Annotated in this window: 49 protein-coding genes (1 of these 49 cut by a window edge); 20 read left to right on the top strand and 29 right to left on the bottom strand. The window is 71.6% G+C overall.

Annotation, left to right across the window (positions count from 1 at the left end):
• From ACGFMK_RS19335 to ACGFMK_RS19290, 10 genes are all read right to left on the bottom strand, one after another.
• A protein-coding gene (locus tag ACGFMK_RS19335; RefSeq protein WP_392764678.1) for an ATP-grasp domain-containing protein crosses the window boundary here: on the bottom strand, window positions 1-546 show its 5' end (the start). 678 nt of this gene lie to the left of the window's left edge; the window shows 546 of its 1224 coding nt (coding positions 1-546); the start codon lies at window positions 544-546; the stop codon falls past the left edge of the window.
• A 256-nt stretch (window positions 547-802) separates the two neighbouring features.
• Window positions 803-2053, bottom strand: a complete 1251-nt coding sequence (locus ACGFMK_RS19330; RefSeq protein ID WP_392764677.1) for an ATP-grasp domain-containing protein — start codon at window positions 2051-2053, stop codon at window positions 803-805.
• A 10-nt stretch (window positions 2054-2063) separates the two neighbouring features.
• On the bottom strand, window positions 2064-2666 hold the full coding sequence (locus tag ACGFMK_RS19325; RefSeq protein ID WP_392764674.1) for a disulfide bond formation protein DsbA: 603 nt from the start codon (window positions 2664-2666) through the stop codon (window positions 2064-2066).
• The gene (locus tag ACGFMK_RS19320) at window positions 2663-3763 is read right to left on the bottom strand and encodes a branched-chain amino acid aminotransferase (protein WP_392764672.1); all 1101 of its coding nucleotides are present in this window, start codon (window positions 3761-3763) and stop codon (window positions 2663-2665) included. The genes ACGFMK_RS19325 and ACGFMK_RS19320 overlap by 4 nt, the downstream gene beginning before the upstream one ends.
• Window positions 3760-5112 (bottom strand): adenylosuccinate lyase family protein, encoded by a 1353-nt coding sequence (locus ACGFMK_RS19315; protein ID WP_392764669.1) that lies wholly within the window; start codon window positions 5110-5112, stop codon window positions 3760-3762. The genes ACGFMK_RS19320 and ACGFMK_RS19315 overlap by 4 nt, the downstream gene beginning before the upstream one ends.
• The gene (locus ACGFMK_RS19310) at window positions 5109-7076 is read right to left on the bottom strand and encodes an FAD/NAD(P)-binding protein (RefSeq protein ID WP_392764666.1); all 1968 of its coding nucleotides are present in this window, start codon (window positions 7074-7076) and stop codon (window positions 5109-5111) included. The genes ACGFMK_RS19315 and ACGFMK_RS19310 overlap by 4 nt, the downstream gene beginning before the upstream one ends.
• A gap of 25 nt (window positions 7077-7101) precedes the next feature.
• Window positions 7102-8154 (bottom strand): 3-deoxy-7-phosphoheptulonate synthase, encoded by a 1053-nt coding sequence (aroF, locus tag ACGFMK_RS19305; RefSeq protein ID WP_392764664.1) that lies wholly within the window; start codon window positions 8152-8154, stop codon window positions 7102-7104.
• Window positions 8155-8183: 29 nt separating this feature from the next.
• Entirely contained in the window at window positions 8184-9854 is a 1671-nt protein-coding gene (locus ACGFMK_RS19300) for a class I adenylate-forming enzyme family protein (RefSeq protein WP_392764661.1), read from the bottom strand.
• Between the two features lie 151 nt (window positions 9855-10005).
• Window positions 10006-11856 carry a BTAD domain-containing putative transcriptional regulator gene (locus ACGFMK_RS19295; RefSeq protein WP_392764659.1) on the bottom strand — a complete coding sequence of 617 codons (1851 nt, stop codon included), beginning with the start codon at window positions 11854-11856 and terminating at the stop codon, window positions 10006-10008.
• Window positions 11857-12164: 308 nt separating this feature from the next.
• A complete protein-coding gene (locus ACGFMK_RS19290; RefSeq protein ID WP_392764657.1) occupies window positions 12165-13028 on the bottom strand; it encodes an ExsB family transcriptional regulator in 864 nt (287 codons plus the stop codon).
• 156 nt (window positions 13029-13184) lie between these two features.
• On the opposite strand from ACGFMK_RS19290, the gene larB reads away from it, so the two are divergent.
• The 3 genes from larB (at window position 13185) to ACGFMK_RS19275 (ending at window position 15700) form a co-directional block, all read left to right on the top strand.
• Window positions 13185-13880 carry a nickel pincer cofactor biosynthesis protein LarB gene (larB, locus tag ACGFMK_RS19285; protein ID WP_392764654.1) on the top strand — a complete coding sequence of 232 codons (696 nt, stop codon included), beginning with the start codon at window positions 13185-13187 and terminating at the stop codon, window positions 13878-13880.
• On the top strand, window positions 13877-15064 hold the full coding sequence (gene larC / locus ACGFMK_RS19280) for a nickel pincer cofactor biosynthesis protein LarC (protein WP_392764652.1): 1188 nt from the start codon (window positions 13877-13879) through the stop codon (window positions 15062-15064). Before larB ends, larC begins: the two co-directional genes overlap by 4 nt.
• Before the next feature lie 204 nt (window positions 15065-15268).
• Window positions 15269-15700: an Ohr family peroxiredoxin gene (locus tag ACGFMK_RS19275; RefSeq protein WP_392764649.1), complete on the top strand. Its 432-nt coding sequence runs from the start codon at window positions 15269-15271 to the stop codon at window positions 15698-15700.
• A 4-nt stretch (window positions 15701-15704) separates the two neighbouring features.
• Here the strand turns inward: ACGFMK_RS19275 and ACGFMK_RS19270 are convergent, their stop codons facing one another.
• Window positions 15705-16718, bottom strand: coding sequence for an alpha/beta fold hydrolase (locus tag ACGFMK_RS19270; RefSeq protein ID WP_392764646.1), 1014 nt, complete (start codon window positions 16716-16718; stop codon window positions 15705-15707).
• 92 nt (window positions 16719-16810) lie between these two features.
• Window positions 16811-19504 (bottom strand): AAA family ATPase, encoded by a 2694-nt coding sequence (locus ACGFMK_RS19265; protein ID WP_392764644.1) that lies wholly within the window; start codon window positions 19502-19504, stop codon window positions 16811-16813.
• Window positions 19505-19601: 97 nt separating this feature from the next.
• Between ACGFMK_RS19265 and ACGFMK_RS19260 the strand changes: the two genes are divergently transcribed.
• Window positions 19602-21086, top strand: coding sequence for a tannase/feruloyl esterase family alpha/beta hydrolase (locus tag ACGFMK_RS19260; RefSeq protein ID WP_392764641.1), 1485 nt, complete (start codon window positions 19602-19604; stop codon window positions 21084-21086).
• A gap of 77 nt (window positions 21087-21163) precedes the next feature.
• Window positions 21164-22237 carry an aldo/keto reductase gene (locus ACGFMK_RS19255; RefSeq protein WP_392764638.1) on the top strand — a complete coding sequence of 358 codons (1074 nt, stop codon included), beginning with the start codon at window positions 21164-21166 and terminating at the stop codon, window positions 22235-22237.
• A gap of 195 nt (window positions 22238-22432) precedes the next feature.
• Here the strand turns inward: ACGFMK_RS19255 and ACGFMK_RS19250 are convergent, their stop codons facing one another.
• The 3 genes from ACGFMK_RS19250 to ACGFMK_RS19240 are packed head-to-tail and all read right to left on the bottom strand — an operon-like array spanning window position 22433 to window position 25466.
• Window positions 22433-23641, bottom strand: a complete 1209-nt coding sequence (locus ACGFMK_RS19250; RefSeq protein WP_392764636.1) for an amidohydrolase family protein — start codon at window positions 23639-23641, stop codon at window positions 22433-22435.
• Window positions 23638-24069 carry a GAF domain-containing protein gene (locus tag ACGFMK_RS19245; protein WP_392764634.1) on the bottom strand — a complete coding sequence of 144 codons (432 nt, stop codon included), beginning with the start codon at window positions 24067-24069 and terminating at the stop codon, window positions 23638-23640. The genes ACGFMK_RS19250 and ACGFMK_RS19245 overlap by 4 nt, the downstream gene beginning before the upstream one ends.
• Window positions 24066-25466, bottom strand: a complete 1401-nt coding sequence (locus tag ACGFMK_RS19240; RefSeq protein WP_392764632.1) for an MFS transporter — start codon at window positions 25464-25466, stop codon at window positions 24066-24068. The genes ACGFMK_RS19245 and ACGFMK_RS19240 overlap by 4 nt, the downstream gene beginning before the upstream one ends.
• 127 nt (window positions 25467-25593) lie before the next feature.
• Here ACGFMK_RS19240 and ACGFMK_RS19235 point away from each other — a divergent pair, with 127 nt between their 5' ends.
• From ACGFMK_RS19235 to ACGFMK_RS19225, 3 genes are all read left to right on the top strand, one after another.
• The gene (locus ACGFMK_RS19235) at window positions 25594-26469 is read left to right on the top strand and encodes a MurR/RpiR family transcriptional regulator (protein WP_392764629.1); all 876 of its coding nucleotides are present in this window, start codon (window positions 25594-25596) and stop codon (window positions 26467-26469) included.
• A 1221-nt stretch (window positions 26470-27690) separates the two neighbouring features.
• Window positions 27691-27939, top strand: a complete 249-nt coding sequence (locus tag ACGFMK_RS19230) for a DUF397 domain-containing protein (RefSeq protein WP_392764626.1) — start codon at window positions 27691-27693, stop codon at window positions 27937-27939.
• An 84-nt stretch (window positions 27940-28023) separates the two neighbouring features.
• Window positions 28024-28884: a helix-turn-helix transcriptional regulator gene (locus tag ACGFMK_RS19225; protein ID WP_392764623.1), complete on the top strand. Its 861-nt coding sequence runs from the start codon at window positions 28024-28026 to the stop codon at window positions 28882-28884.
• Between the two features lie 24 nt (window positions 28885-28908).
• Here ACGFMK_RS19225 and ACGFMK_RS19220 read toward each other — a convergent pair whose 3' ends face one another.
• The 5 genes from ACGFMK_RS19220 to ACGFMK_RS19200 are packed head-to-tail and all read right to left on the bottom strand — an operon-like array spanning window position 28909 to window position 35167.
• Complete coding sequence (locus ACGFMK_RS19220; RefSeq protein ID WP_392764620.1) at window positions 28909-30642, bottom strand: beta-galactosidase family protein; 1734 nt, start codon at window positions 30640-30642, stop codon at window positions 28909-28911.
• On the bottom strand, window positions 30635-32095 hold the full coding sequence (locus tag ACGFMK_RS19215) for an alpha-N-arabinofuranosidase (RefSeq protein ID WP_392764617.1): 1461 nt from the start codon (window positions 32093-32095) through the stop codon (window positions 30635-30637). Before ACGFMK_RS19215 ends, ACGFMK_RS19220 begins: the two co-directional genes overlap by 8 nt.
• Window positions 32092-33429, bottom strand: coding sequence for an ABC transporter substrate-binding protein (locus tag ACGFMK_RS19210; protein ID WP_392764614.1), 1338 nt, complete (start codon window positions 33427-33429; stop codon window positions 32092-32094). The genes ACGFMK_RS19215 and ACGFMK_RS19210 overlap by 4 nt, the downstream gene beginning before the upstream one ends.
• 50 nt (window positions 33430-33479) lie before the next feature.
• Window positions 33480-34343: a carbohydrate ABC transporter permease gene (locus ACGFMK_RS19205; RefSeq protein WP_392764611.1), complete on the bottom strand. Its 864-nt coding sequence runs from the start codon at window positions 34341-34343 to the stop codon at window positions 33480-33482.
• Window positions 34343-35167: a carbohydrate ABC transporter permease gene (locus ACGFMK_RS19200; RefSeq protein ID WP_392764948.1), complete on the bottom strand. Its 825-nt coding sequence runs from the start codon at window positions 35165-35167 to the stop codon at window positions 34343-34345. Before ACGFMK_RS19200 ends, ACGFMK_RS19205 begins: the two co-directional genes overlap by 1 nt.
• A 206-nt stretch (window positions 35168-35373) precedes the next feature.
• Here ACGFMK_RS19200 and ACGFMK_RS19195 point away from each other — a divergent pair, with 206 nt between their 5' ends.
• Window positions 35374-36360, top strand: a complete 987-nt coding sequence (locus ACGFMK_RS19195) for a LacI family DNA-binding transcriptional regulator (protein ID WP_392764945.1) — start codon at window positions 35374-35376, stop codon at window positions 36358-36360.
• A gap of 126 nt (window positions 36361-36486) precedes the next feature.
• Window positions 36487-36696 (top strand): hypothetical protein, encoded by a 210-nt coding sequence (locus ACGFMK_RS19190; protein ID WP_392764608.1) that lies wholly within the window; start codon window positions 36487-36489, stop codon window positions 36694-36696.
• Here ACGFMK_RS19190 and ACGFMK_RS19185 read toward each other — a convergent pair.
• The gene (locus ACGFMK_RS19185) at window positions 36693-37316 is read right to left on the bottom strand and encodes a DsbA family oxidoreductase (RefSeq protein ID WP_392764942.1); all 624 of its coding nucleotides are present in this window, start codon (window positions 37314-37316) and stop codon (window positions 36693-36695) included. The genes ACGFMK_RS19190 and ACGFMK_RS19185 overlap by 4 nt on opposite strands.
• A 590-nt stretch (window positions 37317-37906) precedes the next feature.
• Between ACGFMK_RS19185 and ACGFMK_RS19180 the strand changes: the two genes are divergently transcribed.
• Window positions 37907-38917 (top strand): ABC transporter substrate-binding protein, encoded by a 1011-nt coding sequence (locus tag ACGFMK_RS19180; protein ID WP_392764939.1) that lies wholly within the window; start codon window positions 37907-37909, stop codon window positions 38915-38917.
• A 105-nt stretch (window positions 38918-39022) separates the two neighbouring features.
• Here the strand turns inward: ACGFMK_RS19180 and mdlC are convergent, their stop codons facing one another.
• A complete protein-coding gene (mdlC, locus tag ACGFMK_RS19175) occupies window positions 39023-40609 on the bottom strand; it encodes a benzoylformate decarboxylase (protein ID WP_392764606.1) in 1587 nt (528 codons plus the stop codon).
• Window positions 40610-40764: 155 nt separating this feature from the next.
• Between mdlC and ACGFMK_RS19170 the strand changes: the two genes are divergently transcribed.
• Together ACGFMK_RS19170 and ACGFMK_RS19165 are read left to right on the top strand one after the other, a co-directional pair.
• Window positions 40765-41352: a QsdR family transcriptional regulator gene (locus tag ACGFMK_RS19170; protein ID WP_323333726.1), complete on the top strand. Its 588-nt coding sequence runs from the start codon at window positions 40765-40767 to the stop codon at window positions 41350-41352.
• 288 nt (window positions 41353-41640) lie between these two features.
• On the top strand, window positions 41641-42576 hold the full coding sequence (locus tag ACGFMK_RS19165; RefSeq protein ID WP_392764603.1) for an alpha/beta hydrolase family protein: 936 nt from the start codon (window positions 41641-41643) through the stop codon (window positions 42574-42576).
• 22 nt (window positions 42577-42598) lie between these two features.
• On the opposite strand, the gene ACGFMK_RS19160 is transcribed toward ACGFMK_RS19165, so the two are convergent.
• Window positions 42599-43444 (bottom strand): helix-turn-helix transcriptional regulator, encoded by an 846-nt coding sequence (locus ACGFMK_RS19160; RefSeq protein ID WP_392764600.1) that lies wholly within the window; start codon window positions 43442-43444, stop codon window positions 42599-42601.
• A gap of 100 nt (window positions 43445-43544) precedes the next feature.
• Between ACGFMK_RS19160 and ACGFMK_RS19155 the strand changes: the two genes are divergently transcribed.
• Window positions 43545-44384 carry an aldo/keto reductase gene (locus tag ACGFMK_RS19155; RefSeq protein WP_392764597.1) on the top strand — a complete coding sequence of 280 codons (840 nt, stop codon included), beginning with the start codon at window positions 43545-43547 and terminating at the stop codon, window positions 44382-44384.
• On the opposite strand, the gene ACGFMK_RS19150 is transcribed toward ACGFMK_RS19155, so the two are convergent.
• Entirely contained in the window at window positions 44374-45342 is a 969-nt protein-coding gene (locus tag ACGFMK_RS19150; RefSeq protein ID WP_392764595.1) for an NAD(P)-dependent alcohol dehydrogenase, read from the bottom strand. The two genes, ACGFMK_RS19155 and ACGFMK_RS19150, sit on opposite strands and share 11 nt — an antisense overlap.
• Before the next feature lie 98 nt (window positions 45343-45440).
• On the opposite strand from ACGFMK_RS19150, the gene ACGFMK_RS19145 reads away from it, so the two are divergent.
• Entirely contained in the window at window positions 45441-46112 is a 672-nt protein-coding gene (locus ACGFMK_RS19145) for a TetR/AcrR family transcriptional regulator (protein ID WP_392764592.1), read from the top strand.
• 82 nt (window positions 46113-46194) lie between these two features.
• Window positions 46195-47196 carry an LLM class flavin-dependent oxidoreductase gene (locus ACGFMK_RS19140; protein ID WP_392764589.1) on the top strand — a complete coding sequence of 334 codons (1002 nt, stop codon included), beginning with the start codon at window positions 46195-46197 and terminating at the stop codon, window positions 47194-47196.
• A gap of 60 nt (window positions 47197-47256) precedes the next feature.
• Here ACGFMK_RS19140 and ACGFMK_RS19135 read toward each other — a convergent pair whose 3' ends face one another.
• The 4 genes from ACGFMK_RS19135 to sigK form a co-directional block, all read right to left on the bottom strand.
• Complete coding sequence (locus ACGFMK_RS19135; RefSeq protein WP_392764586.1) at window positions 47257-47937, bottom strand: fasciclin domain-containing protein; 681 nt, start codon at window positions 47935-47937, stop codon at window positions 47257-47259.
• Between the two features lie 104 nt (window positions 47938-48041).
• Window positions 48042-49622, bottom strand: coding sequence for a molybdopterin-dependent oxidoreductase (locus ACGFMK_RS19130; RefSeq protein WP_392764583.1), 1581 nt, complete (start codon window positions 49620-49622; stop codon window positions 48042-48044).
• A gap of 33 nt (window positions 49623-49655) precedes the next feature.
• A complete protein-coding gene (locus ACGFMK_RS19125) occupies window positions 49656-50378 on the bottom strand; it encodes an anti-sigma factor domain-containing protein (RefSeq protein ID WP_392764580.1) in 723 nt (240 codons plus the stop codon).
• Complete coding sequence (gene sigK / locus ACGFMK_RS19120) at window positions 50375-50971, bottom strand: ECF RNA polymerase sigma factor SigK (RefSeq protein ID WP_392764578.1); 597 nt, start codon at window positions 50969-50971, stop codon at window positions 50375-50377. The genes ACGFMK_RS19125 and sigK overlap by 4 nt, the downstream gene beginning before the upstream one ends.
• A gap of 390 nt (window positions 50972-51361) precedes the next feature.
• Here sigK and ACGFMK_RS19115 point away from each other — a divergent pair, with 390 nt between their 5' ends.
• The gene (locus ACGFMK_RS19115; protein WP_392764575.1) at window positions 51362-51775 is read left to right on the top strand and encodes an SsgA family sporulation/cell division regulator; all 414 of its coding nucleotides are present in this window, start codon (window positions 51362-51364) and stop codon (window positions 51773-51775) included.
• A gap of 13 nt (window positions 51776-51788) precedes the next feature.
• Entirely contained in the window at window positions 51789-53162 is a 1374-nt protein-coding gene (locus ACGFMK_RS19110; RefSeq protein ID WP_392764573.1) for a class I adenylate-forming enzyme family protein, read from the top strand.
• Here the strand turns inward: ACGFMK_RS19110 and ilvD are convergent.
• Window positions 53141-54832, bottom strand: a complete 1692-nt coding sequence (gene ilvD / locus ACGFMK_RS19105) for a dihydroxy-acid dehydratase (RefSeq protein WP_392764570.1) — start codon at window positions 54830-54832, stop codon at window positions 53141-53143. The genes ACGFMK_RS19110 and ilvD overlap by 22 nt on opposite strands.
• A 115-nt stretch (window positions 54833-54947) precedes the next feature.
• Here ilvD and ACGFMK_RS19100 point away from each other — a divergent pair, with 115 nt between their 5' ends.
• Both ACGFMK_RS19100 and ACGFMK_RS19095 read left to right on the top strand, forming a co-directional pair.
• A complete protein-coding gene (locus ACGFMK_RS19100; RefSeq protein ID WP_392764567.1) occupies window positions 54948-56024 on the top strand; it encodes a dihydrodipicolinate reductase in 1077 nt (358 codons plus the stop codon).
• Window positions 56021-56527 (top strand): carboxymuconolactone decarboxylase family protein, encoded by a 507-nt coding sequence (locus ACGFMK_RS19095; protein ID WP_392764564.1) that lies wholly within the window; start codon window positions 56021-56023, stop codon window positions 56525-56527. The genes ACGFMK_RS19100 and ACGFMK_RS19095 overlap by 4 nt, the downstream gene beginning before the upstream one ends.
• The last annotated feature ends 72 nt before the right edge of the window (window positions 56528-56599 follow it).

The raw sequence follows: 56599 nt of genomic DNA, 5'->3' as shown, positions 1-56599 counted from the left end.
CTCCGCGCCCCAGGCGGGCAGGTCCGCCGGGTCGGTCAGCAGGAAGGTACCCCGGCTGGCGGACAGCGCGGAGGGCTTGACGACCACCGGTAGCGTGAAGTCTTCGAGCAGTCCCGCGACGTCCTGCCAGCGTTCCGCCGTCGCGAACCGCACCGACGAGATTCCCTTGTCGCGCAACAGGGTACGCATGGCGAGCTTGTCGTTGAGCAGCGCCACGGACGCCGGCGAGTTGACGGCCTTCCCGAGCTCGTCGGCCACGTCGTAGGCGAGCTGCATGCTCTCCTCGCTGCCGACGTGCCAGACGTGGTCGGCGCCGGTTTCCCTTACCGCCGAACGAATCGCGTCGGCGTAGGCAGCAGAGTCGGTGAAGTCGGCCAGCCGGAAGCCGTCGGCGAGCTCTTCGACCTTCCGGAGGTAGGCGGGGGCCTGCGCGCCGAACAGCCGCCCGGCTTCGGCCGGGTCCCAGATCGCGAAGATGCGGAAACCCTCCGCCTGGGCCTTTTCGAGGTATGCCTGGTAGGGCATCACCATGACCAGGTTCGGCATATCGTCTCTCTCCCGTGGGCATGAAGGCTTCGCTGGGTCAAGGCTCGCCGACGCCGCCATCGGCGAAGCATCAGCCGCCCATCAGCCGGCTCCCGCTCGCCGGGCTCGGCGGGTCAGTCCGGTGGGTGCGGGTGAGGCGTGACGCACCCAATGTGGCGTTGGGTGCGTCAGATGCACCGAACGCCACATTGGGTGCGTTTGGCTCGCGCACCGAAGAGGCCGCGAGGGCCCGCCGTGGCGCGATCCAAGCTCGTGGTCAGTCCCGGTGGGTGCGGATCGCGATCTGCTGGGCTGCCGCCTCCGCGATCCGGCCGGCCAGGTAGGACGTCTCGGCCGTCGCCAGGACGTGGCCGACCCGGTCTTCGTTGACGCGCAAGCGGTTGACGTGCGAGCCCGGTGCGACCGACACCACCGCCTCGGCCACGCCGGGCACCGCGGCGGCGATGTCCACCCCGGTCACGCCGTCCACGACACCCGGGTGCGCCGTCAGGTAGCGGATCGCCGCGCCACGGATCGGGTGGACGTCGACGGCGCCGACGGACTCGCCCAGGTACTGGCGGAGCAGCAGCTCCATCGTCGAGAGGCCGAAGCTCGAGTCCATCAGCTGGGTGATCTGGTCACCGGCCGGGCGCGGGTTGATCTCGATCAGCTTCGGGCCGTCGGCCGTGTACTTCAGCTCGACGTGCGCGATGCCGAGGTCGAAGCCCACCGCCGTGGTCGCGGCCACCGCCGCGGCCTCCAGCTCGGTCCGGACCCCGTCCGGCAGCGCCGACGGGAAGTTGTGCCCCAGCTCGACGAACCGGTCGCGGCCGCCCAGGAGCTTGTCGGTCACCCCGAGCACGCGGACCGCGCCCGCCTCGGCCAGGACCTCGACGCTGACCTCGAACCCGACCAGGCACTCCTCGACGAGCACCTCCGGCGGCCGGGCCTGGCCGCGCCGGTTGGTCGCGTCCGCCCGGATCGTGGTGTACGTCTCGACGACCTCGGCCGCCGTCGTGCACCGGACGACGTGCGCGCCGCTGGTCTCGTCCACCGCCTTCACCACGCACGGGAACCCGACCTTTTCGGCGGCCCGCACGGCCTCTTCGGACGTCGTGACGGCGTGGAACTCCGGCACCGGCACCCCCAGTTCGGCCCACCGCCGCCGTTGCTCGGCCTTGTTGCGGGCGATCCGGATCGCGGCCGGGTCGGGACCGGGCAGGCCCAGCTGGCGGGCCGCCTCGGCGGCCGGGACCACCTCGTACTCGGCGACCGAGAGCAGCGCGTCGAGCGGCCGGCGCGCGTCGACCTCCTTCACCGCCGCCAGCAGCGGCCCGACCTCGTGGGTCGCGCAGGACACGAACTCGTCGACACAGCCGTCGAGCACCTCGGTGCCGCCCGGTGTCGCGTGGTAGCGGTCCAGCCCGCAGCTGAAGAAGGTGACGTGCAGGCCCAGCCGCCGGGCCGCGCGCAGCGCGTCGAACCCCGACCCGGACCTGTTCGACTCCACGAACCCGATGCGTTTCATCGTCCGTTCCTCACTCGTAGTTCAGGCCGGGCGTGCGGGCCCGCTTCAGCTCGAAGAAGTGCGGGTTGCGGGCCATCGCCACCGCGCCGTCGAAGAGGCTGACGGCGTCTTCGCCACGCGGGATCGCGTTGAGCACCGGGCCGAAGAACCCGGCACTGTCGATGTGGATCGCCGGGGTGCCGAGGTCCGCGCCGACCGGTTCGAGAGCCTCGGCGTGGCTCTTGCGCAGGGCCTCGTCGTGGTCGCTGCGGTCGGCCGCGGCGGCGAGCGACGCCGGGAGCCCGACCTCGGCCAGCGCCTGCGCGACCACCTCGGGGAAGTCCTTGTTCTTCCCGTTGTGGATCCGGGTGCCGAGCGCCGTGTAGAGGTCGCGCAGCACGTCCTCGCCGTGGTCCCGGGCGGCGGCGACGCAGACCCGGACCGGGCCCCACGCGCGGTCGCAGAACTCCCGGTACCAGGGCTCGATCTCGCGGTCTTCGTTCAGCACGCCCAGGCTCATCACCCGGAACCGCAGGCTGATCTCGCGGTGCTGTTCGACTTCGAGGATCCACCGCGAGGTGATCCAGGCGAACGGGCAGGCCGGGTCGAAGTAGAAGTCGACCTTCGGTTTCATCGAGGGGCCTCCTCGGCTTCGGTCTGGACGAGCCGCAGCCAGCCGAACTCGTCGGGGGTTTCGCCGTACTGGATGTCGAGCAGGGCCTTCAGCAGGCGCCGGGTGACCGGGCCCGTGGGGCCGGCCGGCCAGTCCCGGTCCGGGGTGACGACGTGCCCGACCGGTGCAATGGCCCGCGCGGTGCCGCAGGCGAACACCTCGGTGATCCGGCCGTCACGGCAGCCGCGTTCCCAGTCCTCGAGCGTGACCGGTTCCTCGGCGACCTCGATGCCCAGGCGCCCGGCGAGGCGCAGGATCGAGTCGCGGGTGATGCCGGCCAGCAGCGTGCCGCTCAGCGGCGGGGTGACCAGCCGGTCGCCCTCGACGAAGAACAGGTTGGAGCCGCCCACTTCCTCGACGTACCGGCGCTCGCGCGCGTCCAGCCAGACGACCTGGTCGCAGCCGTGGGCCACGGCCTCCCGCTGCGCGATGTAGGACCCGCCGTAGTTGCCGCCGCACTTGATCGTGCCCGTGCCGCCGTCCGCGGCGCGGACGTACTCCGGCGACGCCCAGAGCCGGATCGGCTTCGGTTCCGCGCCGGCCGCCGGGCGCGCCGGGCTGCCGATCACCGCGAAGAGGTACTCCTCGGCGGGCCGGTTGCTCAGGTGCGTCTCGGCGGCGAGCATGAACGGCCGCACGTAGAAGCTGTGGCCGCGGGTCCGGGGCACCCAGGCGCCGTCGACCCGCAGCAGCGCCTCCAGCGCGGCGACGAAGTCCGCTTCGGGCAGTTCGGGCATCGCCATCCGGCGGGCCGAGCGGGCGAACCGGCGGGCGTGGTCCTCCGGGCGGAACAGCGCGCGTTGCCCGTCCGGTCGCCAGAACGCCTTCAGCCCTTCGAAGACGGTCTGTCCATAGTGGAACGCCATGGTCGCCGGGTGCAGCGAGAACGCCGCGAGCGGCCGGCTCCGCGCGTCGTGCCAGCCGCTGGCGGCGTCCCAGCGGGCGGTGACCATGTGGTCGGAGTAGAGCGAGCCGAACCCGGGCATGCTCAGCAGCTCTTCGCGCTGCTCGGCCGGCATCGGCTCGACGCGGTCGGTGGTGAATTCCAGCGTGGTCATGTGGACTCCTTGAAGACCTCTTCGAAGCGGGCGACGGCCCGGTCGGCCAGCGGCCCGGACAGGCCGGTGTAGGCGGCCGGGTCCAGCAGCCCGGCGGGAACGTCCACTTCGGACCCGAGCACGGCGGCGAGGTCGGCCCCGGTGCGCCCGGCCTCGGCGGAAGCCGCCGCCAGCAGCCGTTTGGCGGCCGCCTTGCCGAGCGTCGGCGCCAGCACGGCGTTGACGCGCTCGGAGACGATCGCGCCGCGTGTGAGCCGCAGGTTGGCCGCCATCGCCTCGGGCGAGACGTGCAGCGCCCCGGCCAGGCGGGCGGCGTTGGCGGCGGCGCCGGCCGCGATGCGCAGGCACTCCCGCAGCGGCTGCCACTCCGCGTGCCAGCCGCCCGACGACCGTTCGTCGGGCACCGCCATGGACTGGAACAGCACGACGGCGACCGGCGGCAGCTGCCGGGCCGCGGTCGCGACCAGGGTGGCGTACACCGGGTTGTGCTTCTGCGGCATCGCCGACGACGCCCCGCGGCCCGGCGCCTGCTCCTCGGTGACCTCGCCGATCTCGGTCCGGGACAGCACGAGGACGTCTTCGGCGAGCTTGCCGAGCGCGCCCGTGGTGACCAGCAGCGCCGACGCGACGTCGGCCAGCGGCGTGCGGATCCCGTGCCACGGCAGGGTCTGCGGGGCGAGCCCGAGCCGCGCGGCCACGAGATCGGGCAGCCGCAACGTGCCCTCGACGTCACCGCCGGCGTACTCCTGGTACGCGGCGAGCGTGCCGGCCGCCCCGCCGAGCGACACCGGCAGGGCCGCGCGGGCGCGGCGCATCCGCTCGACGGCGTCGAGCACGAGGTGCAGCCAGGTCGCCGCCTTCAGCCCGAAGGTGACCGGCACCGCGTGCTGGGTCAGGGTGCGCCCGGCCATCGGCGTGTCCCGGTGCCGGCGCACCTGCCCGGCCAGGCTTTCCGCGCAGGCCAGCAGGTCCCGGGTGATCCGGTCGAAGGTCGCCGCGCAGAGCAGCATCAAGGCCGTGTCGAGGATGTCCTGGCTGGTGCTGCCCCGGTGGACGTACTCGGCGGCGGCCGGATCGACAGCGGAGGTGAGCTGCCCGACGAAGGCGACGACGGGGTTGGCCGTCTCGCGCACCCCTTCGGCCAGGGCCGCCGGATCGAGGTGGGCGGGATCGGCCGCGGCGCGGATGGCCGCGGCCGCCGAAGCGGGGATCACGCCCAGCTCGGCCTGCGCCTCGGCGAGCGCGACCTCGGTGTCGAGCATCGCGGCCAGCAGCGCGTGGTCCCCGACGAGCTCGGCGGCACCGGTCGCCGCCCAGGCCGGGGCGAGAATCCCGTGTTCGGTGCTCATGCCGTCCTCTCGAAGTCGCCGAGTTCCGCCCGGTCCGCCATCAGCTCCAGGCAGGACCGGGCGATCGCGTCGGCGTCGCCGAGGATCACCGAGTCGACGCCCGGGCGGATGCCCGCCGCCGTCACCCAGTGCACTGCTTCCGTCGGGACGCCGAACGCGAACCGCCGTGGGTGAGGCCGGTCTTCGGCGTCCAGCACGTGGTACGGCCGCCGGGTGACGGCCAGGCCGCCGGTCACGTACTCGCCGCCGGCCGGGTCCGGAATGTGGTACGGCCGGCACTCGCCGCGCTCGAGCAGCGCCCGCAGCAACGGGTCCGTCGTCCGCCGCAGGTCCGTTTCCGGCAGGCGCGCCTCGATCAGCGTCGTGGCCGAGGCGGTGACGTCCGGGCAGGCGGCCGAACGCGCGACGAACCGGCCGTCGGCCCCTGCGACCCGCAGGTCCGGGCCGAGCACCTCGAGCACCCCCGCGTCCAGCAGGGCGCCGAACTGCTCGACGCGCTCGGCGGGCGGCCCGATCGACAGGTACGCGTTCAGCGGCATGTACCAGCGCTGCAGGTCGTCGCGGTAGGACTCCCCGGAGAGCCCGCCGTGGTCGACGACCAGCCGGATCTCGTTGCGCAGGTCGCGCAGCACGTCCAGCGCCGCCTTGAGCGGGCCGGTCACGTTCCCCAGCCCCGCCTCCCGCAGCTCGTCGTCCACATAGGACCGGAGCCAGCGGCGGAACCGGGCGGTCGAGGTCAGGTCGGCGGCGGTGTAGGGCACCGCGATCCTCCGCCAGTCCCAGCTCTGCCCGGGGTCGAGCCCGAACTTCGTGAGCACGTTGCGCTGGGCGTCGCTCTCCCGGATCGCCAGTGGCTCGCCGGCGAGCGGCACCTCGGCGGGCTCGGCCGCGGCGAACGCGGTGAGGAACTCGTCGACGTCGCAGACGCACCGGCGGTCCCGCACGAGCGTCGCGTAGAAGACCGTGCGGACCTCTTGGTCGATCAGCGGCCAGACGTCCCGGCGGAAGTCGGCGGGCCCGCCGTCGCGCAGCCGCGCGATCACCGCCGGGGTGAGGTACCGCGGCCGGTGCCGGCCGAACGGGCCCTTCTCGTTGCGCGCGCGGGCCTGGTACGGCACCCCGCGGCGCGACCCGGCGACCAGGTGCGGTTCCCGGCCGGACGGGACGTAGGTGAGCACGCCGTCCGGGCCCCGGGTGAACTCGCCGCCGCGGCCGAGGGTGAACAACGCCAGGTGGTCGAAGAAGTTGAGGCCCATCCCGCGCAGCAGCACCGGCTCGCCCGCGGGCACGTCGGCCAGGGCCAGGTCGGCCGGGTTGTCCGGCGCGAGGTAGCGCAGGCCGTGGCGGACGGCGAAGCGGCTCAGGTCCGCTTCGGCCGCACCGAGCTCGTGCGACTGGTGCCCGAGGGCCAGCACGACGGCCCGCAGCCCGCCGAGCGTCTTCCCGTCGTCCAGCACGACCTCCTGCCGGCCGCCGCCGGTGTCGCGGACGTCGACCGCCCGCGCCCGGTGCGGGACGAACCGGACCGACGGCGGCGCGAGCCGCGCGATCCGCCGCCGCGTCCACCGCAGGTAGCTGCCGTAGAACGCGCGTGACGGGTAGTCGTCCGGCCCCAGCGCCTCGGCCTCGGCGCGGACGCCGTCCGGCACCTTCGGGCTGCCGAGCAGCGCGATCGACCGCGCCCACTCGTACAGGCTCGGCCCGCGGACCACCGGCCCCGCGCAGGCGACCGTCTCGTCGACGAACATGGTCACCTGACTGGCGACGGTGTTCATCAGCAGCAGGCGGTCCTGGCTGCTGCGCCACACCCGCCCGCCGTCGAACACCTCCGGGTCGACGAGGTGGACGACGAGCGCGCCGCCGCGCGGCACGAGCTCCCCCGCGTTGGCGCACAGCCGTTCCGCGACCGACAGGCCGCGCGGGCCGAGGCCCACGACGGCGATCTCCGACGTCTCACCGAACACAGTTCACTCCGGTTCCGCTCCCGAACTAGTGACCGCCGCCCAGACGGCGGCCGAGGCCGGCCGCGGCGCCGGCGAGCCGCTCCATGAGCCCGGCGAACTGCTCGGGCCTGAGCGCCTGGTTCCCGTCGCACAACGCCTGCTCCGGCTGGACATGGACATCGATCAGCAACGCGTCCGCCCCCGCGGCGACGGCGGCGAGCGACAGCGGCTCGACCAGCTCGGGCCGGCCACCGGAGTGGCTCGGGTCCACGATCACCGGCAGGTGGGTGCGCTGCTTCCACAGCGCCACCGCGGTGAGGTCGAGGGTGAACCGCGCCGACGGCTCGAAGGTGCGGATCCCGCGCTCGCACAACATGACCTGGTCGTTGCCTTCGAGGAGCAGGTACTCGCCGGCGGCGAGCGTCTCCTCGACGGTGCAGCCGAACCCGCGCTTGAGCACCACCGGCAGGCCGCTCTGGCCGACCGCGCTCAGCAGCGCGAAGTTCTGCATGTTCCGGGCCCCGATCTGGAACCCGTCGACCACCTCGGCCAGCCGCTTGACGTGCTCCGCGTCGACGACCTCGGTGACGAACGGCAGTCCCGTCCGCTTCCGGGCCTCGACGAGCAGCTCGAGCCCGCTGAACCCGAGGCCCTGGAACGCGTGCGGCGAGGTGCGCGGCTTGAACGCCCCGCCCCGCAGCGCGACGGCCCCGTGCGCGGCGACCAGCTCCGCCGTCGCGTTCATCTGCTCCGGGTTCTCCACCGCGCACGGCCCCGCGATCACCGCCACCGAGCCGTCGCCGATCGTGACCGGCCCGAGGGACACCTGGGTGCCGCCCGGGCGCAGCTCGCGGCGGCCCAGCCAGGCCTGGCCCTCCCGCGGCACGCGGCGGGTCGGCACCGGCAGGTCCGGCCGCGCGGCGGCGACGGCGTCCACCGTGCCCGCGGAGTCCATTGTGGACACCGGGAGCACGTGGCCGGCGCCGAGCTGGTAGATCTGCGTCGGCGCGCCGGCCGACTCGAGGTGCCGGAGCCAGCGGTCGACCCCGGCACGGGTCACGGTCTCGTCGAACACGAGCAGCAGGGCTTGGTCAGTCACGACGGTCGTCTTCTCTCGGAGAGTGGGGTTCACCCGAGCGCATCGCTCGTGGCGAGGTTCTTGCCCCGGCGGTCACGGACGTAGACGGCGAGGTCCTGGTACTTGTCGCGCAGGTAGCGCTTCAGCGACTTGCCCGTGACACCGAGCGGGAAGTCGCCGTCGCCGCTCGCGACCTCGACGACGGACAGCTCCGGCTTCCCGTGGGCCCGCAGGGCTTCGTTGGCCGCGAACAGCACCTTCTCCGGGTCCACGCCGTCCCCGGTGACGACGGCGACGGCGACCTTCTCGCCGCCGAACCCGCCGGCGACGACCGTGCAGTCCGCGACGCCGGCCACCTCGTTGAGGATCAGCTCCTCCAGCTGCACCGAATAACCGGGACCGGCCGCGGTGTGCACCACGTCGACCGCGCGGTCGACCTGGTAGAAGGTGCCGTCGCCGTCCTGGTAGGCGACGTCGCCGGTCAGCCAGTAGCCGGCGAGCTTGCTGCGGTAGTAGGTGTCCTGGTTGCCCCAGTACCCGACCGTCATCGACGGCGGCTTCGCCCCGAGCAGGCCGATCTCTCCCGGCTCGGCGAGCGTGCCGTTCTCCCGCAGGATGGCGACTTCGGCGTAGCCGACCGACTTGCCGACGCAGCGGTCGTCGCGCTCGGTCGCCAGGGTCCGCGGCTGCATGAGGACACCCCAGCCGAGCTCGGTGGTGCCGAGCCGGTCGAGGAAGGCCGCCGGCGGCAGGCCGGGCGAGCGCCGCGCGAGGATGTTCTTCAGGTGCCGCTCGTGGATGGCGTCCGCCATGGACACCCAGATGTTGACGGAGTCGAGCGCGCCCTTCGGCGTCTCGATCGCGGCCAGCTCCGGGTAGGCGTGGCCGAACGCCATCACCATGCTCGGCTTGTGCTCCTCGACGGCGCTCGCGAGCTCTTCACCGGAGACGTCGCGCCAGACCACCATCGGCTGACCGCCGAGCACCGCGTAGGCGTTGAACGACACACAGCCCTGGTGCGACTGCGGGAGCGCGTTGAGGATGACGGCGTCGGGCTCTTCCTTATAGTTCACGGCCCGCCACTTCGGGCCGTCGAGGATCGTCTTGTGCGTGTGGATCACCGGCTTCGGCAGCCCGGTGGTGCCCGAAGAGTGCATCAGCCCGACCGGGTCGTCCGGGTGGTGCCGGAAGCGGTCCGCGTCGGGCAGCACCGCCGAGGGCAGGGCGGGCAGCTCCTCCATCGTCTTGACCCACCGCAGGTTCAGCCGGTCGAGGTCGGGGGCGATCCGGTCGAGCCGCTCCTGATCGGTGTAGAGCCCCAGCGCGCCGCTGCGCTCGATCAGCGCGACCGCGCTCTCCCGCGGCGCCTTGCTGTTGATGAGCATCGAGATCGCGCCGATCTGCGCGAGCGCCGAGAGGTGCAGGAAGTACTGGATGGAGTCGGGCGGGAAGACCGCGACCCGGTCGTGCGGCCGCACCCCCTGCTCCAGGTACCAGACCGACCAGCTCTGCACGAGGTGGTCGAGGTCGCGCAGGCTGAACCAGTGCCGGGTTTCGCCGTCGGTGTACGGGATCGGCGTCAGCGAGTGGAGGAACGGCTCGTCCGGGTACGGGTTGAGCTCGAGCATCGAGGGAAGCAGGTTGCCACCGCCGATGTCCGGGTCTCGCAGCACTCGGGCACGCAACTCGGGGCTCAGGACGGTCTTGTGGGTGAACTCCATGTTTTCGCTCTCTGTGCGGGCCCACGACGGCGACGGCTGCGAAGGGAGCCGACCGGCTCCGGTACCCAGCCTGGCGGGCGCCGCCATCGGCCCGGCCTCGCCCGCCCATCGGTGGTGCATCGGAGCGCGATGGTGTTGCCGGGCAACCGGTTCAGCCGAAGCTGCACTCCAGCTCGGTCACCGACGCCAGCGCGGTGCGGCCGAACGTGGTCCGCAGGCCGTCGCCCGGATCCCGGTCGTCCACTTTGGCCCGGGCGTGGTCCTGCACCAGCTCGTGGAAGTGGTACCGGCCCGCGGTCCGCTGCCGGACCAGGTGCGCGTCGAAGAGCTCTTCCAGCAGCCGCTCCGCGTCGGGCACGGCCTGGTTCAGCAGCAGCGCGGCGGTGCCGGCGTCGAACTCCTCACCCGGGTGCGTGGTGCCGCCCAGCACGCGGAACAGCCTGCGCTGGCCGGCCGAGAGCTTCCGGTAGGACGCCTCGAACTGCGCGGCGACGCTGCGGTCGTCCAGGGAAAGCACGCCGAGCCGGTTCGCGCGGTCGCGCAGGCGGGTCACCAGGTGCTCGAGCGTCCACGCGGGCCGGTTGTGGAACCGGGACGCGGCGATGCTGACGGCCAGCGGCAGGAACCCGCACAGGGAAACGATCTCCGCGACCGCGTCCGGCCGGCCGCCGGTGCGGCCGAGCCCGGCGATCCGGGTGAACAGCGCCGCCGCCTCGGCCGGGGAGAACACGTCGAGCGAGCGCGACGTCACGCCGTCGAGCCCGGCGAGGCGCCGCTGGCTCGTGACGATCACCAGTGCTTTCCCGGTCCCGGGCAGCAACGGCCGGATCTGCCGGGCGTCCAGGGCGTTGTCCAGCACCACCAGCACCCGGCGCTCGGCGAGCTCGGCCCGCCAGCGCGCGGCGCGGTGCCTGCCGTCGTGCGGGATCTGGTCCGCCGCGACGCCGAAGTCCAGCAGCAGCCGCTCCAGCGCGGCGTCCGGGCCGAGGGGTTCCTGGTCGGCCGAGTGCCCGTGCAGGTCGACGAACAGGTGCCCGTCCGGGAACCGGTGCGCCAGCTGGTGGGCCAGCCGCACGGCGAGCGTCGTCTTGCCGACGCCGGGCATGCCGTCGAGGGCGAGGATGCTCAGCGCGGTGCCGGCCGCCGAGCGGCAGCCGGTCAGGAACCGCAGCTCCTCGGCGCGCCCGGAGAAGTGGGCCGTGTCGTAGGGCAGGAAGGAGCGGTTGCTGTGCCCGGCGGCCCGGGACGGCGCCGGGGCCGCGGTGCGCGGCCGGTCGTCACGCAGAATGCGCTCGTAGAGCTCCCGCAGGCTCGCACCGGGATCGACGCCGAGCTCGTCCCGGAGCAGCCGGCGGCACTGCTCGTACGTCGTGAGCGCGTCGGCCTTGCGGCCGCACCGGTGCAGCGCCAGCATCAGCAGCTTCCGGGTCTCCTCCCGCAGCGGGTGCTGCGAGACCAGCTCGCCCAGCTGGGGGACGAGCGCGGCGGCGTCTCCGCCGTCCAGGCGCAGTCCGATGAGCCGTTCGGTTGCGGACAACCGGTTTTCCTCGAACCGGGCGGCGGCGATCTCGAACACCGGGCTGTGCAACCCGGACAGCGCGGGCCCCTCCCACAGCGCGAGCGCCGACTCCAGCAGCTCGACGGCCGCGGTGGTGCGCCCGGTGGCCGCCGCCGCGGATGCCGAGGCGACCATGGCGGTGAACCGGTGGGCGTCGATGTCCTGCTGGTCCACCTGGATGCGGTACCCGGGGCCGTCCTTGACGACGAGGTGCTTGGCGGCGGCGAAGCTGCGCCGCAACGCGGCCACGGCGTTGTGCAGCTGCCGCCGCGCCGTCACCGGTGGTTCGCCGTCCCACATGGCTTCGAGCAGCCGCTCGGCGCTGACCACCTTGTCGGCGTTGAGCAGGAGCATCACGAGCAGCCGCTGCTGCCGGAGCCCGCCGAGATCGACCCGCTCCCCGTCACGCTGGACCCGCAACGTGCCGAGCACCTTGAAGTACACAGGACCTCCCCCACCGTACGCGCACGGCTACCGCTCGCAGCGGCCCGCGCGCAGAACTCAGGAACAATATCCGAAAAATGCGCTTGGCAAAGCGGGAGAAGCAGTTCGGTGTTCTCGGCATTGCTTCGGCGTGACTATTTCATGATCGCGCCGTCAAGATCGACGCGGACCGTGTGCGATCGGTCGCAATTGACGGACGAATGACATTAACGGGATAGCGGGAACTCCGGTTGCTGGTTCTTTCGTCGGCTTTTGGGGACAGAGAGGGAACGCCGGGGAACGCGCCGGGAAAATCCGGGTGCGCGGTCCTAGGTGGGCGGGGCGAGCGCGGGCGCCCGGTAGGCCGCCACCGCACCCGGGCCGGTCAGCCCGAGCTCGCCCAGCGCCGCGAGCACCGCCCCGGCGAGACCGGGCCGGGCGTCGACGGCGTCACGGGCGGCCGGGTCGAGCTCGACCCGGAACCCCTCGCCGAGCAGGCGGACGCGCAGATCACGCGGGTGGACGCCGGCTCCGGCAAGCCGGGCCCCCACCGCGATCTCGGCCCGTTCCACCAGACCCAGCCTCCGTAAAGAGACCGGCACCCCGACCGAGATACGTGACGCGAGACACGGTGTCGACGCCTTTTCGGCCACGGCGAGTGACCACTCGGCCGCGAGCGCCCGGACGTCGTGTTTCCCCAGGCCGGCATCGGCGAGCGGCTCGACCACCTGTAGTTCCCGGGCGGCTCGCAGACCAGGCCGGTGTAACGCACGGTGGTCGTCCGCGTGGGTTCCGGTGGCCACGTGCGCGAGGCCGCGCTCCAGCGCCAGCTCTCCGACCGCGCTCAGCACGGTGCGCTTGCAGAAGTAACAGCGGTCGCCCGCGTTCGCCCGGTAACCGGGCACCTCCAGCTCCGCGACGGGCACCTCCGCGAGCTCCGCGCCGAGGCCGGCCGCGAGCTCCCGGGCGGCGGCGAGCTCGGCCCGCGCCAGGCTCGGCGAATCGGCGATCACGGCCAGCACGCGGTCACCCGGCAGCGCCCGCAGCGCGGCCGCCAGCACGAGCGCCGAGTCGACCCCGCCGGAGAACGCGACGGCCACGCCGCCGAGCTCCCGCAGCCGGCCCAGCAGCCGGCCGGCCGGCCCCGCGTCCACTAGCGCGTCCCCGCTGGTCGTACCGGCGCGGTGATCCATTTTCGACAATAAGAGAGCACGTTTCCTCCGCTCGAGGCGTCTTGCGTGCGGTAAGTCGATCGCGGCGGTCCCCCGCAGTCAATACATTGCTGTATTCGTGCGCTTGTCCCCCGGCGCAGTTTACAGGTGCGGCGGACCAACACTAACGTGTCGGCTGTGGTATCGACAGATGGAACGGCGGCAACCACCGCGGATCTCGGCTTTGCGCGATTGGACCTCGACCGGGTGGTCCGGACGGGCGATCCCGAAGTGGTGTTCGGCGCGGGCAAAACGGACGGCCAGATCGTGGCCACCCTCGCCCGGTTGCACGAAGAGCATCCCGGGCGGGCGGTACTCGCGACCCGGGTCGGCGGGGAAGCCCGCTCCCTGTGCCGGGAACGGCTTCCCGGCGCGCGGATCGACGACGCCGGCCGCACGGTCACCCTCGGGGAGCCACCGGCGCCCCGCGGCCGGGTTGCCGTCGTGTGCGCGGGCACTTCGGACCTGCCCGTCGCCCGCGAATGCGCGACGACGGTGGCGGTGTTCGGCGCGGAACCGGACCTCGTCGTCGACGTCGGGGTCGCCGGGCTGCACCGGCTCTTGGCCGAACGCGACCGGATCGCCGGCGCCGACGCGATCGTGGCGATCGCCGGGATGGAGGCCGCGCTGCCGACCGTCCTCGGCGGACTCTGCGGTGTGCCGCTGATCGCGGTGCCGACCAGTGTCGGGTACGGCTGGCACATGGACGGGCTGACCGCGTTCCTCACGATGCTCAACAGCTGCGCGCCCGGCGTGGTGACGGTCAACATCGACAACGGGTTCGGCGCCGGTGTGGCCGCGGCCCGCGTCGCGCGTCAGTCGGTGGCGTCGTGACGGTCGGGTGGATCGACGCCGGGAACGGCTGCGCGGGCGACATGCTGCTGGCCGCACTGGTCGACGCCGGCGCGGACTTCGACGGGATCGTCGCGGGCCTCGCCAAGCTGCCGGTCGACGACGTCCGCCTCACCGAGCAAGTGGTGCGGCGCCACGGGTTGCGGGCCCGGCAGGTGCTCGTCGAGGCCCCGGAGACCCGGCATGCCCGCCACCTGCCCGAGATCCTCGACCTGATCGCGGGTGCCGGGCTGCCCGGCCGGGCGGAGCGGTTCGCCACCGCGGTGTTCGGCAGGCTGGCCGAAGCGGAAGCCGCGGTGCACGGCATCGAAGCGGCGCGGGTGCACTTCCACGAGGTCGGCGCGCTGGACGCGATCGTCGACATCGTCGGCTGCGCGCTGGGGCTGGAGGCGCTGGGACTGCTGGAGGCGAGCGTCACGGTGTCGCCGATCGCGGTGGGCGGCGGCACGGTGACGGCGGCGCACGGCAGGCTCACCGTCCCGCCGCCGGCGGTGCTGGCCCTGCTCACCGGCGCGGCCGCTCCGGTGGCCACCCACCCCGCGGCGCGGGAGCTGTGCACGCCCACGGGCGCGGCGTTACTGGTCACACTGGCCGGCGCGTACGGCCCGATGCCTTCGTGCGTACCGGAAAAGGTGGGCGTCGGCGCGGGCACGGCCGACCCGCCCGGGCACGCGAACGTCGTCCGAGTGGTCGTCGGCGCCGGCACCGGCGCCGCGCCGTCGTGGGTGAGCACGGCGATGACGGTGATCGAGACGACCGTGGACGACCTCGACCCCCGCCTGTGGCCGGAGGTCCTGTCGGCCCTGCGCGAAGCGGGCGCCGCGGACGCCTGGTGCGCCCCGGTGACGGCCCCGAAGGGCCGGGCGGGCGTCGTCCTCACGGTCCTGACCGCCGACGACCGCGTCGACGGGGTGTGCGCCGCGGTCTTCGCCCACACGTCGACCTTGGGTGTCCGCCTGTCCCCGGTGGAGCGGCGCGCCCTGCCGCGCGACAGCGTGACGGTGGATCACCGTGGCCAGGCGGTCAGCGTGAAACGCGGGTACCTGAACGGAGTCGTGGTCACGGCACAGCCGGAGTACGAGGAGGTGCGAGCCGCGGCGGAGGCGACCGGGCAACCGCTGAGGCAGGTACTGGAGGAAGTCCGCGCGGCGGCAGGCCGGCTCTAGCCGCCTCCCCACCCAGCCGGCTCGAGGTTCAGCGCCGCCCAGTGAGTGTCCGATGAGGACCGGGCGGTGCAGGCCACGGCGAGCAGGTTCGCCCGGCCGACCTCACCCCGTGACGTACACCGGTGACGTCGTCCGACGGTCGCCGCAGCACCGGCCGGGTTTCTAGCGTCGACCCCGTCGATCCTGCCAGTGCAAAGGAAAACCATGTCCGAAGTGACCTACACCGCCGTCGCCACGTCCACCGCCGAGGGCCGCAACGGTGGCCGCGCGACCTCCGACGACGGCCTGCTCGACGTCGGCCTCGCGGTGCCCAAGGCGCTCGGCGGCGCCGGTGGCGGCACCAACCCGGAGCAGCTGTTCGCCGCGGGCTGGGCGTCCTGCTTCGTCGGCGCCGTGCGCCGGGTCGCGAGCGTGAAGCAGGTGCCGCTGAACGATCTCGCCGTCGTCGCGGAGGTCACCCTGCACCACGACACCGCGGCCGGCGAGTTCCAGCTCAGCGCCGCGCTGCACCTCGAAGCGTCGGGCATCGACCAGGCGACGGCGGACGACCTGGTGCGCGGCGCGCACCAGGTCTGCCCGTACTCCAAGGCGACGCGCGGCACCATCGAGGTCACCCTCGACGCCACCGTCGCCTGAGGACTCAGAGCCGGTCGGCGTCCATGATCGCCTGGGCGAACGGCCGCGGCGCCTCCTGCGGCACGTTGTGCCCGATGCCGTCCAGGACCCGGTGTTCGTACTTGCCGGTGAACTTGGCGCGGTAGGCCTTGCCGTCCTTGGCCGCGCCGTCGAAGTCGCTGGCCAGGGTGATCGCCGGGACGCCGATGGTCGCTCCGGCGGCGAGTTTCCGTTCGTACGCCTCGTACTGCGGCTCGCCCGGCGCCAGACTGAGCCGCCAGCGGTAGTTGTGGATGACGATCGCGACGTGGTCGGGGTTCTCGAACGCCGCCGCGCTGCGGTCGAAGGTGGCGTCGTCGAAGGTCCACGCCGGCGACGCCGTCTTCCAGATCAGCTTGGCGAAGTCGTGGCGGTTCGCCGCGTAGCCGGCGCGGCCGCGCTCGGTCGCGAAGTAGTACTGGTACCACCAGCCCAGCTCCGCGGCCGGGGCCAGCGGCTGCTGGTTCGCCTTGAGGTTGGTGACGATGTACCCGCTGACCGGGACGACGGCCTTGCACCGCTCCGGCCACAGCGCCGCGATCACGCCGGCCGTCCGCGAGCCCCAGTCGTACCCGCCGAGAATCGCTTTGTCGATTTTCAGCGTGTCCATGAGGGCGACGACGTCGAGCGCGACGGCCGTCTGCTGGCCGTTGCGGGCCGTCGCCGCCGACTTGAACGCCGTCGGGCCGTACCCGCGCAGGAACGGGACGATCACCCGGTAGCCCGCGGCGGCCAGCAGCGGCGCGACGTCGGCGTAGCTGTACGGGTCGTACGGCCAGCCGTGCAGCAGCACCACCGGCGGCCCGCCGGCCGGGCCGAACTCGGCGTACGCCATGGTCACCAGCCCCGCGTCGGCGTGCTTGATCGTGCCGAGCGAGGTGTTCTCGCCGGACCCCGAACGCAGGTCGGGCGGCGGAGAAGAAGGAGCCGAGCAGGCGGCCAGGGTGGTCGCCGCCAGCCCGGCCGCGAACGCCTGCGTGAATCGTCTCCTGCTGATCATCTGAGCTCCTGAGCGAAAGACCGTGGGACGTCTTCGACGCTAGGACGGACGGCACGCCGGCCGCGCCCGTCGGATGACGCACCCGGCGTAAGTCAGTCGCCGAGGGCCTGCAACGTCGCCGCGAGGTCGGCGCGGGAGCTGACGCCGAGCTTGGGGAAGATCCGGTGCAGGTGGGTGCCGACGGTCCGGTGCGAGAGGTAGAGCCGCTGCCCGATCTCGCGGTTGGTCAGCCCGTCGGCGGCCAGCTGCGCGATGCTCAGCTCGTGCGGGGTCAGCTTCTCCCGCGCGTCCGGGCCCCGGTTCGGGCTCGACTCCCCCGCGCTGCGCAGCTCACCGCGGGCCCGCTCGGCCCAGGACGTCAGGCCGAGCGCGTCGAACGTCTCGCGCGCGGTGCGCAGGTGCGCCCGCGACTCGACGACCCGGCGCTGCCGCCGGAGCCACTCGCCGAAGGCCAGGTGCACGCGCCCGCGTTCGGCGGGCCAGCCGGCCAGGTCCGCGGCCAGCGCGGCCGCGAACCGCTCGTCGCTCGGATCCAGCACGGCCCGCGCGTACCGCAGCCCGATGTGCAACGCCGGCGACGGCGTCACCGCGGCGAGCGGCTCCAGCTCGGCCAGGATTGCGCGCATCGCCTCGGTCTGCCCGGTCCGCACCGCGGCCTCGGTCAGCTCCGCGACGCAGTACGCGCGCAGGGCCAGCTGGTAGGCCGGGTCGGCGGGGTCGAGCAGCCGGCGCAGGTCGGCGAACGCGTCCTCGAACCGGCCCTCGCTCAGCGCCAGCAGCCCGCGTGTCAGCTGGACGGTCGCCAGCACCGGGCGGGCACCGGCCGCGAGCCCGGCGCGTTCGGCCTCGTCGGCCAGCGCCTTCGCCTGCTTGTGCTCCCCGCGCAGGGCGGCGATCTCGGCCTGCACGGCCAGCGCCAGCCCGCCCATGAACGGCTGGCCCGTCTCCTGCGCGAGCCGGACGGCCTCCGCGGCGGCGGGCACCGCCCCGGCCAGGTCGCCGAGCCGGGCCCGGCTCCACGCCAGGACGGCCAGCGCCCGGGGCAGCACCCCGAGCCGGCCCTGGGCACGCAGGCCCGGCGCCGCGGCCGCGGCGAACCGCGCGGCCAGGTCGAACGCGCCCACCTGCAGCGACGCGCTCCCGAGGTAGCGGTCGACCTCGGGGTCGGCCCCCGCCGCACCGGCGAGCTCCCGCAGCCGCTCGAGAACGACCTCGCCGCGGTCAAACGGCGCGACGTAGGCGGCGACGGCGACCAGGCGCGGGTCGTCGTCCGGAACGGGCAGCCGGTCGGCGACGTCCAGCAGCCGCTGCCGGGCCGAAGCACCGGGCTCGGCCCAGAAACACCGCATCGCGGCACCCCAGAGGACCCGCATCGCCGCGTCGTCCTGCCCTTCGGCGGCGACGGACTCGGCGAGCCCGGCCAGCTCCCCGATCCGCGCGGGGTCCTCGCGGACGCCGTCCTCGAACCCGCTGAGCAGCCGGTTCGCGGTCGCCCGCCGGCGCGGGCAGAGGTCCCCGGCCGTGCGCACCAGGCGTTCGGCCGTCTCGCGGCGACCGGACTCGACCGCCAGCTCGGCGGCCCGCAGCAGCCGGTCCGCCCGCGCGCCCGGGTCTTCGCTGAGCCGCGCCGCCTGCTCCAGCGCCGCGATCGCGGCCGCCGCCCCGCCCCGGTGCCGGGCCCGGCCGGCGGCCGCCTCCAGGTCCGCGGCCACGGTTTCGTCGGGACCGGCGGTGGCCCTGGCCTGGTGCCAGGCCCGCCGGTCGGGCTGCTCGCGCAGGGTTTCGGCCAGCGCGAGCTGCGCCCGCCGCCGCTCGGCGAGCGTCGCGGCGGCCGGGATGGCCGAGCGCATCAGCGGGTGCCGGAACGTCAGGCAGCCGGCGCCCAGCTCGACCAGCCGACCGTCCACAGCGGACGCCAGGATCTCGGGTTCGACGGGCGTACCGAGGATCGACGCCGTCGCGGCCAGGGTCTCGGCGATCGAGCCGGTCTCGTTCAGGGCCGCGACCAGCAGGGCGGTGCGGGTGGGCGCGGGCAGCGTCGCGACGCGGGCGCCGAACGTGCGTTCCAGCCGTTCGGTCAGGGGCAGCACCGAGCCGAACGCGCCGAGGTCCACCCTCGGCAGCTCGGTCAGCGCCAGCGGGTGGCCCGCGGCCGCGGCGAGCAGCCGGGACCGGAGCGCCGGGTCGAGGCGGGGCGCGACCGAGTCCAGCAGCTCCGCGGCGACGTCGTCGGCGAGCCGGCCGAGCGGCATCGGCGAGAGCCCGGCGTCCAGCAGCGGTGACGCGGCGCCGTCCCGGATCGTGGCGACCAGGACGAGCGGCTCGGTTTCGATCCGCCGGGCCACGAAGGCCAGGACATCGGCGCTCGCGCGATCCAGCCAGTGCACGTCGTCGGCGACGACCAGCACCGGCTTCGCGGCGGCTTCGTCGGCCAGCAGGGTCAGCGCGGCGAGGCCGACCAGGTAGGCGCTGGGTTCCGGCCCGTCCTCGAGGCCGAGCGCGGTCCGCAGCGCGGCCCGCTGCGGCGCGGGGAGGTCGCCCACCCCCGCCCGGACGGGGTGGAGCAGCTGGTGCAGCCCGGCGTAGGCGAGGTCCTGCTCGGCCTCGGCGCCGGTGGTCCGCAGCACGCGCAGCCCGGCGACGGACGCGGCGGCGGCCGCCTCGGCGGCGAGCGCGGACTTGCCGATCCCGGCTTCCCCGCGGATGAGGATCCCACTGCGGTCTTCGGGACCGTCGACGAGCTCGCCCAGGTCCTTCCGCTCGGTTTCCCGCCCGTGCAGCGTCATGTGTCCTCCCGCTCGGGACGATACCGGGGACGACGTACACCGATGACGTCGTCCGACGGGCGCGGAGGCCACCGCCGTCGCCCTAACTTCGGTGCCCATGCACCAGAAGAGATCCGTACTGCTGTTCGCCGCGCTGCTGGTGACCACCGTCACCCAGTTCGCGCCGAGTGCCGCGGCGGCCTCGACGCCCTGCGCCGCCGTCCCCGTTTCCGCGCCCGCCGGCGCGAAGATCGAGTCGGTCCGGGCCGAGCCCCAGCCCGGCTACTGCGCCGTCACCGTGACGCTGACCCACCCGGGCGCCGGCGACCACGTCAACGTCCTGGTCGCCCTGCCGCAGCAGGGGTGGACCGGGCGGCTCCAGGCCCTGGGCGGCAGCGCGTACGCCGCCGGCGAGTTCGGCGCGCCGCTGGTCCAGGCGGTCAAGGAAGGCTACAGCGCCGTGACGACCGACGCCGGCGTGCTGACCGGGCTCGACACGTCGTGGGCGCTGACCGCACCCGGCCAGGTCAACCGGCCGCTCCTGACGAACTTCGCCACCCGCTCGGTGCACGAGGCCGCCGTGCTCGGCAAGGACGTCACCCAGCGGTTCTACCACCGGCCGGTGACGTACTCGTACTGGACCGGCTGCTCGACCGGCGGCCGCCAGGGCTACTCCGAGGCCCAGAATTACCCGGCCGACTTCGACGGCGTTCTGGCGAACGCACCCGCGGTCCACTGGACCCAGTTCGCGGTGGCGACGCTCTGGCCGCAGGTCGTGATGAACAACGAGCACGACCGGCTGGGCACGTGCGTCCTCACCGCGTTCCGCGAGGCCGCGATCAAGGCGTGCGACGCGCGGGACGGCGTCACGAACGGCGTCGTCGACCGGCCGGACGAATGCGGTTACGACCCCCGAAGCCTGATCGGCACGAAGGTCGTCTGCGACGGCCAGGAAGTCACCGTCACGGCCAAGGACGCCGAGGTCATGCGCAAGATCTGGGCCGGGCCGACCGACGAGCGCGGCCGGAAGCTGTGGGACGGTCTCCCGAAGGGCGCGGACTTCACCTGGCTGGCGGGGGCGGCGCCCGGCTTCCAGGTGGCCGTCCAGTGGGTGCGGTCGTTCGTCGAGAAGCAGGCGGACTTCGACACCTCGACGCTGACGTACGCCCAGTACACCGCCCTGTTCCGCCAGTCGGTGCGGGAGTACGACGACGTCATCGGCACGGCCGACCCGGACCTCTCCGCGTTCCGGCGCGCGGGCGGAAAGCTGATCACCTACGTCGGCTCGGACGACCAGCTGATCCCACCCGGCGGTGTGCTGCGCTACCACGCCGAGGTCGAACGCGAGATGGGCGACGTCGACGGCTTCTACCGGCTGTTCGTCGCCCCGGGGGTGGAGCACTGCGGCGGCGGCCAGGGCGCGGCGCCGGTGAACCCGCTGGGCGCGCTGGTCGACTGGGTCGAGCACGGCAAGGCGCCGGCCACGCTGGCGGCCGCGACCACGGACGGGAAGCAGAGCCGCGACCTGTGCGGGTACCCGCGCGTCTCGCGGTACGACGGCCACGGCGACCCGGCGGTGGCGTCCAGCTACCGCTGCCGCTGAGTGGACTTGCCGGTCCAAAAAAGTACCGGCACCCTGAAGAAGTCCACAAGATTTCCCTTGTACAGGAGCAGTTCCCCATGGCACTCGACCAGTACTACCTCCTCGGCCGCTCCGGGCTGCGCGTCAGCAGGCTCGCCCTGGGCACGATGAACTTCGGCACCGGCGGCTTCCACGCCGCCTACGGGAAGACCGAGGACGAGGTCCGCCCGATCTTCCGCCGCTACCTCGACGGGGGCGGCAACTTCATCGACACCGCGGACTTCTACACCGCCGGCGAGAGCGAGACCATCCTCGGCAAGCTCGTCACCGAGGCGAACGTCCGCGACAAGGTGGTGCTCACCACCAAGTTCACCAACAGCGTCGCCGACGGCGACCCGAACGCGGGCGGCAACGGGCGCAAGCACATGGTCCGCGCGCTGGAGGCGTCGCTGCGGCGGCTGGGCACCGACTACGTCGACCTTTTCCTGCTGCACACCTGGGACCGGCTCACCCCGGTCGAAGAGGTGATGCGGACGTTCGACGACCTCGTCCGCGCGGGCAAGATCCGTTACGCCGGGCTGTCGGACGTGCCCGCCTGGTACGCCTCGCGGGCGCAGACGTTCGCCGAGGCCAACGCGCTCACGCCGGTGATCAACCTCCAGCTGCCGTATTCGCTGGTGCAGCGGGAGATCGAGACCGAGCACGTCCCGATGGGACAGACCCTCGGCCTCGGCGTCACGGCGTGGAGCCCGCTGGCCGGCGGATTCCTCACCGGCAAGTACCGCACCGGGACCGAGGGCCGGTACGCCGACCCGGACGCGCAGACCTGGACCGAGCGGGACTGGGCGCTGCTCAAGCCGCTGGAGGAGGTCGCGGGCAAGCTGGGCGTGACGATGGCCCAGGTCGCGCTCAACTGGGTCGCCACCCAGCCGGGCATCGCGTCCGCGATCGTCGGCGCCAGCAGCGCCGCGCAGCTCAGCTCGAGCATGGCGGCCCTCGACTTCGAGATCCCGGCCGAGCTGCGCACGCTGCTCGACGAGGCGAGCGCCGTCCCACCGGCGTCGGTCTACCGGATGTTCACGCCGGAGTACCAGAACTGGATCGTCACCCCGGGCCTGAAGATCGGCGACAAGCCGGAGGGCTACGCGCCGGGCGCGCGGAACTGGGTCTAGGACACCGCCTCAAGGGTTCGCGCCGCGGCCGGATCCTCCGTGCTCGCCGCGGCGAACCCGTCCTGAAGATCGGCGACAAGCCGGAGGGCTACGCGCCGGGCGTGCGGAACTGGGTGTGACAACCGGACCTCAGCGTTCGACGATGGAGGATTCCGGCCGCTCAGCGTCCCAAATCCTCCATCGTCACCTCGCGGCTCAGCCGGACACCACTTCCCCGCCCTGCACCACATGACGGAACCGCCCGGTCAGCACTCCGGCGTCGGCGAGCGGATCGCCGTCCACCACGAGAAGATCCGCGTGCGCGCCGACGGCGAGGGTGCCGATCTCGCCGGTGAGGTTCAGCAGGTCCGCGGCGGTCGACGTCGCCGAGCGGAGTACCTCCAGCGGTGACTGGACCTCGGCGCGCAGGCGGAACTCGTGATTCTGGTGGCGGTGCATGCCGCCGAGCAGGTCCGTGCCGTAGACCAGTTTCACGCCGCCGCGGGCCGCGCGCTCCAGGGCGGCCAGTCCGGCGCCGAGGACGTCGTCCACCTTGCGCCAGCTGGATTCCGGCAGGCCGTGCTCGCGGCCTTCCTCCTTCAGCGCCCAGTACGTCACCAACGTCGGCACCAGGTACGCGTCCCGTTCGACGAACAGCTCGACACTGCGGTCGTCGAGGAGGTTGCCGTGCTCGATCGACCGGATCCCCAGTTCCAGGGCCCGGTTCACGGCGCGGGCGGTGTAGGCGTGCGCGGCGACGTACCGGTTGGCCGCCTCGGCCTCCTCGACGATCGCGCGCAGTTCTTCGGCGGAGTACTGCGTCGAGTCGATGCGGTCGGTCGGGGAGGCGACCCCGCCGGAGGCCATCACCTTGATGTGGTGGGCGCCCTTGCGCAGCTCGTCGCGGGCGGCGGCGCGGACCGCGTCGACGCCGTCGGCGACCCGGCCGAGGCCCGCGCAGCACTGGTGGTCGTCCCGGACGTGGGTGCCGCGGGTCCGGCTGTCGCCGTGCCCGCCGGTCTGGCTCAGCGCCTTTCCGCAGAACAGCAGCCGCGGCCCGCGGAACAGGCCTTCGGCCTGCGCGTCGGCGAGGCCGAAGTCGGCGCCCGAGGCGTCGCGGACGGTGGTGAAGCCGCGGTCGAGCATCCCGCTCATGGTGCGGGCGGCCTGAGCGGCCACATAGGACGGTGACGCCGACGACAGCGAGCCGAGGTCGGCGGTCGACGCGGTGACGTGCACGTGCGCGTCGATCAGCCCGGGCAGCACGACGGCACCGCGCAGGTCCTCGGTGCGCACGTCGGCCGCGGTGAGTCCCGGGCCGGTTTCGACGATCCGCCCGTCGGCGCACCGCAGGTCACCTTCGGTGTACTCCCCCGTCAGCGGGTCGAGCAGGCGGGCGTTGCGCAGCAACAGCGATCCGGTCACCGGTTCTCCTCCAGGTCACGCAGCGCGGGCACGGCCAGCGGCGCGAGCGATGCGGCCGTCACCACCGAATCCTCGTCGTAGCGGCCTTCCGCGTCGAGGATGTTGAGCACGCCGAGCGTCCGGCCGTCCGCGACGACGGGCACGTTGATCACCGCACCGCAGCCGAGCGCGTCGATCAGCGCGTGGTCGGCGAAGATCTCGCGCACGGCCGCGCGGTCCGGCCCGAGGTAGGGCTCCTGCTCGGTGACGCACCGCGCGAGCCAGCCCGCGGCGACCTCGACGGTCTTCTCCCCGCCGACCGGGTACTCCGCGGGATGGCTGCTGTGCACCCGCCGCAGCGCCCGGCGCTCCGGCACCCACGCGAGCACGGTGAACAGCCGCACGCCGATCGCGTCGCGCACCCGTTCCTCCACAGTGGACAGATTCACTTCGTCATCTCCTTGGCGGTGGCCGCGGGCGCACCGCGTTCGGTCAGTTCTTCGAGCGAGCGGCCGGCGGTGGACAGGCCGAACACGACCACGCACACCACCCCGGCGGCCAGGACGATCGTCGTCAGGCCGAAGACGCCGGCGAACCCGAGGCTCGCCGAGGACAGGCCGATGATCGTCGGCGCCAGGATGCTGCCGACCCGGCCGAACGCGCTCGACAGGCCGGTGCCGCTGGCCCGGATCCAGGTCGGGAACACCTCGGGTGTGTAGGAGTACACCCCGGCGTAGGTGCCGTTGAGGAAGAACGACAGCACCGCGCCGGCCAGCGTGATCGACCACGGCGCGGACATCTGGCTCAGCCAGAACGCGCTCACCGCCGAGCCCGCCAGGTACAGCGCGATGGTGTGCTTGCGGTCGAGCCGCTCCGACAGCCAGGCCGCCGAGAAGTACCCGGGCACCTGGGCCAGGTAAATGATGATCGAGAACTCGAAGCTCTTGGTCACCGTGATCCCGCGCTCGACGAGCAGCGTCGGGATCCAGGAGAAGAACCCGTAGTAGGAGAACGTGATCACGAACCAGACGGCCCAGATCACCGCCGTCCGGCGCGCCATCGCGGGGCTCCACAGGAACTTCAGCGCGCTGAGCAGGTTGACCTTCGGCGCCTCGGTCACGGGCTGGGCAGTTGCCGAACTGGTGGCCGGGACCGGTGGGAGCGCGGTGCCGGTCGCCTTCTCGACGTCGCGTTCCAGCTTGGCGACGACCGTCTCGGCTTCGGCGTCCCGGCCCTGCGCGAGCAGGAAGCGCGGCGATTCGGGCAGCGACCGGCGCCACCACAGGAGCATGACGATCGGCAACGCGGTGACCAGCTGCGCGACGCGCCAGCCCTCGTCGAACGACGGCACGACGAACCGCCCGATCAGCGCGGCCGCGACGAAGCCGAACGAGAAGAACCCGGCGAGCGCGCCGACGAACCAGCCGCGCCGCTTCGCGGGGACGAACTCCGACAGGAACGGCGCGATGATCGCGCTTTCGGCGCCCGCGCCGGCGCCGGCCAGCACCCGGGCGCCGAGGAAGACCTCGTAGCTGGGCGAGAACGACGCGATGACCGAGAACAGGGCGTAGAAGGCCAGCGCGTACATCATGACCTTCTTGCGGCCGATGCGGTCGCCGAGCAGGCCGGCCGCGATCGCGCCGAAGAGGAAGCCGAACGGCGTGGCCGAGCCGATCAGCCCGAGCTGACCGTTGTCCAGTCCCCACGCGGTCTTGGCGCTGGGCAGGAGGAACGCGACGACCGCGGAGTCCATGCCGTCGAAGGTGTACCCGAGCCCGCCGATGAGCAGCAGTTTGTAGTGCGGGCGGCTCAGCGGGAGCCGGTCCAGTCGTGCCAGCAGCGTCATGGGGAGCACCTTCCGTGATCCGGGCTGCGCGAGTGCGGACAACGTATACTGCACTTCAGCAAATCTGCAACGTTCTTTGCATGTGCGCACCCTGCGTTACGGTGGCTCGGTCAAGGGAGGGGCTCAGGTGGCGGAGACCGACGACGGTTTCGAGGGATGGCTCCGGGACCGGCTGCCGGAACGGGGCCTGCGGCCGAAGTCCGCAGCGGTGCTCGACGTGCTGGTGACCCAGCCCCGGCGGGCGTCGTTCGGCTCGACGGCCGAGCTGGCCCAGCTGGCCGGGGTCAACATCGCGACGGTGACGCGCACCGCCCAGGCGCTGGGCTTCGCCGGCTGGCCGGCGCTGCAGCAGGAGCTGCGGGCGCGGTACCTGTCGTCGCTGAGCGCGCCGCAGGTCGCCGAGGAACACCGCGGCGTCGACTCGCCGGGCTCGGCGTCCTTGAGCCGCGACCTCGACAGCCTCGCCCTGCTCAACCGCCGGATCGACGAGGAGCTGATCCGCGAGGCCGCCCGGGCGATCGCGGCGGCCCGCCGGACCGTGGTGATCGCCGACGGCAGTTACGCGGCGGTCGGCATCGCCTTCGCGCACAACGCGCGTCTCGCGGGTTACGACGTCCACGCGGTGACGGCGGGCGACGCGGAACTGGCCAACACGACGGCCAAGCTGACCGGCGACGACGTGCTCGTGGCGATCAGCTTCTGGCGCCTGTACGAGAGCACGGTCCTGGCGGCGGAGGAGGCGAAAAACCGGGGCGCGCGGGTCTTCGCGATCACGGACGCGGCCAGCCCGTCACTGGCCGGCGCGGCGGAGAGCGTGCTGCTGGTGCCGGCCGAGGGCGTCACGTTCTTCCCGTCGCTGACCGCGGGCATGGCCCTGGTCCAGGCGATCGTCGCCCAGCTGGCCGCGGTGGACCCGGCCCGCACGGGCAGGTCCATCGAGGCGGCGGAGGCGATGTGGTCCCGTTTCGACCTCCTGCACCGGCGTCCCGCCGGAAAAGCCTGACGGCTCGCGCAGGCGATGGTTCGATCAGGTGATTTTTCGGCCCAAGTAATGACACGCAGAGTAGCGACAGCATCGCAGTGTGCTCCCTCAGCTCAGCGAGCAGGCAGGTTGCCGGATCACAGCGGGTCACGAGGCGGTCCGCCGTGTCGTCATCGGCCACCTGGCGATTCGATGGAAACCACCCCGCCAGGTCACCCCGCGAACCGCACTTGCAGACGACTAAGCGCCTACACCCGCAACTACACAGGTAAGTGCATCGCCAGCCTCAAAGCGGAAATGATCACGGTCGCGCGTTTCACCAGCGAAGAGCCACATGATCCAGGAAGTGGCCCGTGGGACTGGGGCGCCCACCGAGACGGCCCGATGCACCGCGCGATCACGCCGCCGGTCTCCGGCCAGTTCGCAGTGAGCCATCTGGCGAACGGCCAGATCTCCCACCTGCGACCAGCAAGTGGCCAGCAAGCAAATCGACCTTGCACCAATGCCAGTAACCACACCGCAAGCCAGCAATTCGCTGACACCTGAGCCGCCGTATCGCACAAAGCGGCATCATGAATCGCCAGCAGCCATTCGCGATACACCAGAGTTAGCTGCTGGACGAGATCCCTCGCCGTACGCTCGACCCAGACGATCTGAGAGCCCATCTTTCCGGCAACAACTCCGGCCCACCCTTGACGCGGGCCCGGTGCAGGGTGAAATTTCCCATGCCGGAGACAGGAGTCGGCAAGATGTGCAACCAGAGAATCAGGAACAAATATCAAAAACTCAAGGAACTGGTCGCCACACTATGCGAAAGGACGGCATCATTACTGGAATTTAGCGCACTACTGGCAACCCTACTCCAGGGAGGCACCTGCCCAATGGCGAATATGGCGAAGACACTCGCACTTGGCCTTCGATTCGCCGCCCAGGTCCTACGCTAGTCGCCGGCACTCACAAAATCGGGCTGGGCGGAGACTTCTGCGCTCACGCCGCCCAGCCCGATACCAACCGTGATGAACACCGAGCCGACACGACCCCGTAGACAGGTGCTACCCACCGTCACACGCAAGCAACACGCCACCCACCCATGTGGCACGCCAATGACTCACATTTGCCTGGCGGGCAGCGGCCAAGTGGACCAACGCGTAGACTCCGCCGCGCAACCATCCCGGACCGCGTACCCCACACCAACTCGATCGGCGCAGTCATACCGGCGGCGAACGCCTGCCAGAAAGCGAGGTGGCCGTGCCTCAGGGCAATGAGACCCCGACCGATGTCGACCGCGACCGTCTCGCATGGGTCAAGAGCTCGGCAAGCTCCAGCGGCAACTCCGACAATTGCGTCGAGGTCGCGACCACGGATTCATTCGTGGCGGTGCGCGATTCGAAGGACCCTGGACCGATGATCATCGTTTCGGGTCGGGCATGGCTTGCGTTCCTCGGATCTTCTTCCGACCCGGGCGCGCTGAACACGACCAGCGCCGGCTGAGAACTGAACCTCACCCCTTCGCGGTGCTATCATTCTGCCAGCTGGCAGATAGCCACCAGCCTGACGAAACGGGGGGTGCGAGCCATGACCCGAGCACGTTCGCCGCTTGTCAGCCAGCGCCGCGTACTGGCGGCTATCCGCGAAGCACGAGAATCTCTTTCCCTGACCCAACGAGAAGTCGCCGAAGCTCTGGACTGGTCCGTATCGAAGATAATTCGAATAGAAAACGGCTCAGTCGGCCTTTCGATAACAGACCTCAAAGCATTGCTTCTCCACTACGGCATCACCGACAGGGACCGAGTCGAGAACTACGTCAGGCTGGTGAAAGAGGGGCGACAGCCAGCCTGGTGGGACGAATACCGACGCGTGTTCACTCCGGATTTCGTCAAATTCCTCGGACTTGAATCGGCGGCAGTCACGGTCCGGCTGTACCAATTACACCTTGTCCCAGGTTTGCTGCAGACCGCCGCGTACACACGCGCGCTGATCATGGGTAGCGTCGGAGACGCGGAACTGGCCGATCGGCAGATCAAAGTCCGTCGCATCAGGCAGGCCAGGCTCGACGAGCCTGAACTCGAGCACAACTTCATCCTGGACGAATCCGTCTTGCACCGACGTGTGACAGACCTGCACAACTGGCGTGAACAGCTCCAGCAGATAACACAAAGGTCCCGGCAGCCGAATGTGACGGTCCGCATCCTTCCCTACAGCGCGGGCTGGGTAGAGGGAATGCAGAGTTCCTTCACGATATTGAAGTTGTCCGAGCAGGTGAACGATCTCCATCTGACGATCGAACGCCCCGATGGTGACCAGCATTTCGATGATGCGGCAGGAGCGGACAGGGCCGTCGAATTCGGCAAGATCTTCACGCGCCTTGAGACTGCCGCCCTACCGGCTTCCGAAACTCCTGGGATCATCGATGAAAGTCTGCGAAGTCGCCACTAACGAACCAGCTCGCCACCCGCCCGGTCACGCCTCGGTGTGCCCCAGCAGCGGCCGCGGGACGAACCTGGCCGCCGGGTCCAGGAGCGTGTCCAGCTCGAGCACCGCGAGTTCGTTGGCCCCCGCCCGGACGACCGGGCGCGGCACGTACAGCGTGCGCTGCGGCCCGCGCCGCCAGTAGCGGCCCAGCGGGAAACCGTTGAACCACACCATTCCCTTGCCCCATTCGCCGGTGTCGAGGAACAGGTCGGCCGGAGCCGGGACGTCCACCGAGGCCCGCAGCAGCACCGGTCCGGACACCGGTCCCGCGACCGGTGAAGCACCCGCGGCGGGCAGCGTGGCCAGGTCGATCGGCAGCACCTCCCAGCCGAGCAACGGCGAGCCGTCCACCGTCGCGCCGCCGATGATGCCCTTCGCCTCGCCGATCCGCGGGCCGTAGTCGACGCGGCCCTCGTCCTCGACCAGCACCAGCAGCTCACCGCGGCCGCCGGGCAGCGGGAGGGCGCGCTCGTGGTGCTCCCGCAGCAGCGTGCCGACGCGGACGCCGTCCAGGAACACCGTCGCGCGGTCGCGGACCTCGCCGAACACCAGCACACCCGGCCCGTCGACCCAGGTCCGCAGCAACGCCAGCCGCGGCATCGGGGACAGCTCGTCGAACACCGGCAGCTCGTCGAAGGACCGCCACGTGCCCCAGCGCTCCGGCGCTTCGAGCACCGGCACCGGGCCGCCCAGCACCGCCGACGGCGTCGGGGCGGGCCGCGCCGGGGGCGGGACCGTGCCGGGCACCTCGTGGTAGCGGGCGATCACCTCCCGGAACGCGTGGTACTTCGGCGTCGGGTCGCCGCCTTCGTCCAGCGGCGCGTCGTAGTCGTAGGACGTGACGATCGGCTGGTAGACGCCCTTGTCGTTGGCGCCGCTGGTGAGCCCGAAGTTGGTGCCGCCGTGGAACATGTACAGGTTGACCGACGCGCCCGCGGCGAGCAGCGTGTCGAGTTCCGCCGCGGCGTCGGCGGCGGACGTCGTGTGGTGGTGGGCGCCCCAGTTGTCGAACCAGCCGTTCCAGAACTCGCTGCACATCAGCGGCCCGGTCGGCTGGTGCGCGCGCAGAAGCGCCAGCCGCGCCGAGGCGCCGGAGCCGAACGACGCCGTCCGGTGCAGCCCGTCCAGACCGCCGGCTTCGAGCATGTCCGGCTGGTCCACGGTGGTCAGTGGCACGGTGACCCCGGCTTCACGCGTGTACTCGGCCAGCGCCTTCAGGTACCGCTTGTCGCTGCCGAACGCGCCGTACTCGTTCTCGACCTGGACCAGCAGCACCGGCCCGCCCCGGTCGACCTGGTGCGGCACGACGACTTCGAACACCCTCGTCAGGTACTCGCGCACGGCGGCGAGGTACCGCGGCTCGAACCGGCGGACGCCCACCTCGGGATCCCGGAACAGCCACGCCGGCAGGCCGCCGTTGTCCCACTCCGCGCAGATGTACGGGCCGGGCCGCACGATCGCGTACATCCCGGCGTCGGCGATCAGCCGCAGGAACCGGTCCAGGTCGAGCCCGCCGGACACGTCGAAGGTGCCGGGTTCGGGCGCGTGCGCGTTCCACGGCACGTACGTCTCGATGGTGTTGAGCCCCATCCGCCGGGCCTTGTCGATCCGGTCGGCCCACAGGTCCGGGTGCACCCGGAAGTAGTGCAGCGCGCCGGACAGGATCCGGAACGGGCGGCCGTCGAGCAGGAAGTCGGTGTCCCCGATGGCGAACTCAGGCATCCGGGGCCGCCAGCCGGAGCACGGACCAGGACCGCGGGGGCAGCGTCACGGTGATGGTGGTTCCTTTCGCGTCGGACGTCGCGGCGGCACCGGGCAAGGGCACCGGCCCCGCCGCGGAAAGGGTTTCGGCGGCGGCCACCTCGCACCGCGCGCCGCGGAGCCGGATCTTGACGTCGGTGCTCGTCTTCGTGGCGCGATTCGTCAAGAACACCGCGCCGGCGGACCCGTCGAGGGTCGCGGCGACGTCGACGAGGTCGACCTCACCGTGCCGATCGGTCCGCACCCGGTCGCCCTCGACGCCGAGCCGGAGACTGGCCCCCCGGGCCAGCGACGCGACGAGCCGGAACGGGTGGAACGTCGGCTGCCGCCACGCCGCGCCGCCGGGCTCGGTGCGGATCGGCGCGATGACGTTCACCAGCTGCGCCTGGTTGGCCATGGTGACGCGGTCGACGTTGCGCAGCAGCGCACTCAGCAGCGAGCCGACGACCACCGCGTCCGTCTGGTCGTAGGTGTCCTCCAGCAGCCGCGGGTGCTCCGGCCAGCCACCGGCGACGAGCCGCGGCTGGTCGGTCTCGTTCCAGCGGCGCAGGTCCCAGACGTTCCACTCGTCGACGCTGATCCCGACCTCGAGCCCCAGCTCGTCGATGATGCCCGCGGCCGTCTTGATGTAGGCGTCCAGCGCCGACGCGCTCGCCAGGTAGCTGGCGGTGTCGCCGTCGTGCTCCTGGTAGTAGGCGTGCAGCGAGATGTGGTCGACGAGCCCGGCGGTGTGGCGCAGCACCGTGCGTTCCCACTCGCCGAACGTCGGCATCTCCGCGTGCGAGCTCCCGGCGACGACCAGCTCGACGGCCGGGTCGATCATCCGCAGCACCCGGGCGGTCTCCGCGGCCAGCCGGCCGTACTCGTCGGCCGTCTTGTGCCCGATCTGCCACGGCCCGTCCATCTCGTTGCCCAGGCACCACAGCCGGAAGCCGAACGGGCGGTCGGCGCCGTTCGCGCGCCGCCGCTCGCTCAGCTCCGTGCCGCCGGGGTGGTTGCAGTACTCGAGGACGTCGGCGGCCTCTTGGACGCCGCGGGTGCCGAGGTTGACCGCGTACATCACCTCGACGCCCGCGGCCTGCGCCCACGCGGCGAACTCGTGCAGCCCGAACCGGTTGGACTCCACGCTGTGCCAGGCCGGGTCGAGCCGGACCGGCCGGTCGGGCCCGACCCCGTCCTCCCAGCGGTACGCCGAGACGAAGTTGCCGCCGGGGTAGCGCACGACCGTCGGCCCGAGTTCCCGGACCAGCTCCAGCACGTCGCCGCGGAAGCCACGGCTGTCCGAAGTGGAGTGTCCCGGCTCGTGGATCCCGGTGTACACGGCCCGGCCCAGGTGCTCGACGAACGAGCCGAACAGGCGGCGCGGGACCGAGCCGACGGCCTCGTTCACGTCACCTTCGATCCGGACGCTCATCCCGCGGTGACCGTGAAGCCCTGCTGGTTGCCGTAGTCGACCAGCGCCTTCTGCCACGCGGCCAGCCCGGCGTCGAGACTGGTGCCGTTCAGGTAGGCCTGGCCGACGGTGTCGGTGAAGACGCTGTTGGCGTAGGTCTGGTACGGCAGGTATGTCCAGCCCTTCGCGACGTCCTTCGACGCCTGCGTCAGCACCTGGTTGACCTTCTGCCCGCCGAAGTACGGCACGGCCTCGTCGACGAACGCGGGCGAGCTCAGGTCGGCCGTGGTGGCCGGGAAGCCGCCGCTCTCGATGAACGGCTTGACGCCGTTGCCGTGGTTGAGCCAGCGCACGAACGCCGCGGCCAGCGCCGGGTTCTTGCTCTGCTTGAGCACGGACTGCGTGCTGCCGCCGTTCTCCGCGGTGACGGGCTGCCCGTCGTAGGTCGGCATCGGCGCCACGGCCCACTTCCCGGCGCCGCCGGGCACCGAGGACTTGAAGTTGCCGGGCATCCAGGCGCCGGTGACCAGCGTGGCGATGGTGCCGTCGCCCAGTGCGCGGAACCAGTCGTCGGACCACTCCTTGACCGGGGCGAGCAGCTTGCCCTCGACCAGCTGGTTCCACAGCGTGGTCCACTTCTTCGAGCCCGCGTCCGCCAGGTTGATCTGCACGTTCCGGCCGTCCGCGGTGAACGGGTGCCCGCCCGCCTGCCAGATCATGCTCAGCGCGAAGCCGGGGTCACCGGTGTCGGACGTGATGTACTTCGACGGGTCGGCCGCGTGCAGCTTCTTGGCCGCGGCGACGTACTCGTCCCACGTCTTCGGCACGGCGATGGCGTTCTTGTCGAAGACCTCCTTGTTGTAGAACAACGCCATCGGACCGGAGTCCTGCGGCAGCCCGTAGAGCCCGTTGCCGTTCTTCACCTGGGCCCACGTCGACGCGCTGTAGTCCTTCTCGAACGACTGGAAGCCGAACTGGCCGAGGTCGGCGAGCGAGTCGGTCAGCGCGAACTGCGGCAGCGCGTAGTACTCGATCTGCGCGACGTCCGGGGCGCCGGAGCCGGCCTTGATCGCGTTCTGCAGCTTGGTGTACTCGTCCTTGTTCGTCCCCGCGTTGACGTAGTTGACGTGTACGTTCGGGAACTCCTTCTGGAACGCGGCGACCTGGTCCTTCGCCGACGGCGTCCAGCTCCAGTAGGTGATCTCACCGCCGGCCTTGAGCGCGGCGTCGACGGAGTCCTGGGTACCGGTCGCGGCGGCGGGCCCGGAGGAGCTTCCGGACGAGCAGCCCACGGCCAGCAGGGCGGCCAGCGCGACGGCGCCGAACGCCTTGGCGCGACTACGGATGCGTGACATCGGGTGTCCCTTCACGACGGTGTGACGGCTGTGCTTATGACTTGACACGCTCATTGTTTGACACTGCCCGCGCTGAGACCGGACTGCCAGAAGCGTTGCAGGAGAAGGAAAGCGACGACGAGCGGGATGATGGTGAGCAGCGAGCCGGTGAGCACCAGGTTGAACACCGGCCGCGCGCCGGCGCCGGAGGCCTGGGCGCTCCACTGGTTCAGCCCGACGGTCAGCGGGTACCACTTCGGTTCGCTGAGCATGATCAGGGGCAGGAAGTAGTTGTTCCAGGTGGACACCATCGTGAACAGCGCGACGGTGACGATGCCGGGGACGAGCTGCCGCAGCGTCACGGTGAAGAAGATCCGCAGCTCGCCCGCGCCGTCGATCCGCGCCGCCTCCAGCAGCTCGTCGGGGATGGCGTCGGTGGCGTACACCCAGATCAGGTAGAGGCCGAACGGGCTGATCAGCGACGGGATGATGATGGCCAGCGGCGTGTTCGTCAGGCCGAGCTTGCTGAACATCAGGAACGTCGGCACCGCGAGCGCCGTTCCGGGGACGGCCACCGCGCCGAGGACGACGGCGAACACCGCCTTGCGGCCGGGGAAGCGGTACTTGGCCATCCCGTAGCCCGCCGCGGTGGCGAGGATCGTCGCGCCGCCGGCGCCGACCCCGACGTAGAGCAGCGTGTTCCCCAGCCAGCGCAGGAAGATCCCGTTGTCGTAGGTGAACGTCTCGCCGATGTTGTCGAACAGCGCGAACGAGCCGCCGAACGCCAGGCCCGACGACGTGAACAGCGCGGCCTGCGTCTTGGTCGCGTTGATCACCAGCCACAGCAGCGGGACCAGCGTGTAGAGCAGGTACAGCGCCATGACGGCGGTGAGCACGCGGGACCGGCGTGGCCGGGTCACCGAAACGGCCGTCATCACATCCCCTTCCGGGAGCCGCGCAGCTGCACGACGTAGGCGATGACGGCGGTGATCGCGCCCATCACGATCGCGACCGTGGCGGAGTAGTTGTACTGCTGCCCGCCGAAGGAGAGGTTGTAGGCGTACATGTTCGGTGTGTAGAACGTGCCGATCACGTTGGGGGCCAGCGTGCGCATGATGTTCGGCTCGTTGAACAGCTGGAAGCTGCCGATGATCGAGAAGATCGTGGCGATCACGATCGCGCCCCGCAGCGCCGGGAGCTTGATGCTCGTGATCGTGCGGAACGCGCCCGCGCCGTCGATCGCCGCGGCCTCGAACAGCTCCTTCGGGATCACCTTCAGCGAGGAGTAGAAGATGAGCATGTTGTAGCCCACGAACTCCCAGGTGACGACGTTGCCGATCGAGGCGAGCATCCAGTGGTCCGACAACGGTTTCACGACGTCGCGGCCCAGCAGGTGGTTCAGGTCCGCCGCGAGCCCGAAGTGGTCGCCGTAGATGAAGCCCCACATCAGCGCGGCGACCACCGCAGGCACGGCGTAGGGCAGGAAGATCACGATCCGGAAGAACCCGGCCGCGTGCAGCCGCGCGCTGTCGATCGCCAGCGCCGCGACCAGCGCGAGCAGCAGCATCACCGGCACCTGGACGGCGAGGAACAGCAGCACCCGCAGGAAGGACTCCCAGAACTTCGCGTCGGCGAGCACGTCGGCGTAGTTGGCGCCGCCCACGAACGTCGTCCCGCCGAAGAAGGCCTGGTCGCGGAAGAGGCTGAGCCCGAACGCGTAGCCGATCGGCGCGAGGAACGTCAGCGCGAACACGACCATGAACGGGGCGACGAAGAGCCAGCCACGCCACTGCCGCCGCGGCCGGCGGATCGGCGAAGCCACTGTGGACGTCATCGTCCCTCCGGCGGTTCGTGCGAATGTTTACGTCAACATGGACGACCGGAGGGTAACGTGTTGACGTAAACATGTCCAGGACACCCGAGGAGACACCCGTGCCGGCAGCAGCCGCCCGCCGTGGACCGTCGATGGCGGACGTGGCCCGCGAGGCGGGCGTGTCGGGCCAGACGGTCTCGCGGGTGGCGAACGGCCGGACCAACGTCGACGACGCGACGCGCGAGCGGGTCCTGGCCGCGATGCGCCGGGTCGGCTACCGGCCCAACAGCGCCGCCCGCGCGCTGCGCAACGGGAAGTTCCGCAGCATCGGCGTGATCATCTCGGCGCTGCCGACGTTCGGGAACAGCCGCACGCTCGACGCCATCGCCGCGGCCGTCGTCGCCGAGGGGTTCTCGATCATCCTGATGCCGGTGACGCGGCCGACGCAGGGCGAGGTCACCGGGGCGTTCGGCAAGCTGAACGAGCAGTCCGTGGACGGCGTCGTCATCCTCATCGAGCAGCACCAGCTCGACCAGAGCGAGATCGAGCTGCCGCACGGCCTGCCGGTGGTGGTGATCGACTCCAGCGCGCGCTACGACTACCCGGTCGTCGACACCGACCAGGCCGACGGCGCGGCGCAGGCGACCCGGCACCTGCTCGACCTCGGGCACCACACGGTCTGGCACATCGCCGGCCCGCCGCAGTCCTACGCCGCCGAGCGGCGGCGGAAGTCGTGGCAGGCCACTTTGGAGGGTGCGGGCCGTCCGGTTCCCCCGGTGTCGACCGGCGACTGGACCCCCGAGGCCGGCTACCGCGCGGGACAGCGGCTCGCCGCGGACCCGGCCGTGACGGCGGTGTTCGCGGCGAACGACCAGATGGCGCTCGGCCTGCTGCGCGCGATGCACGAGGCCGGCCGGACCGTGCCGGGCGAGGTGAGTGTCGTGGGCTTCGACGACATGGACGAGTCCGCCCACTTCTGGCCCCCGCTCACGACGATCCGGCAGTCGTTCGAGGCGGTCGGCCGCCACGCGGTGGCGGCCCTGCTCGCGGAGATCGCGGCCGACGTCGAAGCGGGCGCGCCGGTGACCGTCCCGACCGAACTGGTCGTCCGCGCGAGCACGGCGCCACCCCCGGAATAGTCCGCCGGCGGCAGACGGCGGCATCTCGTTTCACCCCGCGCCCCAGGGGGAACTACTGGCCACCAGCCGGACGACGATTCCGTTGCCCGGTACCGCAAATGCCGTAGTGGTGTGGACCATTCAGTCGTGTCCCACCAAAGAAACGAGGACGTCATGCTCGCCATCGTCGCCGCAGTGCTCTTCGGGCTCGCCCTGATCATGGAGCTCGCCGGGTTCAGCCTCGGCCCGGTCATCACCACGAGCACCCTGACCACCGCCGGGCTGCTGTGCGTCGCCCTGCACCTGGCCGGTGTCGCCACCGACCGGTCGCGCTTCAGCCGGCGCCGCCGCCGCTAACCGGCAGCGGGCTCCATGGCGCGGCGCAGCACCTGGGTGAACACCTCGGGTGTCTGAGCGCCGGCCACCCCGAACCGGCTGTCGATCACGAAGAACGGCACCCCGGTCGCCCCGAGGGCCCGCGCCTGCTCACCGTCCGCCTCGACTTCGGCTTCGTAGGCGTCCGACGCGAGCACGGCGCGGGCCTCGTCGGCGTCCAGCCCGGCTTCGGCGGCCAGCTCGACGAGCGACTCGCGGTCGAACAGCGAGCGCCGTTCGGTGAAGTGCGCACGGTAGAAGCGATCGACGACCTCGTCGGCCACGCCGCGCTCGGCGGCGAGGTGGACCAGGCGGTGCCCGTCGACGGTGTTTCCCATGTGGACACCGTCGAGGTGGTACTCGAGCCCGTCGGCCGCGGCGCGCTGTTCCATCTGCGCTTCCATCTCGTCGGCCTCTTCGAGCGTCCGGCCGTACTTCTCCGAGAGGATCTCGCGGGTCGGCCGCGACGTCCCGCGCGGGAACGACGGGTCGAGCTGGAACGAGTGGTGCACCACCTCGACGTCCACGCCGAGCTCGGCCACGGCCTGCTCGAACCGGCGCTTGCCGAGGTAGCACCACGGGCAGACGAGATCGGACCAGATGTCGACGCGCACGACGTACTCCTTGATCGGGAACTGCCTCCACCGTAACCACGGCGCGCCACGCACCTCAACGTAACCGTGGGCGACCTGCGGGGGAGGTCCGCGCGTCCCGAGCCGACAGCAAGGTGAAATGGGCGCGACATTCCGGCGCCGTCTCCGCCCGTTCGCCCGGACCGTCCCGGAAAACAGCCGATGGCTACCCCGTGTACACAATGGACCACGATGGGTGAAACTTCACCCGTCGTCTCCCCTGCGCGTGAGTGTCCTGAATGGTCGGCGGCACCGGATTCCCGCTCGTCCAGCCCGGCTCCGACGAGTCCGATCACGGACAGCTTCGGTCATCTCATATTCACGATCTTGGTCCTACACTGGGTGAGCTGTTACAACCACTGGAGTAACCGGTCTAGCCCAGAGAGCAAAAAAGTGACACGTGTCACCCTCCTGAGTGTTGATCCCACCCGTTGTGAGTGGATGGTCACCGCCTCTACAGTGGCCCGCGTGGCTCCCCCGAGAATGAGTCACGTACTCCCACCTGATTCGGTCCCCGAATCGACACTTTCTTCAAGGAGCAGGCCTTGCTTGGAAACGCCATGAGCGGTGGCCGGGTTCGCACTCGCCGCGCCGCGCTCGGGCTCGCCCTCACCGTCGCGGCCGCCACAGCTCTCACCGGCTGCAGCGCCCTCGGCTCGGACAGCTCGAACGCCTCGTCGACCGGGGGCGGCGGCCTGGAGAAGACCAAAATCAAGGTCGCGATCCTGCCCACCGTCGACACGGTTCCGTTGTGGCTCGCCCAGGAGGGCGGCTACTTCAAGGCCGAAGGTCTCGACGTGGAGGCCGTCACGGCCGCGAGTGGCCAGGCGGCCATGACCAAGACGATCTCCGGCGAAGCCGACATCGCGATCTCGAGCTACATGCCCTTCTTCGTCGCGAAGAGCACGGGCGCGGCCGACCTGCAGTTCGTCTCGGACGCCACCTCGATCAGCTCGAAGTCCGTCGCGATCGTCACCGTGCCGAACTCGCCGGTGAAGACGATCAAGGACCTCGAGGGCAAGCGCCTCGCGATGACCGCCAAGAACACGGCGAGCGACCTGCTGGCCAAGTCCCAGATGAAGGACCACGGCGTCAACATCGACAAGGTGACCTGGGTCCCGATGCCGTTCCCGAACGTCGCGGCGGCCCTGGCGGGCGGTCAGGTCGACGCGGCCCTGCTGCCCGAGCCGTTCCTCTCGCAGGCGGCCAAGAGCGCGGGCGCGATCCCGGTGGTCGACGTCAACACCGGCGCCACCCAGGACTTCCCGCTTTCGGGCTATGCCTCGACCCGGAAGTGGGTGCAGGCCAACCCGAAGACCCTCGCCGCCTTCCAGCGCGCGATGGCGAAGGCCTCCAGCGACACGACCAACGACCGGTCCAAGATCGAGCCGATCCTGGTCAAGTACGCCAAGATCGACGAAGGCACCGCGAAGCTGCTCAACCTGCCCGCCTTCGTCTCCAAACTGGACCCCCGGCGCCTCCAGCGCGTGCCCGACCTGATGCTCCAGATGGGCGCGATCACGTCGCCGGTGGACGCCGCGTCGATGATCGCCCCGCAGGCGACCAACTGAGGTAACGCGCACCCGCTCCGCGAAATCGGCCGGCCTGGCCGGTTTCCTCCCCTCCAGGAGGAAACCGGCCAGGCCGGCCCTTTTGGTTTCAGTACCGTCCGTGCGTCAGTACAGCGACTTCTCCGCCGAGGTGACGCGGATGTGTACCAGCGTCGGGCGCTTGTCGTCCAGCGCCGCGGCGAGGCCGGCGGCCAGGCCCGACGGCTCCGTGATCGTCACGCTCTGGCAGCCCATGCTCGACGCCAGCGCGGCGAAGTCGATGCCGCCCAGCGAAGTGCCCGGGAGCTTCCCGCCGTCGATCGACTCGCCGAAGATGCGGACCGCCGCGTACTCGGTGTTGTCGAGGATCACGATCGTCACCGGCAGTTCCTGGCGCGCGGCCGTCCACAAAGCCTGGATGCCGTACATGCTGGAGCCGTCGCCGACCACGCCGACGACCTTGCGGTCCGGCCGGGCGAGTGCCGCGCCGACCGCGCCCGGCACGCCGTACCCGAGCGTGCCGCTGGCGACGGTGAGGAAGCCGGTGTCGGTCGAGGTGATCGGCAGGTGCTCGTGCAGGACGCCGCGGTGGCTGGGCGCCTCCTCGACGACGATCGCGTTGTCCGGCAACAGATCCGCGAGCGTCGAGTAGACGAACTCACCGGTCAGCTTCTCCCCGCCCGGCTTCGCGGGCCGGGTGCGCGGCGACGGCGCGAGCCGCTCACTGGGAGCGACCGCGTCCAGCACGGCACGGATGCCGAGCTTCAGCGTGGCGCGGATCCCGGTGCCTTCGGCGGCGCGCGCGAGGATCTGCTCGTCGTCGCTGAGGAGGAACAGCGGCGGCAGCGGAGCTTCACCCCGGCCGCGGTCGACGTGGTAGGTGAACGCGGGCGCGCCGAGCACGACGACGAGGTCGTACGGGGCCAGCTTGTCCGAGATCGAACCGCGCTCGGGTTCGAGGAAGCCCTGGAAGAGCGCGTGGTTCTCGGGGAACGAGCACCGGGAGGACATCGGCGCGACGAACACGCCGGCCTGGACCCGCTCGGCGAGCGCGACGGCCTCCTCGACGGCGGTGTCCTGGTCGACGGCGCTCCCGACGACGAACGCCGGCCGTTCGGCGGCGGCGAGCGCGGCAGCGAGCTCCTCGACGGCCCCGGGGTCCGGCGCGAAGCCGCGGATGCGCGGCCGGCTGATGCCCGGGCGCTCGGTGGTGGCGGTCCAGTCGTCGGCCGGAACGGACACGAAGACCGGACCGGACGGCGCCTGCGTCGCGATGTGATAGGCCCGGGCGATCGCGGCCGGGACGTCCTCGGCGGTGGCCGGCTCGATGGACCACTTCACGTACGGCTTGGGGAACTCGGCGGCGTCCACCGCGCCGAGGAACGGATCGTGCGGGAGCAGCGCCCGGTTCTGCTGCCCGGCGACGATGATGAGCGGGGTCCGGTTGCGGTAGGCGGTGAAGAGGCTGCCGAGGCCGTGCCCGACGCCGCCCGCGGAGTGCAGGTTGACGAGCACGGCTTGACGGGTGGCCTGGGAGTAGGCGTCGGCCATCGCCACGACCGCGGACTCCTGCAGCCCCAGGATGTAGTAGAAGTCGTCCGGCCAGTCGGCGAGGAAGGGCACCTCGGTGGTGCCGGGGTTGCCGAATACTGTGGTGAGACCGAGTTCCCGGAGGAGCTCGCGGGTGGCGTCCAGCACCGTGCGCTTGATCATGCCGACAGAATAACGCTTAGCTTCGCGAAGGAAAGCCCCCAAAGGGCGGCTGAAGCCCTTCGTCGCTCCCGGTCACGAGAGCGACCATCATCGTCCACAATGGACAGTCGACGCGGAGTGCGGCGACCGGCGGGCGAGGCGCTAGGCTGCGCCCGGTGACTGTCTCGACCGACGACATCGTCCGGCACGCGGCCCGGCTGCTGTTCGCCGGCACCCGCCTCGACCTGGGCCGGATGGCGGCCGAGCTGGGGATCTCGCGCACGACGTTCTTCCGCCGCGTCGGCAACCGCGACGAGCTGATGGGCGCCGGCCTGCGGCTGCTGTCCGACCGCACCTGGCAGCAGGCGCTGGACCGCTGGCACGCCGAGCACGGCGACGCGGTCCGCGACCCGGCCGGGCGGCTGCGCTGCCTGTGGGTGATGGAGGACTACCGCCGCGAGGTCGCCGGCAACGAGGGCATGCGCAAGCTGTTCGAGACCGAGTCGACGGTCGCCCTCCGCGTGCTGACCGACCCGCGCGGAGGCGTCCAGCCCGCCCTGGTCGACGCCCACGTCGACCTGTTCCGCGCCGACGCCGAAGCCGCCGGGCTGACGCCCCTGGTCCCGCTGCCGGACCTGGCGTTCGCCGTGGTCCGGCTCGGTGAGTCGTTCCTGTATTCGGATGTGCTGGCGGCACGGTCGGTGGAGCTGACCGTCGCGACCACGCTGCTGGACAAGCTGGTCCAAGGCGCACTGGAGCGCTGACGGCGGCACGCCACGGAGGCGCCGACACGCGTGATCGAAGGCTCGACACGGCGTGCGCGCTCACCGGGCGGGCCGGCACCGGTCCGCCAGTCGTGCACGAGCAATCGGACGGCCCTCACCCGTTCGGCCGTTGTGGAACATTTCGCCTAAGTGTTTCATGGGGCGACGGAAGCGGCTACCCCCGCCTCCTCGCACGCGGCATGCGTTCCCTTGCCGTGCCACGGTTCCATCGGTCTGCCCGTCCGTATCCGGGCGTGCTTTCGCCTGCCCGGGGAAAGAGAGCGATCCATGTCCGTACTCACCAGCCCGCCGACGTCGTCTGGCTCGGGTGAGAAAATCTCCGCCCGCCGCCACCTCGGCCGGCGGGGCAAGGCCACCGCGGTGGTGGCCGCCGCGCTGGCGCTGACCGCCGGTGTCGTCGCGCCGGCACCGGCCGCCGACAACCCCTACGAACGGGGGCCGGCACCGACCACGTCCAGCATCGAAGCCAGCCGCGGCAGCTTCGCGACCAGCACCACCACGGTGTCCCGGCTCGCGGTGTCCGGCTTCGGTGGCGGCACCATCTACTACCCGACCAGCACCACCGCCGGCACGTTCGGCGCAATCTCGATCGCCCCCGGCTTCACGGCCACCCAGTCGAGCATCTCCTGGCTGGGCCCGCGCCTGGCGTCGCAGGGGTTCGTGGTGTTCACGATCGACACGCTCACCACGAGCGACCAGCCCGACAGCCGGGGCCGGCAGCTGCTGGCCTCGCTGGACTACCTGACCCAGCAGAGCTCGGTGCGGTCGCGGATCGACAGCAGCAGGCTCGGCGTCGTCGGCCACTCGATGGGCGGCGGCGGCACGCTGGAGGCGGCGCGCTCGCGGCCGTCCCTGCAGGCGGCCATCCCGCTGACCGGCTGGAACCTGACGAAGAACTGGTCGACCGTGCAGGTACCGACGCTGGTCGTCGGGGCCCAGGCGGACACGGTCGCGCCGGTGGCGTCGCACTCGATCCCGTTCTACACGAGCCTGCCGTCCACTTTGGACAAGGCGTACCTGGAACTGCGTGGCGCCAGCCACTTCGCCCCCAACTCGTCGAACACGACGATCGCGAAGTACACGCTGTCCTGGCTCAAGCGGTTCATCGACAACGACACCCGGTACGAGCAGTTCCTCTGCCCGATCCCGGGCACGAGCACAACGATCTCCGACTACCGGGGCAACTGCCCGCACTCGGGCTGAGCCCGGCCGGCCGGGCCCGCGGTCAGCGTCCCGCGGGCTCGGCGGCCCACTGCAGCAGGAAGCGCAGCGCCGCCTCCGAATCGGAGCCGGGTTCGGCGGTGTAGGCCACCAGCCGCTGGCCCGGGTGCGTCTCCACGGCGAACTGCTGGACGTCCAGGGTCACCGCGCCCGCCACCGGGTGCGCGTACGTCTTGGTCAGCTCCCGCGGGCCGCGCACCTGGTGGCTGCTCCACCACGCCCGGAACTCCGCGTCCTTCAGCACCAGCTCGCCGACCAGCGCCGCCAGCACCGGGTCGGCCGGGTCGCGGCCCGCTTCCATCCGCAGCACCTCGACGCACGCCCGCGCCGCCCGCGGCCAGTCGGCGTAGCGCGAGCGGTATTCGGGATCGAGGAACGTCAGCCGGATCAGGTTGCGCTCGGCGGGCGGCAGCGCGCCGAAGTCGATCAGCAGCGCGACGGCCGCGCGGTTCCACGCCAGCACGTCCTGACGGCCGTTCAGCACCAGCGCCGGGATGTCCGGCAGGCCGTCGAGCAGCCGCCGTAACGGGCCCGCGACGTGGTCGGCGGCGGGCGGGCGCGCCGGGGTGCGGGGCGTGACGTCGGCCAGGGTGAACAGGTACGCGCGCTCGTCCGGGGCGAGCCGGAGGGCGTCCGCGAGCGCGTCGAGGATCGTGCGGGACACCCGCCGCGTGCGGCCCTGCTCCAGCCGGACGACGTAGTCGGTGCTCACGTGCGCGAGCTGCGCCAGCTCCTCCCGCCGCAGGCCGGGCACCCGCCGCGGCCGGCCGTCCGCGGGCAGCCCGGCCCGGCGCGGGTCGAGCGCGGCGCGGCGGGCCCGCAGGAACTCGCCCAGTTCGGTGCCGTCCATGCCTCCAGTCTCCGCCGGTCCGCGCCGTCCCGCCTGGTACGGACCCGCATAGGCAGAACCCTCCCTGGCCGGGCCCGGCCGCGCGGCCGACGGTGAAGGCATGACCCATCCACGAATCGGCTACGGCGCGATGCGGCTCACCGGCCCCGGCCACTGGGGCGAGTACCCCGACCGCGAAGCCGGGATCAAGCTGCTGCGCCAGGTCGTCGACGCCGGGGTGACGCTGATCGACACCGCCGACGTCTACGGCCCGCACACCAACGAAATCCTGATCCGCGACGCGCTCCACCCGTACCCCGAGCACCTGCTGATCGCGACCAAGGGCGGCTTCGTCCGCAGTGGCCCCGAGATCTCGACGATCGCCGCGATCGGCCACCGCCAGTACCTGCGGCAGTCCGCGAAGCTGAGCGCGCGGCGCCTCGGCGTCGAGCGGATCGGCCTCTACTACCTGCACAGCGGCCACGCGCGGGACGCGTCGTTCGAGGAACAGGTCGGCACGCTCGCCGAGCTGCGCGAGGAAGGGGTCATCGAGCGGATCGGCCTGTCGAACGTGACCCTCGGCCAGCTGCGGGCCGCCCAGGCGATCGTCGAGATCTCCGCCGTCACCGCGCACTACAACGTCGTGGACCGCCACGAACAGCCGCTGCTGGACGCCGCCACCGAGGCCGGCGCGGTCTTCGTCCCGTGGCAGCCGGTCTCGCTCGGCACGCCGGGCGAGCCGACGGACACCGCGGGGCCGGCGGCGGTCCGCCGGGTGCTCGAACCGATCGCCGCGCGGCACGGCGCGACCGTGTCGCAGGTCGCGCTGGCCTGGCTGCTCGACCGCTCCGCCGCCGTCCGGCCGATCCCCGGGACGACGTCGCTTGCGCACGTGCGGGAGAACCTCGCCGCGCAGGACCTGGTCCTGAGCCGCGAAGAGCTCGCGGCGATCACCGGGTGATGACGACCTTTCCCTTGGCGTGCCCCGCTTCCTGGTAGGCGATGGCCTCGCGGAGGTCGTCGAAGGGGTAGGTCCGGTCGATCACCGGCGTGACGGCGCCGGACTCGGCGTACCCGGTCAGCTCGCCCAGGACCGCCTTCTTGTCGCAGTCCACCGCGTCGGCGAGCACGGCCCGCCGACGCACGAACGGCCCGGCGATCAGCGCGGCGAACACGTGCCCGGCCGGCTGCACCCAGCGCCCGGCCGGGCCGCCGACCACGACGAAGGTGCCCGTCCGGTCCAGCAGGCGGCGGCACGCGGGGAGCGACCGGCTGCCCGCGATGTCCAGCACGACGTCGTAGCGGCGGCCGCTGCGCGTGAAGTCGTCCTCGCGGTAGTCGGTCACCTCGGTCGCGCCGAGCGACCGGGCGAGCTCGACGTTGGCCGTGCCGCACACGGCGTCGACCTGCGCGCCGAGTGCCTTGGCCAGCTGGACGGCGAAGGTGCCGACACCCCCGGAGGCACCGTTGACCAGGACTTTCTGCCCCCGTTCCACTCCGCGCAGGGCGACCAGCGCGGTGACGGCGGCCATCGGCATCGCCGCCGCCTGCACGTGGGACAGGTTCGCGGGTTTCGGCGCCAGCAGGTTTTCGGGGACGCAGACGTACTCGGCGTAGGCGCCGTGCGGCAGCAGCGCGTAGACGTCGTCACCGGGCCGGAACTCCGACACGTCCTCGCCGACGGCCTCGACCCGGCCCGCCACGTCGCAGCCGAGGATCGCGGCGTGCGGCCGGCGCGGGCCGCCGGGCATCAGGCGCGCGACCCGCGGCTCGCCGCGCAGGTAGTGCCAGTCGTAGGGATTCACCGACGTCGCGAGCACCCGGACCAGCACCTCCCCGGCGGCGGGCACCGGATCGGGAACGTCTGCGAAAACGAGACTGTCCGGCGGACCGTACGCGTGCAGGACCAGTGCTTTCATGGCGTCTCCCCGGGTTCTTACGGCGTAAGTCGTACGCTGTAAGGCGACCGTACGCGGTAAGGCCGGTGATCGCCAGCCTTACCTTGTACGATCTTGCGGTGGCCACCGAAGCCGACCCGCGCCCGCGGACCCCGCTCAGCCGCGAGCGCGTGCTGCGCGCGGCGGTCGCGCTGGCGGACGAGCACGGCCTGCGCGCGCTGACGATGCGCCGGCTCGCGGAGGAGCTCGGCGCCGAGGCGATGTCGCTCTACTACCACGTGGCCAAGAAGGAAGACGTGCTCGACGGCATCGTCGACGCGGTGGCCCAGGAGATCAACGAGGCCGTCGCCGGCGTTTCCGCCGCCGGGGACTGGAAAGCCGCGGTGCGGCAGCGGATCCTGACGGCGCGCGAAGTGTTCCTCCGCCACCGCTGGGCGCCGGGGCTGTTCGAGACGCGCTCGTCGACGAGCGTGGCGGTCCTGCGCTACTACGACGCACTGGTCGGCCTGATGCGCGACGGCGGTTTCTCGTACGACCTGGTCCACCACTCGCTGCACGCGCTGGGCAGCCGCGCGCTGGGGTTCTCGCAGGAGCTGTTCGACCCGTCCGAAAGCGCGGACGCGTCGCCGGACGCGCTGGCGGAGCTGGCCGGGCAGCTGCCGAACCTGGTGGGCATGCTGAGCGAGATCGCCCACGACGACCCGGACTCGACCCTGGGCTGGTGCGACGACCAGGAGGAGTTCGAGTTCGGCCTGGACATCATCCTCGACGGCCTGGACCGGCTGCGCTGAGGCGTCGCTCACCAGGTGGGACGATCGCGTCCCAGGGGCAGAATCGAGAGCGTCAACCCGTTCCGGATCGTGGAGGAAACCGGTGTCGCGACCACTGCGGAAGCTCGGCTTCCTGACCATCGGCCTGTTCGACGCGGCCGACCCGCGCCGGGGCCACGAGTCGACCCTCGAGATCATCGAACTCGGCGAGCAGCTCGGCTTCGACAGCGCCTGGGTGCGGCACCGGCACCTGCAGTACGGCATCTCGTCGCCGGTCGCGGTGCTGGCCGCCGCGTCCCAGCGCACCAGCCGGATCCACCTCGGCACCGCCGTGATCCCGCTCGGCTGGGAGAACCCGCTGCGGCTCGCCGAGGACCTGGCCACCGTCGACCTGCTCTCGGGCGGGCGGCTCAACCCGGGCCTGAGCGTCGGGCCGCCGATGCGCTGGGACGAGGTCAAGCCCGCGCTCTACCCGGACACCGCGGATGCCGAGGACTTCAGCTACGAGCGCGTCCGGCGGCTGCTGGGCTTCGTGCGCGGTGAGCCGGCCACCGGGTTCAGCGGCACCGAGGGGTTCGAGGTGTTCTCCGACCGCGTCCAGCCGCAGGCGCCGGGGCTCGGCGACCGGCTCTGGTACGGCGGCGCGAGCCTGCGCTCGGCCCAGTGGGCCGGCGAGCACCGGATGAACTTCCTCACCAGCAGCGTGGTCAAGGCCGAAGAGGGAACCGACTTCGCCGAGATCCAGCTCTCGCACATCCGGGCCTTCCGCGCCGCCCACCCCGACGGCGAGAACGCGCGGGTCTCGCAGGGGCTCGTCGTCATCCCGACCGACAGCGCGACACCGGAGCAGCGCGCCAAGTACGAGGAGTTCGCCGCGCAACGGCTGCCGCGCACCCGGGCGCCGCAGGGTCCGGCGCGGATGCTGTTCTCCCCCGACTTCGTCGGCACCTCGGCCGAGATCGCCGACCGGCTGCACGCCCACGCCGCGTTCCGGGAGATCGACGAGGTGGCTTTCGCGCTACCGTTCACCTTCGAGCACGAGGACTACGTCCAGATCCTCACCGACATCGCGACGAAGCTCGGCCCGGAGCTGGGCCGTCCCTGAGACGAGGAAAGTCCACAGTGGCCTCGGCGAGGCCACTGTGGACTGTTCCGGGAAGCGGGCTTACTTGTTGGTGCCCGGGGTCAGCACCTTGTCGATCACGAAGACGGTGGCGTTCTTGGTGGGGATGTTGCCGCACAGGATCTTCGCGCCGTTGACGGTCATGTTGTCACCGGTGCCCTCGATCTTCAGCGGGCCACCGGCGGTGTTGAGCGACTCCAGCGAACCGGCGGCGGCGAGACCCTTGGCGTCGTAACGCTTGCCGACGACGTGATACTGCAGGATCGGCGCCAGCTCGGCCGGCTTGCCCGCCAGCTCGTTGAACTTGGCGTCACCCAGCGCCGCGAAGGCCGGGTCGGCCGGCGCGAACACCGTGATGGCCTGCTGGCTGTTCAGCGTGTCCACCAGGTTGGTGGCCTTGACGGCCGCGACCAGCTTGGTCAGCAGCGGGTTGGTCGACGCGGCGGAGGCGACGGGCTGCGGGCCCATCGAGTCCAGCGAACCCGGCGCGGAGCCCTGCGGCAGCTGCGAGCAGGCCGGGCCGAAGACGTCGGCGTTGGTGGTCATGCCGTTCGAGGCGCCCTGGTCGGCGCTGGACGACGGGGCGGCCATCGAGGAGGACGGGGCCGGGGCCGGGGCACTGCTGGAGCTGCCCGAGGAAGCGGTGTCGCTGCCGCTGCACGCGGTCAGCGACAGCGCGGCGACGGCGATGACGCCAATTCCTGCGACACGAAGCTTGGTCACGAAAATCACTCCAATAAGCGGCTTGGACAGTTCATCCGAACTGTTTGTTGTGAGTCATTCGGGGCTGGGTGGAAAACGGATTGGGTCCGATCGGGTGACACGGCTCACTGTGCGGTGAAAGCGATGCTGTGCCATCCGGTCGCGCCGTCGGGAACGGTTCCGGCGCGCATGTCGGTCTGGGTGTAGCCGGATTTGTCGGTCGCCCGGCAGACGACCTGGTGGCCGCCCGGCGTGGCGTCGAACTCGGCCCACCACATGCGCCACGTGTTGAGGTTGACCTGCTGGGTCAGCGTGGCTTCGCGCCAGGGCCCGTTGTCGATGCTGACTTCGACCTTGTCGACGCCGGTGTGCTGCGCCCAGGCGATGCCCGCGACGCGGACCTTCCCCGAAGGAACGGTTTCGAAACCCTTCGGCGTGTCGATCCGCGATTCCGTCTTGATCGGCGCTTCCTTGCTCCACCCGCGTTTCAGCCAATAGGCCTGACGCGCGGCCCAGGTGGTCACCTCGAGATCGGTCACCCATTTTGTCGCCGACACGTAACCGTACAGCCCGGGAATCACCAGGCGAGCCGGAAAACCGTGTTCGATCGGCAGCGGTTCGCCGTTCATCCCGATCGCGAGCATGGCGCCGCGGCCGCGGTCCATCGCGGCGGCGACCGGGCTGCCCGAGGTCCAGCCGTCCACGCTCGTCGAGTAGAGCTGTTCGGCACCGGGGCGCACCCCGGCCTCTTCGAGCAGGTCGGCCAGGTCGACGCCGATGAAGTTCGACGTGGACACGTACGTCCCGCCGACCTCGTTCGACACGCACGTCATGGTGATGGTGCGTTCGACGAGCGGCCGGTTGCGGATGTCGCCGTAGCTGTACTTCACTTCGCGGTCGACCATGCCGTGCAGCCGCAGGCTCCAGTCCTCGGTCCGCACCTGTGGCAGCGACAACGCCGTGTCCACGCGGTAGAAGTCGGAGTTGCGGGTGAGGAACGCCGGCGTCCCGAGCTTCGCGAAGTCGGCGTCCGCCGGGATCATCGGCGCGGTCCGGACCGGCACGAGCTTGCCGACCGCGGCCCGGGACGACGCGGCGTCGCGGCTGCCGGCCAGCAGCTGCCCGCCGACCCCGGCGAGCCCCGCGCCGACGACCACCCCGGCGCCGGCGAGCAGCACCGTCCGCCGCGAGGAACCGCCCTCGGTCACGGTCGCGGCCGCGCCCCGCAGGGCCAGCCGGTGCAGCAGGCCGAACGTCGCGACCCCGGCGACCAGGCTCGCCAGCGGCGCGAGCAACGCGACGGTGCCGAGGTCAGGCCGCTCGTAGACCGCGAAAAGTCCGACGAGGCCGAACGCGGTGATCATCACGAGGCCCGGCCACGGCTTGCGCCGCGACACGAATCCCGCGACCGCCGACACGACCACCATCACGACCGCCATGCCGGACAGCAGCACGAGCTTGTCGTACGTGCCGAACGTGCGGACGGCGAAGTCCTTGAGCTGGATCGGGGTCAGGTCGATGGCGCCGTTGCCGACCGCGAGGTAGGGCGAGGCGTTGATCCCGACGAGCCCGGCGACGAGGTGTCCCGCCGCCAGGGCCGCCGCGAGCGCCAGGACACCCAGCACGACGGCCTGCCACCGGGGCAGCCGGGGTTCCGGTGCCCGGCCGGGGGCCGGGGCCGCCTCGGCGGCCGTTGACGTGCTCATGGTGTACCCCATCTTGTTGTCGGTTCAGGGAAATCAGGTCAGGGAGATCGTGCTGACGGGTGCCGTCGAAGGGGCGGCGGAACCGCCCGCGGGCTCGACGGTGATCCCGATGTGGTCGGTGCCCGGCGGGATCGCGGCGAGCATCGGGCGCATCTGGTGCGGCGACTCCGGCTGCATCAGCCCCGCCGACCGCGTGCCGTCGGCGCCGGTGAACCACACCTGGTATGTGTGGCCCTTGTCGAGCGCCGGGAACCCGGAGGCGAGCAGGACGGCCTTGCCCTGCTCCCGCGACACCACGAGCGTCGCGCCGGCCAGGCCGGATCCCTTGAGCGTCGAGGCGTCCGGCGCGGTCAGCACCGAGTTGAGCGATGTCTGTTCCTGCTGGGCGGCGTCGAGCTGCCGGTCGCTGGCGGCGGTGTGCACGCCGAGCACGACCGCGACCACGGCCGCCGCGGCGGCCCCGAACAGCGCGGCGCGCACCTGCCAGGTCCGGGCCCGTCCGGGCGCGACGGCCGCCGTCACCCTGGGCGGCAGCTGGCGCGTGCGGGTCACCTCGGCCAGCACGCGGGCCCGCAGCTCGGCCGGCGGCTCGACCGCCTCGGCGGCGGCGAGCCGGGCGCCGGTCGCCCGCAGCTCCTCCACCTCCTGGCGGCACGCGGGGCACTCCCCCAGGTGCCGTTCGAACTCGGCACGCTCCACATCGGACACCGCGTCGAGCGCGTAGGCGCCGGTCAGCGTGTGCAGCTCGGCAGTCATCGATCCACCCCCAAGCAGTCGCGCAGCCGGATGAGCCCGTCCCGGATCCGGGTCTTGACGGTGCCCGGTGCCACCTTCAGCACCTCGGCCACCTCGGGATAGGTGTAGCCGTTGTAGTACGCCAGCACGATGGACTCGCGCTGCAGCTCGGTCAGCGCGGACAGGCACTGCCGCACGCGTTCCTGGTCGAGACTGGCCATTGTGGACTCGGTGACCTCGTCGAACGGCCGGTGCACGTCCATCCGGCCGACCTTGTCCTCGCGGTCGAGCACGGCCTGGTGGGAGCGCACGCGGTCGACGGCCCGGCGGTGGGCGATCATCAGCACCCACGACAGCGCGCTGCCGCGCTCCGGGACGAACCTCGTGGCCTTGCGCCACACCTCCACCAGAACCTCCTGAGCCACTTCTTCGGCCTGCGCGTGGTTGCGCAGCACTCGCGTGGCCAGCCCCAGCACCGGACCCGCGATCAGGTCGTAGAGCGACGCGAACGCCGTCTCGTCTCCGGCCCCGACCCGGCGCAGCAGTTCTTCGGCACTGGCCGCGGCGACCGGAGCCTCTTCCGCATGCAGCCGCAGCCGCCCACGCTCACCCATCCCCGGCAACCTCCACGTCACCCACCAAGCCCTCCGGCTTGTACGGGGGATTCGCCGCCGGGGGCCGCGGCGGACTGGTTTGCGGGGTGATGACGTGGGCTGTCCCACCCGGGTGGGCCAAGTCCGGGCCGGCGACCCATCCGCGGGGCCCGCGGCTCCGAATGCCTGGTGGCTCCTGCTGGGTCCGCGCCGGCGGATTTGTGAAAGTCGCTACCGATCCTTCACGTTAGAGCGTGACCGATTGCCTTTTTTTCGCGCGCACGGTGACCTTTAGCACTTCTTGGTCCCCCTATGGAGTGAAACTCTTTCGCGTTGAGAAGGAGTCGCCCTCACCATGGGTTATCTCAAGAGCAAGATCGACAGTACCGACGAGACGTGAGGGGCCACCCCATGGCCGAGCCGCACAGCGTGACCAGCGCCAGCGTCGACTTCGCCCTCCGCACTTTCGGGGCGGGGCCGAGGCCGGTGCCGGCCGAGCTCGAGTACGACACCCGCGACCCGTACGCGGTCGCCGTCGTGCTCCACGCCGGGGTCAGTGCCGTCCGCTGGCTGTTCGGGCGCGACCTGCTCGCCGACGGCCTGCTCGCCCGCTGCGGCGACGGTGACGTGCGCATCGGGCCCGCCGGCAACCCCGAGCTGGTCACCGTGGAGCTGACCTCCCCGGACGGCGCCGCCGTGCTGGAGGCGCCCGCGAAGGAGATCGCCGCCTTCCTCGACACGACGTACGAGGTCATCCCGGCCGGCAGCGAGAGCGACTGGTTCGACTTCGACACCGAACTCGAGAAGCTTTCCTACCAGGACTGAGTACCTTCGCCGGGTGAGCTTCTTCCTGACGACCGTCCTGGCCGCCCTCGACGACGGCGGCGACCGTGTCCTGTTCCGCCAGGACGGCGTCACGACCTACCACCAGGCCCGGGACCGCCTGCGGCGGCTGCACGGCGGCCTGGGCGAGGTCGAAGTCGTGGCGGTGGACGTCCGGAACCGGCCCGAGACGCTGCTGGTCCAGCTCGCGGCGCTCCTGCACGGCGCGAGCGTGCTGCTGGTCGCCGCGTCGGCTCCCCGCCAGGACCGGCTGGCCGCGGCGGCCGCGGCGGGTGTCACCACCGTCGTCACCGACCGGCCGCACGAGTGGCCCGGCGGCGACGTCCGCTCCCTCGACGACCTCGACGGCGAGCCTGAGGAACCGCAACCGCCCGACGCAGTCCGTGTCCTCTTCCCCACCGGTGGCACCACCGGCACCCCCAAGCTCATCCGCCACAGCGGCATCTACGACGGCATGGCCCACATCTTCGCCCCGTCGCCGGACGGCCCCGGCCGCACGCTGCTCGTCGCGCCGATGACGCACATGACCGGCCACGCCACCGTGCTCGGCACGCTGCTGCGCCACGACACCCTGGTGCTCCACGACGGCTTCGACGCGGGCGCCGTCCTCGAAGCGATCCAGGAGCACCGGATCGACACGCTCTCCCTGACGCCACCCCGGCTGGCTGCCGTGCTGGACCACCCCGCGCTCAACGAAACCGACGTCAGCAGCGTCCGGTCCCTCTCGCTCGGCGCCGCGCCGTTGCCGCCGCACCGGCTCGCGCAGGCCCTCGACGTCTTCGGCCCGGTCGTCGGCCAGGGGTACGGCCTCACCGAGGCCCCGATGATCGCGAGCATCTCCGCCGCCGAACTCGTCGGCCACCCGGAACGGCTCGGCTCGGTCGGCCGGATCGTGCCCGGGATGGAGGCCCGGATCACCGGCGGCGAGGTCGAGGTGCGCGGACTGTCCATGATGGACGGTTACCTCGGCGGCCCGGAGGTCGGCCCCGGCTGGCTGCGCACCGGCGACCTCGGCCGGTTCGACGACGAGGGCTACCTCTACCTGCTCGACCGCGTGGACGACGTCGTCGTGGTCGGCGAGCACGGCACCAAGGTGCCCTCGACCGTCGTCGAACACGCCCTCGCGACGCACCCGGCGGTCCGCGCGGCGGCCGTCTTCGGCAGGCACACCGTGGACGGCCAGGTGCTGCACGCCGTCGTCGTCGCGTCCGGCGAAGTGACCGAGGACGCCCTGAAAGAACACGCCCGCAGCGCGTTCGGCCAGGAGCACTACGTCCCGGCGAGCGTTTCCTTCACCGACGCGCTGCCGCTCACCGAGGTCGGCAAGGTCGACAAGCGCGCTCTCGCTCAGCTCGTGACGGCGCCGTAGGACGACGACCGGACCAGCTTGGCGTACTTGCCCAGCACGCCTTCCGGGAACTTGTTCGGCAGCGGCTCCCAGCCCTCGCGGCGCCGGGCCAGCTCGGCCGCGTCGACCAGCAGGTCGATGCTGCGGCCCTTGATGTCGACAGCGATCCGGTCGCCGGTGCGGACGAACGCGATCGGGCCGCCGTCCACGGCTTCGGGCGCGACGTGGCCGATGCACAGGCCGGTGGTGCCGCCGGAGAACCGGCCGTCGGTCAGCAGCAGGACGTCCTTCCCGAGCCCGGCGCCCTTGATCGCCGCGGTGATCGCGAGCATCTCGCGCATCCCCGGCCCGCCCTTGGGGCCTTCGTAGCGGATGACCACGACGTCGCCGGCCTCGATGTGCCCCTCGTTCAGCGCGGCCATCGCCTCCTGCTCGCGCTCGAACACCCGCGCCGGGCCTTCGAAGTTCGAGGTGTCGAAGCCCGCGGACTTCACGACGGCGCCTTCGGGCGCGAGCGAGCCGCGCAGGATGGTGATGCCGCCGGTCGGGTGCAGCGGGTTGTCCAGCTTGCGCAGCACCTCGCCGTCGATCGGCTCCGGGTCCAGCTCGGCCAGGTTCTCGGCGACGGTCTTGCCGGTCACCGTGAGCGCGTCGCCGTGGATCAGGCCTTCGTCGAGCAGGGCCTTCATCAGCACCGGGATGCCGCCGTGGCGGTCGATGTCGTTCATGACGTACTTGCCGAACGGCTTCAGGTCGCCCAGGTGCGGGACGCGGTCGCCGACGCGGTTGAAGTCGTCGAGGTCCAGCGCGACCTTCGCCTCGTGCGCGATCGCCAGCAGGTGCAGCACGGCGTTGGTCGAGCCACCGAGCGCCATGACGACGGTGATGGCGTTCTCGAACGCCTCGCGCGTCAGGATGTCGCGGGCGGTGATGCCCTTCTCGAGCAACCCGACCACGGCCTCGCCGGACAGGTGCGCGTAGTTGTCACGGCGGCGGTCCGCGGACGGCGGCGCGGCCGACCCCGGCATGCTCATCCCCATCGCCTCGGCCGCCGACGCCATCGTGTTCGCCGTGTACATCCCGCCGCAAGCGCCTTCACCGGGGCAGATGGCGCGTTCGATGCGGTCGAGGTCGGCAGTCTTGAGCCGGCCCGCGCGGCACGCGCCGACCGCCTCGAAGGCGTCGATCAGCGTGACGTCCTTCTCGGTGCCGTCGGTGAGCTTCACCCAGCCGGGCGCGATCGAGCCCGCGTAGAGGAACACCGACGCGAGGTCGAGGCGCGCGGCGGCCATCAGCATGCCGGGCAGCGACTTGTCGCAGCCGGCCAGCAGGATCGAGCCGTCGAGCCGCTCGGCCTGCATCACCGTCTCGACGGAGTCGGCGATGACCTCCCGCGACACGAGCGAGAAGTGCATCCCGTCGTGGCCCATGGAGATGCCGTCGGACACCGAGATCGTGCCGAACTGCAGCGGGTAGCCGCCGGCGGCGTGCACGCCCTCCTTCGACGCCTGCGCCAGCCGGTCGAGGGACAGGTTGCACGGCGTGATCTCGTTCCACGAGCTGGCGACGCCGATGATCGGCTTGCGCCAGTCGTCGTCCCCCATCCCGACGGCCCGGAGCATGCCCCGGGCGGGGGCGGCCTCGATCCCGTCGGTCACGGTGCGGCTGCGGGGCTTCGGGTCGATCGTCATGACGCGCCTTCCGATACGACGTTCGGACGCACTGCATGCTACCCGTGTCCGCGCGGTCCGCTCACCGGAACGAATCCCTTCCCGGAGCCGGGCGAACCGGCGAAAACTCCCCGAAATGATCGCCACAGTGGTGTGGGGCACGGGCAACGTCGGCCGTGCGGCCATCCGGGCCGTGGAGGCCCATCCCGCGTTGAAGCTGACCGCGGTGCTGGTGCACAACCCGGACAAGGTCGGCAAGGACGCGGGCGCGCTCGCCGGTGTCGGCGACCTGGGTGTCACCGCGACCGACGACGTCGAGGCGGTGCTGGCGGCGAACCCGCGGGCGGTCGTGTACGCCGCTTCGGGCGACGTCCGGTTCGACGACGCGCTGGCCGACATCGTGCGCGCGGTCGGCGCGGGCGCGATCGTCGTGACACCCGCGCTCTACCCGCTCTACGACCAGCGCAACGCACCTCCGGAGCTGCGGGACCCGGTGCTGGCCGCGATCAAGGACGGCGGCGGCTCGCTGTTCGTCTCCGGCGTCGACCCCGGCTGGGGCAACGACGTGCTGCCGCTGCTGATCAGCGGGCTCGGCACGGACGTCGACGTCATCCGCTGCCAGGAGATCTTCGACTACTCGACCTACGAGCAGCCCGACTCCGTGCGGTACCTGGTCGGCATGGGCCAGCCGATGGACTACGACCCGCCGATGCTGATGACCGGCGTGCCGTCGATGGTGTGGGGCGGGCAGGTCCGGCTGATCGCGCGCGGTCTCGGCGTCGAGGTGGACGAACTCCGCGAGACGCTGGACCGGCGTCCGCTGGAGGAAACCGTCACCACACGGACGATGGGCGAGTTCGACAAGGGCACCCAGGGCGCGGTGCGGTTCGAGGTGCAGGGCATCGTCGACGGCGAGCCGCGGATCGTCATCGAGCACGTCACGCGCATCCACCCGGCGTGCGCGCCGGACTGGCCGACCCCGCCGAGCGGCGACGGCGCCCACCGCGTGATCATCGAAGGCCGGCCGCGGATCGAGGTCAGCATCGAAGCGAGCGACGAAGGCGAAAACCGGTCCGCGGGCGGCAACGCCACCGCCGTCGGCCGCCTCGTCGGCGCGATCGACTGGCTGGCCGGCGCGGCCCCCGGCCTCTACGACGCACTCGACGTCCCGCTGCGCCCGGCAGCCGGCAAGCTCGGAAGGAGGCGCTCGTGAACATCGACATCCCCGAGGGCAAGGACCCGATCGGCTACGTGTGGGGCGAAATGGTGCCCGGCATCGGGATCGCCGCCTCGCAGTTCTCGCTGGCCGTCTACTCGCACACCACGCTGGGGCTGCGGGAGTTCGAGGCCGCGCGGCTGCGGATCGCGCAGATCAACGGCTGCGTCTTCTGCCTCGACTGGCGCACCGAACGCGACGGCGTCAAGGTCGAAGAAGAGTTCGCCGACGCGGTTTCCGACTGGCGCACCACGGATCTCTTCGACGAGCGGACGCGCCTGGCGGCCGAGTACGCCGAGCGGTACGCGCTCGACCACCACAGCATCGACGACGAGTTCTGGAAGCGGATGGCCGAGCACTACAGCCAGAAGGAGGTCGTCGAACTGAGCATGAGCCTCGGTTCGTGGCTCGCCTTCGGGCGGCTCAACCACGTCCTGGGTCTCGACGTCGCCTGCGTCCTCCCGTCCCACCGGTCGTGGGGGGGGGGGGGGGGGTGTTGAAAAAGTGTAAAAAAAAACAAAACCCCCCCCACCCCCCCACAAACCCCGGCGGCGGAGGTCGGGGGGGGGGTA

This window comes from Amycolatopsis sp. NPDC049252, assembly GCF_043197175.1.
Classification (GTDB): domain Bacteria; phylum Actinomycetota; class Actinomycetes; order Mycobacteriales; family Pseudonocardiaceae; genus Amycolatopsis.
This window is presented reverse-complemented; position numbering and strand designations above follow the sequence as displayed.

Excerpts from the sequence above, each read along its gene's own strand:
- ACGFMK_RS19330 (WP_392764677.1), bottom strand. The coding sequence starts at position 2,053 with ATGAAACGCATCGGGTTCGTGGAGTCGAACAGGTCCGGGTCGGGGTTC.
- ACGFMK_RS19325 (WP_392764674.1), bottom strand. The coding sequence starts at position 2,666 with ATGAAACCGAAGGTCGACTTCTACTTCGACCCGGCCTGCCCGTTCGCC.
- ACGFMK_RS19320 (WP_392764672.1), bottom strand. The coding sequence starts at position 3,763 with ATGACCACGCTGGAATTCACCACCGACCGCGTCGAGCCGATGCCGGCC.
- ACGFMK_RS19315 (WP_392764669.1), bottom strand. The coding sequence starts at position 5,112 with ATGAGCACCGAACACGGGATTCTCGCCCCGGCCTGGGCGGCGACCGGT.
- ACGFMK_RS19300 (WP_392764661.1), bottom strand. The coding sequence starts at position 9,854 with ATGGAGTTCACCCACAAGACCGTCCTGAGCCCCGAGTTGCGTGCCCGA.
- ACGFMK_RS19290 (WP_392764657.1), bottom strand. The coding sequence starts at position 13,028 with ATGGATCACCGCGCCGGTACGACCAGCGGGGACGCGCTAGTGGACGCG.
- ACGFMK_RS19275 (WP_392764649.1), top strand. The coding sequence starts at position 15,269 with ATGTCCGAAGTGACCTACACCGCCGTCGCCACGTCCACCGCCGAGGGC.
- ACGFMK_RS19270 (WP_392764646.1), bottom strand. The coding sequence starts at position 16,718 with ATGATCAGCAGGAGACGATTCACGCAGGCGTTCGCGGCCGGGCTGGCG.
- ACGFMK_RS19265 (WP_392764644.1), bottom strand. The coding sequence starts at position 19,504 with ATGACGCTGCACGGGCGGGAAACCGAGCGGAAGGACCTGGGCGAGCTC.
- ACGFMK_RS19260 (WP_392764641.1), top strand. The coding sequence starts at position 19,602 with ATGCACCAGAAGAGATCCGTACTGCTGTTCGCCGCGCTGCTGGTGACC.
- ACGFMK_RS19255 (WP_392764638.1), top strand. The coding sequence starts at position 21,164 with ATGGCACTCGACCAGTACTACCTCCTCGGCCGCTCCGGGCTGCGCGTC.
- ACGFMK_RS19240 (WP_392764632.1), bottom strand. The coding sequence starts at position 25,466 with ATGACGCTGCTGGCACGACTGGACCGGCTCCCGCTGAGCCGCCCGCAC.
- ACGFMK_RS19225 (WP_392764623.1), top strand. The coding sequence starts at position 28,024 with ATGACCCGAGCACGTTCGCCGCTTGTCAGCCAGCGCCGCGTACTGGCG.
- ACGFMK_RS19220 (WP_392764620.1), bottom strand. The coding sequence starts at position 30,642 with ATGCCTGAGTTCGCCATCGGGGACACCGACTTCCTGCTCGACGGCCGC.
- ACGFMK_RS19215 (WP_392764617.1), bottom strand. The coding sequence starts at position 32,095 with ATGAGCGTCCGGATCGAAGGTGACGTGAACGAGGCCGTCGGCTCGGTC.
- ACGFMK_RS19210 (WP_392764614.1), bottom strand. The coding sequence starts at position 33,429 with ATGTCACGCATCCGTAGTCGCGCCAAGGCGTTCGGCGCCGTCGCGCTG.
- ACGFMK_RS19205 (WP_392764611.1), bottom strand. The coding sequence starts at position 34,343 with ATGACGGCCGTTTCGGTGACCCGGCCACGCCGGTCCCGCGTGCTCACC.
- ACGFMK_RS19200 (WP_392764948.1), bottom strand. The coding sequence starts at position 35,167 with ATGGTCGTGTTCGCGCTGACGTTCCTCGCGCCGATCGGCTACGCGTTC.
- ACGFMK_RS19195 (WP_392764945.1), top strand. The coding sequence starts at position 35,374 with ATGGCGGACGTGGCCCGCGAGGCGGGCGTGTCGGGCCAGACGGTCTCG.
- ACGFMK_RS19180 (WP_392764939.1), top strand. The coding sequence starts at position 37,907 with ATGAGCGGTGGCCGGGTTCGCACTCGCCGCGCCGCGCTCGGGCTCGCC.
- mdlC (WP_392764606.1), bottom strand. The coding sequence starts at position 40,609 with ATGATCAAGCGCACGGTGCTGGACGCCACCCGCGAGCTCCTCCGGGAA.
- ACGFMK_RS19165 (WP_392764603.1), top strand. The coding sequence starts at position 41,641 with ATGTCCGTACTCACCAGCCCGCCGACGTCGTCTGGCTCGGGTGAGAAA.
- ACGFMK_RS19160 (WP_392764600.1), bottom strand. The coding sequence starts at position 43,444 with ATGGACGGCACCGAACTGGGCGAGTTCCTGCGGGCCCGCCGCGCCGCG.
- ACGFMK_RS19155 (WP_392764597.1), top strand. The coding sequence starts at position 43,545 with ATGACCCATCCACGAATCGGCTACGGCGCGATGCGGCTCACCGGCCCC.
- ACGFMK_RS19150 (WP_392764595.1), bottom strand. The coding sequence starts at position 45,342 with ATGAAAGCACTGGTCCTGCACGCGTACGGTCCGCCGGACAGTCTCGTT.
- ACGFMK_RS19130 (WP_392764583.1), bottom strand. The coding sequence starts at position 49,622 with ATGAGCACGTCAACGGCCGCCGAGGCGGCCCCGGCCCCCGGCCGGGCA.
- ACGFMK_RS19125 (WP_392764580.1), bottom strand. The coding sequence starts at position 50,378 with ATGACTGCCGAGCTGCACACGCTGACCGGCGCCTACGCGCTCGACGCG.
- sigK (WP_392764578.1), bottom strand. The coding sequence starts at position 50,971 with ATGGGTGAGCGTGGGCGGCTGCGGCTGCATGCGGAAGAGGCTCCGGTC.
- ACGFMK_RS19115 (WP_392764575.1), top strand. The coding sequence starts at position 51,362 with ATGGCCGAGCCGCACAGCGTGACCAGCGCCAGCGTCGACTTCGCCCTC.
- ilvD (WP_392764570.1), bottom strand. The coding sequence starts at position 54,832 with ATGACGATCGACCCGAAGCCCCGCAGCCGCACCGTGACCGACGGGATC.
- ACGFMK_RS19100 (WP_392764567.1), top strand. The coding sequence starts at position 54,948 with ATGATCGCCACAGTGGTGTGGGGCACGGGCAACGTCGGCCGTGCGGCC.